Below are 57,671 nucleotides of genomic sequence, written 5' to 3'. Positions count from 1 at the left end.
ATTGCCTGGCTGATTTTATTGCGCCAAAATCCAGTGGCAAAGCGGACTACCTCGGAGCCTTTGCCGTCACCGGTGGGCTGGAAGAGGACGCCCTGGCAGAGGCCTGGGACGCCAGGCATGATGACTATAACAAGATCATGGTCAAAGCGCTGGCTGACCGGCTGGCTGAAGGTTTCGCCGAATACCTGCACGAGCGGGTGCGTAAGGTGATTTGGGGGTTTGCCGCTACCGAGAACCTCAGCAACGACGCGCTGATCCGCGAGAATTACCAGGGCATTCGTCCCGCGCCCGGTTACCCGGCCTGCCCGGAACACACCGAGAAAGCCACCATCTGGCAATTGCTGGATGTGGAAAACCACACCGGTATGAAGCTCACCGAGTCTTTCGCCATGTGGCCCGGAGCGGCCGTGTCTGGCTGGATTTTCAGCCACCCGGACAGTAAATATTTCGCTGTTGCTCAGCTGCAGCGCGACCAGATTGAAGACTACGCCAGACGCAAAGGGATGCCGGTCAGCGAAGTCGAACGCTGGTTAGCGCCGAACCTGGGGTATGACGCGGATTAAGGTCAGTGCCCGGCTGATGACATCCCCCGTTAATTTTTTCATCACAAATAAGCCACAAAGGGGTGCGAAGCTGACGGACAGGCCAGACTGAAGTCAGCTTCTGAATACAAAAGCGCGCAGCCGATTGCCGATACCGCCACGTGGGGGCGGGAAAACGTCATCATCAACATGAAGCGATAAGGCGAAGCGATGAAAACAATTCTGGTGGTACTGGACGGACTGAACTTTCAGGTGGCCCGGTACGCGATGGGCTACTTGCAGGCGGAGTGCGCACAGGGCCGGGGTCAGTGTTACCAGATGACCTGCGAACTGCCGTCGCTTTCGCGCCCGCTGTATGAGTGCATCCTCACCGGCGTAACGCCGTTGAATAGCGGTATTATTCACAACGGCGTCAGCCGTCTCAGCCAGCAGCGCAGCGTGTTTCACTATGCGCGGGCGGCAGGGCTGACCACGGCAGCGGCGGCGTATTACTGGGTGAGCGAGCTGTACAACCGTACGCCGTTTGACGCCCCGAGAGACCGTCATACCCATGCGCCTGAGCTGCCTGTCCAGTTCGGCCATTTCTATTCCGATGACGGCTACCCGGACTCGCATCTGTTTGAAGATGCCGAGAGCCTGCGGTTGCGCCATGATCCCGATTTTTTACTGATCCATCCCATGAATATTGACGATGCCGGGCACAAGCACGGCTTTTCCACCCCGCAGTACCGCAACCGGGCGCGCATGGCCGATGGCTATCTGTCGCACTGGATGCCGGACTGGTTACAGCAGGGTTATCAGGTGATCGTCACTGCCGACCACGGCATGAACGACGACCGCAGCCACGGCGGCACCCTGCCGGAGGAGACGCAGATACCGCTGTTTGTTTTCGGCAGCGCCTTCTCCAGGACGGTGGATGCCCTGCCGCAGCAGACCGAACTCTGCGGCACCCTTTGTCAGATCCTCGGGGTGGAGCATGATAAGCCCTACTGCGCCGCGCTGCTGGCCGCCGGACGGTGAAAGGAAAAGGACTTGCCTGGCTGGATACGCGGACGCAGCGTGAAGTGACCTGATGAAGAATGTGGGGTTACGCGTCATCCCGCCGTTTTAATCGGCGGAGAACGAGACAAGATCGGCTAAGATTAACGGTATGTGGCACAGGCGTGCCGTCATCATATTGTCATCATGGAGATCGCGACCGTTGTTAACCCTGCTTAACCTTCTTTCTGCCGTGGCGCTGCTGGTATGGGGAACCCATATCGTGCGTACCGGCATCATGCGCGTTTACGGTGCCGACCTGCGGCGGGTACTCAGCCGCAGCGTGGCCAAAAAACCGATGGCCTTCCTTTCCGGGATTGGCGTAACCGCGCTGGTTCAAAGCAGCAATGCCACCACCATGCTGGTGACTTCTTTTGTCGCGCAGGAGCTGGTGGGGCTGACGCCGGCGCTGGTGATTATCCTCGGTGCCGACGTCGGTACGGCGCTGATGGCGCGTATCCTCACCTTTGACCTCTCCTGGCTTTCGCCGCTGTTTATCTTCTTCGGCGTGGTGTTCTTCCTGGGCCGCAAGCAGACCCGTGCGGGGCAGCTGGGTCGCGCCAGTATCGGGCTGGGCCTGATTTTGCTGGCGCTGCAGCTGATCGTCACCGCCGCCACGCCTATCACCCAGGCCGCAGGCGTCAAGGTACTGTTTTCCTCGCTGACCGGCGACGTGATGCTCGACTCGCTGATTGGGGCGCTGTTTGCCATTATCAGTTACTCCAGCCTGGCTGCCGTGCTGCTGACTGCCACGCTGACGGCCAGCGGCGTGATCTCGTTTAAAGTGGCGCTCTGCCTGGTGGTCGGGGCCAACCTCGGCAGCGGGCTGCTGGCGATGCTGAATAACAGCGCATCGAATGCCTCCGGCAAGCGGGTGGCGCTGGGCAGCCTGCTGTTTAAATTTATCGGTTCGCTGATGGTGCTGCCCTTTATCGACCCGCTGGCGGGCTGGCTGGACGAACTCCCGGTAAACGATGAAGAGCTGGTGATCTTCTTCCACGTCTTCTACAACCTGATCCGCTGCGTGGTGATGGTGCCGTTTGCCGGACTGATGGCCAGCCTCTGCTGCCGGCTGATCCGTGAAGAACCGGAAACAGACCTGCGTCTGAAGCCGCGCCATCTGGATCCCGGGTCGCTGGATACCCCGGCGCTGGCGCTGGCCAATGCTTCCCGTGAAACCCTGCGCATGGGCGATGTGCTGGAGCAGATGCTGGCAACCTTCGGCAAGGTGGTGCACGGTGAACTGCGTGAAGACCGCGAGATCCGTAAGCTGGATGATGACGTCGATGTGCTTTATACCGCCATCAAGCTCTATCTGGCACAGATGCCGAAGGAAGACCTGCCGGAAGAAGACTCGCGTCGCTGGGCAGAAACCATCGAGATGGCGCTTAACCTCGAAATGGCGGGGGATATTCTGGAACGTATGAGCGGTGACGTGGCGGATAAATCCCTGGCTGCGGGGCGGGCGTTCTCTGCCGAGGGGATGAAGGAGCTGGATGCCCAGCTTGAACTGCTGACCAGCAATTTGCGTCTCAGCCTGTCGGTGTTCCTGTCACGTGATATCACCAGCGCGAAGCGTCTGCGCCGTGCCAAGCACCGTTTTCGCATCACCAACCGTCGTTACTCGCATGCGCACGTTGACCGCCTGCACCAGCAAAACGTGCAGAGCATTGAAACCAGCTCGCTGCACTTGGGGCTATTGGGCGATATGAAACGTCTGAACTCGCTGTTTTGCGCAGTGGCGTACAGCGTTCTTGAGCAGGCGGATGATGATAAAAAAGACGATTAACCTGCCAGAAGCGCTGTGACGGCAGATCGCCGCCACCTTGCCTTCAGCCTGACTACCGCCTCCCGGCGGCAGTCAGGCTAACCGTTACCGGGAAGTTATTTCTTAATCGGCTTACCGGACCAGTAACCCGCCAGCAGCGAGCCGGACAGGTTGTGCCAGACGGAGAACAGCGCACCCGGCAAGGCCGCCAGCGGCGAGAAGTACATCTTGCCCAGCGCCGCCGCCAGACCGGAGTTCTGCATTCCGACTTCCAGCGCCAGCGTGCGGCAGGTGGACTCATCGAAGCCAAACAGCTTGCCGCCCCAGTAGCCTCCCAGCAGGCCAATAGCGTTATGCAGGATCACCGCGACAATCACCATCAGGCCCACTGAACCGATAAAGCTCTGGCTGCCCGCGACCACGGCGCTGATAATCAGCAGGATACACACCATCGAAAACGCCGGCAGGTAAGGCTCCACGCGTCTGACGACGCCGTTCAGCGTATGGTGGATCACCAGGCCAAGACCGATCGGAACAACGACAATCTTCACAATACTCAGCAACATTCCGACCACGTCGACCTGAATATGGGTATCCACGTAGAATTTGGTCAGCAGCGGGGTGGCGAAGACGCCCACCAGGGCCGAAACAGAAGAGATGGTCACCGACAGGGCCACATCCCCCTTCGCCAGGTAGATCATCACGTTTGACGCCGTGCCGCTGGCCACGCTGCCCACCAGAATCATCCCTGCCGCCAGGTCCGGTGGCATATGAAACAGTTTTGCCAGGCCCCAGGCTGCCAGCGGCATCACCAGGTAGTGCAGGAAGGTCCCGGCGACCACCGGTGCCGGCCGGGTCAGAACGCGTTTAAAATCGCCGACGTTCAGCGTTACGCCCATACCAAACATAATCAGCATCAGCAGATAGGGCACGTACGGCCCCATGCCGGTGAACGTGGTGGGGGTGTAATAGGCAGCGACAGAGAGCAGGACCGCCCAGAGTGGGAACAGTCGGGTGACAGTGGCGAGCATAGCCGTGGATCCTTATAAGCGTTATTGATGAAGCGGAGAAAATTGCCATAGCACAGGATAATGAACAGGAGATCATAGCATTAAAAACGGGGTGAAAAGTCAGCGACATTGGCGTGATATAAAGCAGAAAACCCCACCGCAGTGGGGTTCAGGCAGCACAGCGTTCTTCTACTGCGTCCGGCGAAAAAAAACCGGGCCTGGCCCGGTTTTGCAATTACTCGAACAGATTGTGATGCAGCGTCTGCACGACTTTTTCAGCGTCGTTACCGGGCACCAGGAAGCAGAGGTTATAGCTGCTGGCCCCGTAGCAGATCATGCGCAGGTTAAACGGATCCAGGACGCCAAACACCTCTTTACCCACGCCGCAGGCCTGCGAGAGCTTGTTGCCGATAATGGCAATTAACGCCAGGTTCTCTTCCACTTCCACCCGGCACAGCGAAGAAAGTTCAGTCAGCAGGGCCTGGGTCAGCAGACTGGCCCCCGTCGAGGTTGAACCGGTGGTATCCAGCGTCAGCGCCACGCTCACTTCTGAGGTGGTGATCAGATCGACCGAGATTTGATGGCGCGCCAGAATGCTGAACAGCTCGGCGAGGAAGCCGTGGGTGTGCAGCATACTCAGGCTGTGCAGGGTTAACAGGGTCTGCTTGCGGCGCAGGGCCAGCGCACGGAACAGCGGCGGGTTCTCTGTTTTATTACTGACAATGGTACCGCCCGCCGCCGGATCCTTGCTGGAGCCCACAAACACCGGGATATCACGGCGTACTGCCGGCAACAGCGTAGCAGGGTGCAGCACTTTGGCACCAAAGGTCGCCATTTCAGCGGCTTCTTCGAAGGTAATGACATCAATCCGTTTCGCGGCAGGCACCACGCGCGGGTCGGTAGTGTAGATACCCGGTACATCGGTCCAGATATCAATCCGTTGCGCATGCAGCGCTTCACCCAGTAGCGCAGCGGTATAGTCGCTGCCGCCACGGCCCAGCGTGGTGGTGCGGCCTTGCTCTTCACTGCCAATAAAGCCCTGGGTGATGACCAGCGCTTCCGCAATGCGGGGTTGCAGCTGGCTGGCGGCCAGCCCGGACAGCATGCTGACGTCCGGCTCGGCTCGGCCAAAACGGTCATTGGTGCGCATCACTTTTCGCACGTCAAACCATTCTGCCGCCACGTCACGCTGGCGCAGGATCTCAACGAACAGCAGCGTCGACATCAGTTCACCGTGGCTGACCAGTTCATCGGTCAGAGCGGTCGAGGTGGCCAGCGCGGCGGCTTCGGACAGCATGGTGATGTTTTCCAGCATGCGGTCGATTTCGTCACGGATCACCGCGGGCTGATCCAGCGCGTCGATAATGGCGTACTGAATTCGGCGGATCTCGTCCAGCAGGAACGCACGTTGCTCCTGTAGCTGGCCCGCCGCCAGCTCAACCAGCAGATTGGTGACGCCTGCGGAGGCAGACAGGACAACCAGACGCACATCGGGATTAGACAGCACCACATCGGCGCTGCGGTTCATAGCTGTGTAGTCAGCGACACTGGTGCCGCCAAATTTCGCCACGATCAGATTTTGAGACATTACGATGACTACCTTCGTGTCAGGATTTATTCCATCAGCTTGGCACAAGGGAAGAACGCAACGGGAGAGGACGTAGAAGAAAGGCTACGCGTCACCCAGAAGCGCCCCACCTCGCCGCCCGACTACCGGACGTTGCTGGTGACAACCCAGAGGATTCAGCCCCTGCGGTCGATATGCCCCACTCCGTGTGGTTAATACCTCGGCGTCGCTCCCCATCATGCGTTATCAAAGGATACGGTTCCTCCAACACACTGCCTGGGCGACGCGCCTCTTCTGGCTTATGCGGTGCATAAGTTGCGCATAGGAATATCGGGTTATGGTGCGGCTGTCAACGCCTGTCGGCCGATGATTATTCATTTTCGTTATGATCGGTACGGTATCACCCACGCTAATCACTTTTGCTACAAAAATCACCGTTTAGACCCTAAGCGTCAATTCTTATAAGCCATGTCCGGGCTATAATTTTTACCCGGAAAAGGGTATGAATAGTCATACTTATATCCCCTGGCGGGATCGTCCGCACCGCCGGATACCGAATCGTGGCGGGATGATAGCTGTAACCTGTTGCAGGAAGAGGGGAGCCGAACGCCCGTAACAGGTAAGATATCGTCCGGTCTGACTGACTGTTCTTAAATAAAAAGAGTGTTGCTATGAAAAATATCAATCCGACACAAACCGCTGCCTGGCAGGCACTGATCCAGCATTATGAACAAATGAAAGATGTTCAGATTGCTGACCTTTTCGCTAACGATGCCGACCGGTTTGCTGCCTTCTCTGCCACGTTCGACGATCAGATGCTGGTGGACTTTTCGAAAAACCGCATCAACCGCGAAACCCTCGATAAACTGCTGGCGCTGGCCAAAGAGACCGACCTGCAGGGCGCAATCAAGTCGATGTTCTCTGGGGAAAAGATCAACCGCACGGAAGATCGCGCGGTCCTGCACGTGGCCCTGCGTAACCGCAGCAACACCCCGATCGTGGTTGACGGCAAAGACGTCATGCCGGAAGTGAACGCCGTGCTGCAGAAGATGAAAGGCTTCTCTGAGCGTATTATCGGCGGCGAGTGGAAAGGTTTCACCGGCAAACCGATCACCGACGTGGTCAACATCGGCATCGGCGGATCAGATCTGGGACCGTTTATGGTCACCGAAGCGCTGCGTCCGTTTAAAAACCACCTCAATATGCACTTTGTCTCCAACGTGGACGGCACGCACATTGCCGAAACGTTGAAGACCCTGAGCCCGGAAACCACCCTGTTCCTCGTGGCATCAAAAACCTTCACCACACAGGAAACCATGACCAACGCCCACAGCGCGCGCGACTGGTTCCTGACCTCGGGTCATCAGGAAGACGTAGCGAAGCACTTTGCTGCGCTGTCGACCAACGGCAAAGCCGTCGCTGAGTTTGGTATTGATACCGACAACATGTTCGAATTCTGGGACTGGGTCGGTGGCCGTTATTCCCTGTGGTCGGCTATTGGCCTGTCTATCATCCTTTCCGTTGGCTTCGAAAACTTCGAAAAGCTGCTGGACGGTGCGCATGCGATGGATCGCCACTTTGCCGATACGCCGGAGGAGAAAAACCTGCCGATCCTGCTGGCGCTGATTGGCATCTGGTACAACAACTTCTTCGGTGCAGAAACCGAAGCCATCCTGCCTTACGACCAGTATATGCATCGTTTTTCTGCGTACTTCCAGCAGGGCAACATGGAGTCTAACGGTAAATACGTTGACCGCGCCGGGCACCCGGTGACTTACCAGACCGGCCCGATCATCTGGGGCGAACCTGGCACTAATGGTCAGCACGCGTTTTATCAGCTGATCCACCAGGGCACCAAACTGGTGCCGTGTGACTTTATCGCGCCTGCGGTCTCCCATAACAAACTGGGCGATCATCACAGCAAGCTGCTGTCGAACTTCTTTGCGCAGACCGAAGCGCTGGCGTTTGGCAAATCGCGTGAAGTGGTAGAAAAGGAGTTTGCCGATGCCGGACAGGACGCGCAGTCCGTCGAACACGTCGCGCCGTATAAAGTGTTTGAGGGTAACCGTCCGACGAACTCCATCCTGCTGCGTGACATCACGCCGTACAGCCTGGGTGCGCTGATTGCCCTTTACGAGCATAAGATCTTCACTCAGGGCGCTATTCTTAACATCTTCACCTTCGACCAGTGGGGCGTTGAGCTGGGCAAACAGCTGGCTAACCGCATCCTGCCAGAGCTGGCGAGTGCGGAGCCGGTCGACAGTCATGACAGTTCGACCAACGGTCTGATCAATCGTTATAAATCCTGGCGCTAACCGCCAGGGGCGTGGGCGGCTTTTCACCTGCCGCCCCGTCGCATTGACCGGCACGGTGTCCGGCGCTGACCCCCGATTTCTGGGGGTTTTTTATTTTCTGGAAATAACTGGACCTGGTTGACAGTGCCGTGTTTTTCTCACCATTGCACTGCGGAGGCCGGGCGGCTCTCCCCCGGCTGATTCTGTGGCCTTTTTTCCACCCCAAAGATGAGTAAAGTGGCCGGGTCAGGGATGGGCTTATTCCTAAAAGCATCGTAAAAGATCGTATTTCGAGGCAGATAATTCTTAAATAAATGGCGCATTAATGGTATAAAAACACGAATAACCTATCAATTATCTCTCTGATTTTTAATGTTTTATTCAAATAATTTTGCAACTTAATCATGCAACGTCACGCTAATCCTCACTACCCGCCATTTTAAGCCGCACTTCCCCCGAATCCAGTAAACATTGGTATTAATCTCTGTTAATCGACTTTTCTCAGTCATATGTGTTAACACTTAACCTTTTTTTAGGGTTTTATCAACACGCCTCGCCATGCCATGACGTTCCGCCCGCTGCGCTGCTTTCTGGAAATTAATTCCTCATACTGGAGTCGCTAGGCACCATCCAGGTCCTGGTATCCATTCATTTAATGAAGGGAAAGTGTGATGAAAAAAGTCATATGGGCTACTGCAGCCATAGTGTACTTAGCGAGTGCAACTGGCGCGTTTGCCGCTGAAGCTGCTGGCGCTCCACCGGTGGAAGCCGGTGCTGCTGCTGGTGCTGATGCAGGTTCAATGTCAGCTGGTGCGACAACTGCTGTGGGTATTGGTGCCGTTGGCGCGCTGGCTGGCATTGCGCTGGCCGCAAGCAGCGGCGGAAATGGTTCCAACACCGGAACCACGACCACCACCACCACAGGCACGACCCGCTAAGTACAAAAATTAATCATAACCACACATTTGTGTGGTTATTTTCCGCCTTGTTCTCCTTTGCTCAGGGACACTCACAGTTGCGAAACCTACCACTTCTGCTGCTCTGCCTGCTGCTTCAGGCCTGTACACAAACGCAAAAAGGATTGGGTGAAACCGTCAAGCTGGCCTTTCTCGGCGCTGACGACATCCAGATGACTAACGAACAAATCGACGCGATGCCTTATGCCAGCATGTACCTGCGGGTCAACGGCGGCCAGCAGATCTTTGTGGTGCTGGGCTTCAATGAAGACGGACAGCAGAAATGGATCACGCGCGATAAAGCGATGCTGGTCACCCGGCACGGTCGCCTGGTCAAAACCCTGGGCCTGGCGGATAACCTCAATGACGTCAGTCAGCTGGAAAACGACCCGCTGCGTGATGCGCTGCGCCTGACCGAGGGTGCCAGCTGGACCCGAACGCTCAGCTGGACGCAGGACGGTAAACCTCAGGCGGACACGGCGGTTTCCCACTTCACGCGGGGGAAAGACGAGGTGCTGCAAATTGGCGGGCAGGCTGTTGCCTGTCGCGTCTGGCAGGAAGAGGTAACGACGGCGGAAAATGGCCGTTCGTGGCGCAATACGTTTTGGGTAGATATGTCCAGCGGGCAGGTGCGTCAGGCACGGCAGACGCTGGGAGCCGACTACCTTCCTGTTGAATTCACCATTCTGAAGCCTGCGAAATCATGAAAAAATTAACCCTTATTCTCGCAGGGATGGTGGCATCGCTGTCGCTGCACGCTCAGGCCGATGGCCGGGTGAATATCTTTTATCCCGGGCAGACGCAGCCGGTTGTGGTTGCCCACGCGGCGAATCTGTCACAGCTGGTCACCAGCCCGGCACTGATGGAAAAAACGTGGTGGCCGGGAACGGTGATCGCTGAACGACAGGCGACCGCTGTCGCAGTACAGCAGCAGCAACAGCTGCTGGCGCGGCTTCAGGCCTGGCGCGATGCACTGAAAAGCGACAATGATGCGCAACAGGCCGCCGTGGTTGAAAACGTGCGCCAGCAAATTGCCGGAATGAAGGTGACAGGGCGGCAGAAGGTCAATCTGGACCCGGACTGGGTACGGTTACGTCCCCAGGCCAACCGCACGCTGCAGGGGGAGTACAGCGTGTATACCCTGGCAAAACCGACCTCCATTACCCTGGCGGGGGCGGTGGAAAAAGCAGGTAAAACCCCGTGGGCAGCGGGACGTTCCGCCGTTGAGTATCTGGATGCACACCCGCGCATGAGCGGCGGTGAACGCAACATCGCACAGGTGATCTCCCCCGGGGGTGAGGTGACCGACGTGCCGGTGGCGTACTGGAACCGTCGTCACTACGAGCCACAACCGGGCAGCATCCTCTTCGTTGGCTTCTCCTCGTGGACGCTGCCGGCCGCCTATGCCGATCTCAACCAGCAGATCATTTCTGTACTGACGCACCGGATCCCTGACTGATGAAAAAACGTTATCTTCTCAGCCTGCTGTCACTCTCCGTTGCCTGTGCCTGCCAGGCTCAGGCTGCTACGTATCCGGACCCGATTGGCCCGTCTCAGTCTGACTTTGGCGGCGTGGGTCTGATGCAGGTGCCGACCGCGCGTATGGCCAAAGAGGGCGAGTTCAGCCTTAACTACCGCTATAACGATCAGTACCACTTTTACTCCTCCTCGGTGCAGCTGTTCCCGTGGCTGGAGGCCACCATCCGCTACACCGACGTCAAAACCCGGGAATACAGCGCCGTATCCAGCTTCTCTGGCGATCAGACCTACAAAGATAAAGCGTTCGACCTCAAGTTGCGCCTGTGGGAAGAGGGCTTCTGGCTGCCGGAAGTGTCCGTAGGGTCGCGTGACCTCGGCGGTACTGGCCTGTTTGACAGTGAATATCTGGTGGCCACCAAGGCCTGGGGGCCGTTTGACTTCACCCTCGGCATGGGCTGGGGCTACATCGGTAACAGCGGCACCGTCAAGAACCCGTTCTGTTCTGCCAGCGAAAAATACTGCTACCGTGCAGAGGGCAGCGGCACTGCCGGGTCGGTGAGCGGTGGCGATATGTTTAAAGGACCAACGGCTATTTTCGGCGGCATTGAGTATCAGACGCCGTGGCAGCCGCTGCGCCTCAAGATGGAGTATGAAGGCAACGATTATAAAGATGACTTTGCCGGGCGTCTGGAGCAGAAAAGCAAGTTCAACGTTGGGGCAATCTACCGGATTACTGACTGGGCAGATGTGAACGTCAGCTATGAGCGTGGCAACACCTTTATGGCCGGTTTCACCCTGCGCACTAACTTTAACGATCTGCACCAGAATCAGCGGGATACGCCGAAGCCGGAATACAATCCGCAGCCGCAGGACCGCTTCCTTGAGCCCACGCTGACTGCCAACCAACTGACCGACCTGAAGTACAACGCCGGTCTGAATGCGCCGAATATTCAGGTGGACGGCAGCACGATGACCGTCACCGGGGAGCAGTATAAATACCGTGATACGCAGCGCGGCGTCGACCGCGCCAACGTCATTCTTGCCAACCACCTGCCGGAAGGCGTGGATACGCTGCGCGTGACGCAAACGCGCAGCCACATGCCACAGGTCACCACGGAAACCAACGTGGGCAGCCTGCAACGCCAGCTGGCGGGATATCCGCTGGGACGGGAAGAGACGCTTCAGCAGCAGCGAGTTGACCCGCGCGATCCGGGACATACCGAGCAGGGCTTCCGTATCGACGGCGACCGTCTGAGCTACAGCCTGTCACCGGTGCTCAACCAGTCAGTCGGTGGGCCGGAAAGCTTCTACCTTTACCAGGTGGGCGTAATGGCGAACGCCAGCTTCTGGCTGACGGACCACTTGCTGCTGGACGGCAGCCTGTTTGGCAACCTGGCCAACAACTACGACAAGTTTAATTACAACGGTGCACCGGCGGACTCCTCCCTGCCACGGGTGCGTACCCATATTCGCGACTACGTTGAAAATAACGTCTATGTGAATAACCTGCAGGCCAACTACATGCATGAGCTCGGCAACGGGTTCTACGGACAGGTGTACGGCGGCTATCTGGAAACCATGTACGGCGGGGCCGGGGGCGAAGTGCTTTATCGTCCGCTGGATGCCAGCTGGGCCGTGGGGGTCGACGCCAACTATGTCAAACAGCGTGACTGGGACAACATGATGAAGTTCACCGACTACAGCGCCAAGGTGGGCAACATTACTGGTTACTGGCAGCCGTGGTTTATGCGTAACGTGCTGGTGAAAGCCAGCGTCGGGCAGTACCTGGCGGAAGATAAAGGCGTGACGGTGGATATTTCGAAGCGCTTCGACAGCGGTATTACCGTCGGGGCTTACGCCACCAAAACCAACGTTTCTGCGGAAGAGTACGGCGAGGGTGACTTCACCAAAGGCTTCTATATCTCCGTGCCAATGGATGTCTTCAGCGTGTCACCAACCCGCGGTCGTGCGCAGGTGAACTGGACTCCGCTGACGCGTGATGGCGGTCAGATGCTGGGTCGTAAGTACCAGCTGTACGATATGACCACCGACCGCGACGCGAATTACCGTTAAATCCCGACGTTACGGCGGGGCGATCTTTTTTCCCGGTCGCCCCGTCATGCGGTGAGCCTCATCGAAATGTTGTGATCTGCATCACACTCAAGCATATTGTTATCCGTCGGCATTCCCGACGGATAACAGTGACTTTGAGGTGTATCATGACGTCCCAGGAACGTAACACGCCCGCCACCCGGCTGGCCTTTGCCCTGCAAATGGTTTTAAACACCGGCCTGATTGTGCTGGCCTGCATTCTGATCATCTTTCTTGGCAAAGAGACCATCCATCTGGGTAACGTGCTGCTGAATACCGGCGAGCAGACGTCGTCTTATCTGCTGATCGAAGGTATCGTGATTTACTTCCTCTACTTTGAGTTTATCGCGCTGATCATTAAGTATTTCCAGTCTGGCTACCATTTCCCGCTGCGCTACTTTGTCTATATCGGCATTACGGCGATTATTCGCCTGATCATCGTCGATCATAAAAACCCCTTTGATACCCTGGCTTATGCCATCGCCATCCTGATCCTGGTGATCACCCTGTGGCTGGCAAACAGTAACCGCCTGAAGCGCGAATAAGACTGTAAACGCGCCATAAATTCACGGCTATTTGCCCGGCTTTGATAGGTTTGCCGCCAGGGTCTGCGTTACACTGACGCATCGAAGATTTTGCGGAGAAGTGTTATGGCTGAGAACGCGCTGTCGCAATTGCGCGCGATCAACTGGCTGCCGGATTCATCCCCTCTGTTAACGGCCCCCCTGCTTGACTGGCTGATGGAAGTCGATTCCATGACGCGTCGCTTTGAGCGTCACTGCCAGGCGGTGACGGTGAACCTGCTGCGTGAGGGATTTATCAGTGCGCAGGAAGCGGCAGAGGATAAAGATATCGTGCTGCTGCCTGCCGAGCCGCGTTACTGGCTGCGGGAAATTGAACTCTGCGGCGACGGCGTCCCCTGGCTGGTCGCCCGCACGCTGGTGCCGGAATCCACCCTCAACGGCCCCGAACAGAAGCTGCAACAGCTGGGCACGGTACCGCTGGGCCGCTATCTTTTTGCCTCTTCAACGCTGACGCGTGACTTTATTGATGTTGGCCACAGCGACACGCTGTGGGGCCGGCGTTCGCGTCTGCGTCTGTCAGGCAAGCCACTGTTACTGACCGAACTGTTTTTACCTGCCTCCCCGCTCTATGCCAGCGTGGCGGCAGAAGGGGGAGCATAGCGTGGAGAAGAGCGTGCCAATGAGTAAGGTGGCGGCCTACAGCCGTCTGATGCGTATTGATAAACCGATTGGTTCACTGTTGCTGCTGTGGCCCACGCTGTGGGCGCTGTGGCTGGCAGGAAGGCAGGCACCACCGCTTAACGTGCTGCTGGTATTTGTGCTGGGCGTGTTTTTCATGCGTGCGGCGGGCTGCGTGGTGAATGATTTTGCTGACCGAAAAATTGATGGCTTTGTAAAGCGCACCCGTGAGCGCCCGCTACCCAGTGGCGCGGTGACCCCGCGTGAAGCCAAACTGCTGTTTGCCGGCCTGGTGCTGATCTCCTTTGCGCTGGTGCTGACCATGAATAGCATGACCATCTGGCTGTCGCTGGGCGGCCTGGGGCTGGCCTGGCTGTATCCGTTTATGAAACGCTACACTCATCTGCCGCAGGTGGTTCTGGGTGCGGCCTTTGGCTGGGCGATCCCGATGGGCTGGGCGGCGGTCAGCGAGAGCGTACCGCTGACCTGCTGGCTGCTGTTTCTGGCCAATATCTGCTGGACGGTGGCCTACGACACCCAGTATGCAATGGTTGATCGTGATGACGACCTGAAGATTGGGGTGAAATCCACCGCCATTCTTTTTGGTCGTTACGATAAGCTGATTATTGGCCTGCTTCAGCTGGCCACGCTGTGCCTGATGGCGCTGGTGGGCCGGCAGCTGCATCTCAACGGTATCTTTTACTGGTCGGTGCTGATAGCAGGGGTGTTCTTTGTCCATCAGCAGAAGCTGATTGCCAGGCGGCGTCGTGAGCTGTGCTTTAAGGCGTTTCTGAATAATAACTGGGTAGGATTGGTACTGTTTATTGGCGTGGTACTGGGTATCGGAGGGTAAACGGCAAGGCCGATCCGCTACGGGATCGGCCTGCTATCCTTGTCGTATCAGTCGAGCTCTACCGCACTCTCAATGGTCATTCTGACGTCCTGAGTGATCAGGTCGGCCAGCAGCTGGTACACCTGCTGTGTCTGTTCAACCTGGGCATCACCGGAATCACTGATATAGCCTTCATCCCGCAGCGTTAACACCAGCGACGTAAACACTGCCTTATCGAAGAACTCCGGCGCATTAATGCCGTGCAGAACGGACAGACGCTGTGCCATGGTCCGGCTCTCTTTTTCCAGCGTTCCCCGGTTAATGGCCGGTTTTGCGCTGAGAATCGAGAAGGTGATTGAATAGCGTTGCAGGGTTTCACGAACGCCCGCTGCCAGCAGCTGCAGGGTACGGAAACGACCGGCACTGAGACGCAGGCTGCTCTCTTCGGCCACCAGGAGCCCCTGACGGGCCATTTCTGCCACCAGTGAGTCCAGCACCTGCGCCAGCTCATCGCTGTTCCAGCGCAGGAACAGTTCGCTCTTCAGCATCGGATAAATCACCGTGACCTGACGCAGCAGTTCGGCGCGGCTGATTTCGCGATGCTGCATCAGGATGGCAGCAATCAGCGAAGGCATCACCAGCATATGGTGAATGTTGTTGCGGTAATAGGTCATCAGTACCGCCTGCTCGCGCGGCAGCACCACGATCTCACCGATGCTGTCCTGCTCCAGCTCGAACTTGTTCATACTCAGCGCATGTTCCAGCATCGCCTCCGGGGTCATATCCGGTACGGTTGAGTCAGGCGAGTAGGGGACGTTGCGCAGCAGCTGTACGTAACAGTCGAGCTGTTCGGTCAGCTGTTCACGGGTCATGGAGCGCTGACGCGAGGCCAGCAGGGCGGTCACGCACAGGTTCATGGCGTTGGCCGCCCCGGCATTGTTAATCCGCACCATCACTTTCTGCGCGATGTCGTTCACGGCTGGGGTCAACCATGCCGGGCGCTGCGCCTCAATCGGATCGATAGCATCACGCCACTCCGGCACCTGATTATTCAGGTAAGCAATCAGCGGCAGCGGTTCACCAAAGTTGACATAGCCCTGGCCCAGGTTGCGCAGCTTACGCAGCCCGCGCACCATCGACATAAAGCCCTCTTTCTCTTTTGTCGCGCCGCGCAGCTCTTTCGCGTAGGTGCCCACTTCCATCACGTGCTCGTAGCCGATATAAATCGGCACCAGGGTAATAGGGCGATTGCCACCGCGCAGCATCGCCTGGATGGTCATCGACAGCGTGCCGGTTTTCGGGTCCAGCAGGCGGCCCGTGCGTGAACGGCCCCCTTCCACGAAGTACTCAACGGAATAGCCACGGGTGAACAGTTCACCCAGGTATTCGCGGAACACCGTGGAATAAAGCTTATTGCCCTTAAAGGTACGCCGTATAAAGAAGGCGCCCAGGCGACGGAAGATCGGACCGGCAGGCCAGAAGTTCAGATTGATACCGGCGGCGATATGCGGCGGCACCAGCCCCTGGTGATATAGCACGTAGGAGAGAAGCAGGTAATCCATGTGGCTGCGGTGACAGGGAACATAGACAATTTCATGCCCGTCCTGCGCCAGCTGCCGCACACGTTCACCGCCGTTAACATTGATTCCCTGGTATAATTTGCTCCAGGTCCAGCCCATGATGCGGTCGGTCAGGCGAATCGCTTCGTAAGAGAAGTCAGCGGCGATCTCTTCCATCAGCTCAACGGCATTCTGCTGGGCTTTTTCATGGGAGATCTTTTTGCTGCGTGCCTCATCCTCTACCGCTTTGGCGATAGCCTTGGACTGCAGCAGCTTGTTGAACAGGTCCTGACGTACCGGCAGGCGCGGACCGACGGCGGCCAGACGCTGGCGGGCGAAGTGCATTCTGGCGACGCGTGCCAGCTTCTGGGCAATGATTTTATCGGTGCCGTGTTCGGTCGCCATATGGCGCAGTGACACCATCGGCGAGAAGCGCACGAAGCTGTCGCGGCCCAACCAGAGCACGGCAAAGAATTTCTGAATGCCGTTCAGCATCCGCAGATGCGGCTGATCGTCACCCTGAACTTCGCGGCCAGGTGCACGGCCAAACATCACCGATACCGGCACCATCTGCACATCCAGTTCGGGATGGTTACGGTGCAGGTCGAGATATTCGTGGAACAGCTTGACCGACTGCAGATTCGGCACAAAATACGGGAATACGCGTGGGCCATCATGGATAAACACATGACGGGGCAGGACCGTGCCGTCAATCTCCAGCGGTTCCAGGGGATCGGGAAGGTCCTGTTTGCGACACTGCTCACGCAGGGCAAGGAGATCCGCCTTTGAATCATAAGGCAGCACATACATAATAGGACGCGACGTATCAAGCCCCAGTTCGGCAACCGGTTCAGCCGGGATTGCCTTACTTTTTACCAGTAATTTAACTGGCAGATTCAATAAGTTATAATATAAATTACGCCAACCTGACATAGACAACATGAAGCCTCTTGTTAGCAAAGCGCCGCAAGCATACCAGAAAGCGCCAACAGAATCTGTGGTGTTGAAAAACCTGTAGTTCCACTCATTGACGTTAAACTTCTCAAAGGGTTCCCTGATTATGGCAAATAATGTCACCGGACTGACACGAATCATAAAAGCGGCTGGCTACTCGTGGAAAGGCATCCGCGCGGCCTGGCAGCATGAAGCGGCCTTTCGCCAGGAAGCCGTGGCGGCCATTATCGCTATTGCCATCGCCGTCTGGCTGGACGTCGATGCGGTCACCCGGGTGTTGCTGATAGGGTCGGTGGTGATGGTGATTATTGTGGAAATCCTCAACAGCGCCATCGAAGCCGTCGTTGACCGTATCGGCAGTGAAATTCATCCGCTGGCCGGGCGGGCGAAAGACATGGGGTCTGCGGCGGTACTGTTGGCTATCTTGCTGGCCATGTTTGTCTGGATCATGCTGTTAGTGCCGCATTTGCGATGAGTTTTCCAAAAATCGCCACAAACGGCATTTCGCCCAACTTTAGGTTTTCAATGTCTAAATACCTGTATATACTCACAGTCGACTGTATAAACAACCAGGGGGCGGGATGAAAGCACTAACGGCAAGGCAGCAGCAGGTCTATGACCTGATTCGCGACCACATTAATCAAACCGGCATGCCACCAACGCGCGCGGAGATTGCTGCGCAGCTCGGTTTCCGTTCCCCGAATGCGGCTGAAGAACACCTGAAAGCGTTAGCGCGTAAAGGCGTGATTGAGATCGTATCCGGTGCGTCGCGCGGTATTCGCCTGATGATGGAAGAAGAAGACGGTCTTCCACTGATTGGCCGTGTCGCAGCAGGTGAACCTCTGCTGGCAGAACAGCATATTGAAGGCCACTATAAGGTTGACCCTGACCTGTTTAAGCCCGGCGCAGACTTCCTGCTGCGTGTCAGCGGAATGTCGATGAAAGACATCGGCATTATGGACGGCGATCTGTTAGCCGTGCATAAAACAGAAGATGTGCGCAATGGCCAGGTCGTGGTGGCGCGCATTGACGATGAAGTGACGGTAAAGCGTCTGAAAAGGCAGGGAAATACGGTGCAACTGCTGCCCGAAAACCCGGACTTCAAACCGATCATCGTTGACCTGCGCCAGCAGACGCTGACGATCGAAGGCCTGGCTGTCGGTGTGATCCGCAACGGCAACTGGCTGTAACCGGTACTTCACTCCCCGCTAAATGCTGTGTGCTGCTTAAGTGGCGCACAGCATCGTCAGTGAGGGTTTTTCGCTGATGGACTCCGATGACACTGCTCACCCCCGCAGATAAAAGCCTCTGGCGGCTCGCCCTGCCGATGATCCTCTCTAATATCACTGTGCCTCTGCTAGGCCTGGTCGATACAGCCGTGATTGGCCATCTCGACAGTCCCACGTATCTGGGCGGTGTCGCGATTGGCACGACTATTACCAGCTTCCTGTTTATGCTGTTGCTGTTTTTACGCATGAGCACCACCGGCCTGACGGCACAGGCTTTTGGCGCTAACGATAAACAGGCCCTGGCGCGTGCGCTGATGCAGCCGCTGCTGCTGGCACTTTGTGCCGGGCTGCTGTTTGTTGTGCTGAAGCAGCCGATTACGCACCTGGCGCTCGGGATAACGGGCGGTAGCGATGACGTCCTGCAGCAGGCCGCACTGTTTATGCAAATACGCTGGCTCAGTGCGCCGGCGACGCTGGCGAATCTTGTGCTTTTGGGCTGGCTGCTTGGCGTACAGTATGCCCGGGCACCGGTCATCCTGCTGGTCGTCGGCAATCTGGTGAATATCGTGCTCGACCTCTGGTTTGTCATCAGGCTGAAGTGGGGCGTGCAGGGGGCCGCAGCGGCAACGGCAATAGCGGAATACACCAGTCTGATCGTCGGACTGCTGCTGGTATGGCGGGTTATGGTGATGCGCGGTCTGTCGCTGCGCCTGATGTTAAGGGCCTGGCGGGGAGATGTGGCGCGACTGCTGCGTCTGAACCGCGACATCATGCTGCGCTCACTCCTCTTGCAGGTCTGCTTTGCCTCGCTGACCCTGTTTGGCGCACGCCTCGGCAATGACGTCGTGGCGGTCAATGCCGTACTGCTGATGTTTCTTACTTTCACTGCTTACGCGCTGGACGGTTTCGCCTATGCGGTGGAAGCCTGTTCCGGTGAAGCGTATGGTGCGCGCAACAGCCGGCAGTTACTGAGCGTGTGGCATGCGGCCTGTCGGCAGTCTCTGGTGGTTGCGCTGGGGTTCTCCCTGCTTTATGCCCTGGCGGGTGAGCACATTGTCGCGCTACTGACCTCCCTTGAACCGCTGCGCCAGCTTGCCGACCAGTATTTGTGGTGGCAGGTGGTGATGCCGCTGGCGGGCGTGGGCTGCTATCTGCTGGATGGGATGTTCATTGGCGCAACCCGCGCCAGGGAGATGCGCAACAGTATGGCAGTCGCCGCGCTGGGCTTTGGACTGACGCTGTGCAGCGTTCCCTGGCTGGGGAATCACGGCCTGTGGCTGGCTATCACGCTGTTTCTGCTGCTGCGCGGTGTCACGCTGTGGGCGGTCTGGCGGCGGCACTGGCGTAACGGCACGTGGTTTATGCCCTGAAACATTTTCTTACGTAAGGTACCGCTTCGCCAGCTTACTGATTTGGCTCTTTTTTTAGGGTTTTTCAGTACGACAGACAGGGTGTTTACGGCTTGAGTGCGATTTCTCTACTACAATTATCTCTGTGTCAGGCAATTAACCAGATAATTATCTGGCTAATCAGCCCAACTCCGAGCTGTTAAAGCTGTTTTAACCCAAGGTAGAGGAATCACATTATGAATAAAGACGAAGCCGGCGGTAACTGGAAACAGTTTAAAGGTAAAGTGAAAGAACAATGGGGTAAGCTGACTGACGATGACCTGACCGTGGTTGAAGGTAAACGCGATCAGTTAGTGGGTAAAATTCAGGAGCGTTACGGCTATCAGAAAGATCAGGCCGAAAAAGAATTGAAAGACTGGGAAACACGTAACGACCATCGCTGGTAATACAGCGGTACGTTAAGCTCCAGGCTCCTACCCGGCACAAGGACTGTGCCAACCCTTATTCCGCAGTTCTCCCCCCGTACTTCCTGTACCGTCCTTCACTTTTTCTTGCTAGCGTCCGCGCTTTTTTCCCTGCACGGTATGATCGTGCTGGCACGCATCCGGATGAGTGCAGGCTTCGATTTCCCCACATTGCTGACAGAAACCATGTGCTTCTATAACGCTGTGAGCCAGGGTAAAACCGGTTTTCAGGGCCAGCGATTTCAATATGTCTTCCACCCCATCGGCGTGCTGTTCCGTCACTGACCCACAGCGATCGCAAATCAGCATGGCTGAGGTGTGCGAGGGTTCTTCAAAATGGTGGCAGACAACATAGCTGTTGGTCGACTCCACGCGGTGGATAAAACCCTGTTCCAGCAAAAAATCCAGCGCCCGGTAAATGGTGGGGGGTTTCGCCTGAGGCTCGGAGTGGCGCAGAAGATCGAGCAAATCATAGGCACTGATCGCCCCATTCTGCTCACTCATCAGCCGCAATACTTCAAGCCGCTGCGGCGTCAGGCGCACACTGCGTTCCTGACAGATGGCTTCCGCCTGCGACAGGATTTTTTCAGCGCTGGTCATATTCATTGTTCCCCCTCAGGCCATAACAGGATGTTATTTTATCACATCTGTAACAAAACACCGAGTCGTGCCTTCCGGCAGCCGCCGGGGCGAAGGGAGGAAAGGTTGCACTCCAGAAAAGAATGGTATTGCTGATAAGCGCATAAGATAAAGAAAATTTAACCATTGGCATCCGGGTGCCAGGGCCAGTCAATAATGATTCAGTCGGGCTAATCTTATTTGCGCTGCTTAAGCTTCGTGTCTACCTTTTGCATAGGGCTCGTTGCGTTTGGCATTGGAATAACAGATGCAGAACGTTCAACTGTTAGCATGATAACAGATTAAGAAAATGGCAATGACCTGATAAGCCCACTCATCTTCTCTTAATTCACAGCAATGAAATGTCGCCTTTATGTTCATTATTCAGGCATTCAGTTATGCGTTTTTTACGCATTTTCTTTTTCATTATCTATGGTGGGTTTCGGGTCAATGGCACATAAATTTAATGCACTCAGCGGTTTTTACCGTCCGGTCGTCTTGCCCGCTCTGCTGCTGGCACCACTCAGTGGCCTGGCTGCCGGTAACTATTTTGATGCCCGCAATGATGCCATGGGGGGAACCGGCGTGGCCTCGTCCTCTTATGGTTCGGCAGTGCTGGCCAACCCGGCTCTGATGACCAAAGCCCTGCCGGAAGACTCGGTGAGTATTGTTCTGCCTGCTGTCGGTGCGCAGATCAGCGATAAGGGCAAGCTGGTCGATAAAGTGGATGATCTGACGGATGCCGTGGATGGATATAAGGACCTGGCGAATAACTTTGTCTTCCCCAACGATATTCCACGCCTGCAGGGTGCAGCAGGAGATTTAGCCAACCGCCTGCGGGAGATCCAGGGCGAAAAAGCCTGGGCAAAGGCCGGGGCGGCGTTTGCGGTCACGGTGCCGAATGAGGTTCTGCCTTTTGCGTTTGTCACCAAAGCCTATGGCACGGCATCAGTGGTGGCAAATGTGACCCAAAGTGATATCGATTATTTACAGGAAGTGGCGGATGGAACCCGCATCCCGCTGCCGGGGGATCAGGACAGGCTGACCTCTGAAGGACTGGGGCGTGCTGCCGTCGTCTACGACATGGGGATTGCGGTAGCCCACGAGTTTGATATCGCTGGCCAGCCAGTGTCACTGGGCGTGACGCCAAAGCTGCAAAAAACCACTCTGTATAACTACAGCGCCTCGGTTTACAGCTATGACAAGTCCGACTTCACCAACGGCAACTACAAAAACACCAACACTGGTTTCAACATCGATGCCGGGGCCTCAACCGACCTGGGTGACAACTGGACGCTGGGCCTGAGTGCGCAGAACCTGATCTCACGGGATATCGATACCAAAGAAGTCAGCGGTTACAAAGATACCTACCAGATCCGTCCGCTGGTGACCTCCGGTGTTTCCTTCCATACCGAGCGCCTGACCACCGCGCTGGATGTGGACCTGACCCCCACCAAACGCTTCAAAACGCAGGATGACAGCCAGTATGCTGCCGTGGGTGCAGAGTACCGCCTGCTGGACTGGCTGCAGCTGCGTGCCGGTTACCGTGCCGACGTGAAGTCCAACGACACCGATGTTTTCACCGGCGGTTTTGGCCTGTTACCGTTTAACAAGGTGCATCTGGATCTGGCGGGAATGGTCGGTAAAGACAACACCTGGGGTGCCGTTGCCCAACTGAACTTTACCTTCTGATCCGTTTTTGCTGCGGGCCGGCCTTTGCACACGCAGAGGCCGGCCTGTTTTCCCGTCAGTCGGTGTCCTATTCTTTTCCAGCCGCCTTCTGTCACGCAGGGGCCGATCTTTTTGTCGGCGTAACCCGTGCAGCCTGTGCAGGGACGACCGGAAAAAAAGGCCATCCGCTACAGGATCTCCCACCGCCGTGCTATCATTGCGCACAATATCGCCTCCCTTTTCTGATACAGAGTTAGCGCTTTTCATGACCGAAACATACCCTGCACATCGTTTTTCCATCGCCCCGATGCTCGACTGGACCGATCGTCACTGTCGTTACTTCCACCGCCAGCTGACGCGGCAGACGCTGCTGTACACCGAAATGGTCACCACCGGCGCGATCATACACGGCAAAGGTGACTACCTGGCCTGGAGTCCTGAGGAGCAGCCTGTCGCCCTGCAACTGGGCGGTAGCGACCCGGCGGCGCTGGCGCAGTGTGCGAAGCTGGCTGAAGAGCGGGGCTACAACGAGGTGAACCTCAACGTAGGCTGCCCGTCGGATCGCGTGCAGAATGGCCGTTTTGGTGCCTGCCTGATGGGTGAGGCGCAGCTGGTTGCTGACTGCATCAAGGCGATGCGCGACGTGGTATCGATCCCGGTTACGGTAAAAACCCGTATCGGCATTGACGACCAGGACAGCTATGAATTCCTGTGCGATTTCATCCGGCGCGTTGCGGAGCAGGGCGGCTGTGAGACGTTTATTATCCACGCCCGCAAAGCCTGGCTTTCCGGCCTCAGCCCGAAAGAGAACCGCGAGATCCCGCCGCTCGACTATGAGCGTGTTTATCAGCTCAAGCGTGACTTCCCGCAGCTGACGCTGTCGCTTAATGGCGGGGTTAAAACGCTGGAGGAGGCCCGACTGCATTTACAACATCTGGACGGGGTGATGATGGGGCGCGAAGCCTACCAGAATCCTGGCCTGCTTGGGCAGGTGGATCAGATGATTTTCGGCAGCAGTGCCCCGATGGTGGACTCTGTCGCGGTGGTGCGGGCGATGTATCCGTACATAGAGCGGGAGCTGGCGAACGGCACCTGGCTCGGCCATGTGACCCGCCATATGCTGGGCCTGTTCCAGGGCATTCCCGGGGCACGCCAGTGGCGTCGGTACCTGAGCGAAAACGCTCATAAACCGGGCGCGGGCGTTGATGTCGTCGAAAAGGCCTTACAGCTGGTCGCGGACAGGGTGCCAGCCAGCGTATAACATCGTCAAAATTTCACTAATTGATGATTAAATTCACCAGGTTTCAAACCGGCCTGGTGAACTCCTTCCTTAACTTTCAATAAGTTAGATTTCCTGCCGTCCTGGCACGTTTCTTGTAATAACTCCTTCAGAATTCCTTTTTCTGGAGCGTACCAATATGTTAGAGATCCTGTTTGTCATCGGCTTTTTTATGATGCTGCTGCTGACCGGTATTTCGCTGCTGGGTATCATCGCGGCGCTGCTGGTCGCCACCGTGGTGATGGTCGTTGGCGGGTTATTCGCGATTGTTATTAAATTGTTGCCCTGGCTGCTGCTGGCGGTCGCTGGCGTGTGGTTATATCGTGCATTCCGCAAGCCTGCGGTGAAGGAAAAACCGTGGCTATCCCGGTAATATCAACGAGTTGTAGATTTTTTTAGCGGCGTAATGCGGCGTGGATCACATCACAGAAAATTGCTTAGTGCCATTTTGCAATTAAACATATTTTTTACTTATGAATTCTGCCAGGATGGTTTCACTGAATCAACACGTATTCATCGCCGCTGACCCTACACTCAGTGCGAACAATAAAAAAGAAAGAAAAAGGGCCTCCTTCGGGAGGCCCTTACTATTTGTGGCTTACGGGATCAGCAGGCTTGAACCCTGAGTGCCGCGCCCTTCCAATACCTGGTGCGCATGCTGCGCATCGGCGAGGGCGAACTTCTGTGCTTCCGGCACATCCACTTTGATGGCCCGGCTGGCGATCAGCGAAAACAGCTCGTTACTGGCCTGCACCAGCGCATCACGGGTGGTGATATAGCCGTTCAGCGAGGGCCGGGTGACATACAGGGAGCCTTTCTGATTCAGGATCGCCAGGTTGACGCCGGTCACCGGGCCGGAAGCGTTGCCAAAGCTGACCATCAGGCCGCGACGTTGCAGACAGTCGAGCGAGGCTTCCCAGGTGTCTTTACCGACCGAGTCATACACCACGCGCAGTTTCTTGCCGTGCGTCAGTTCGCTGACGCGTGCGGCAATATCTTCTTCACGATAGTTAATTGTTGCCCAGGCACCGGCATTTTTCGCCAGTTGAGCTTTCTCTGCCGAGCCGACCGTCCCGATCAGATGCGCGCCGAGCGCCTTCGCCCACTGGCAGGCAATCAGCCCGACGCCACCGGCAGCGGCATGAAACAGGAACACCTCGTCGGGCTGTACCACATAGGTCTGACGCAGCAGATAATGCACCGTCAGCCCCTTCAGAAATGAGGCAGCCGCCTGCTCAAAGGAGATGACATCGGGCAGCAGCGCTACCTTATCCACCGGCACGTTGTGAACCTCGCTGTAAGCCCCGAGCGCTGACTGAGCATACACCACGCGATCGCCCGGCTTCAGCACGCTGACGCCCTCACCAACGCGGGTTACCACGCCGGCCGCTTCGGTGCCCAGTCCGCCAGGGAGCGGAGACGGATACAAGCCGCAGCGGACGTAGGTATCAATATAGTTAATGCCAATCGCTTTGTTCTCAACCTGCACTTCGCCCGGGGCCGGATCGGGCACATCAAACTCGACCAGGTGCATCACTTCGGGTGCGCCGTGCTGGCTGATTTGTATACGTTTCGCCATGTTCACTCCTGTGGATTTCGCCGCGATGAGGGGGAGGACGGCAGCCATGCAAACGGGTATACTTGCGCGTCCCCCCACAAGATTTTTGGTATCGCATCACTATGGCAGGAAATAAACCCACCAACAAATCCTACGAAAAATCCGCTGAGAACCGTGAGCCGCGTGACCGCCAGATGGAAGGTCTGAAGCTGCCTCCGCACTCGCTGGAAGCTGAACAGTCGGTGTTGGGCGGTTTAATGCTGGATAACGAACGCTGGGATAACGTTGCCGAGCGCGTGGTGGCGAAAGACTTCTTCAGCCGTCCGCACCGGATGATCTTCGCAGAGATGCAGCGACTGCTGGAGTTGGGGAAACCCATCGACCTGATCACCCTGTCCGAGTCGATGGAAACGAAGGGTGAACTGAGTATGGTGGGCGGCTTTGCCTACCTGGCCGAGCTATCCAAAAATACGCCAAGCGCCGCCAACATCGGCGCGTATGCGGATATCGTCCGTGAACGCGCAGTGGTGCGTGAGATGATCTCAGTCGCCAACGAGATTGCCGACGCAGGCTACGATCCGCAGGGCCGCACCAGTGAAGATCTGCTTGATCTGGCCGAGACCCGCGTCTTTCAGATTGCTGAAAGCCGTGCCAATAAAGATGAAGGGCCGAAAAGCGTCGATCAGATCCTTGAATCGACTATTGAGCGCATCGAGGCTCTTTACCAGACGCCGCAGAACGGCGTCACCGGCGTGGATACCGGCTATGGCGACCTGAACAAGAAAACCGCCGGGCTTCAGCGCTCCGACCTGATTATCGTGGCGGCGCGTCCGTCGATGGGTAAAACCACCTTCGCCATGAACCTGTGTGAAAATGCCGCCATGGAACAGGACAAGCCGGTGCTGATTTTCAGCCTGGAGATGCCCGGTGAACAAATCATGATGCGTATGCTGGCGTCCATGTCCCGCGTGGATCAGACGCGTATCCGCACCGGACAGCTGGATGACGAGGACTGGGCACGTATCTCCAGCACCATGGGGATCATGATGGAGAAGAAGAACATGTACATCGATGATTCTTCCGGCCTGACCCCCACCGACGTCCGCTCCCGCGCGCGCCGCATTTTCCGTGAGCACGGCGGCTTAAGCCTGATTATGATCGACTACCTGCAGCTGATGCGCGTGCCAGCGCTGTCCGATAACCGTACGCTGGAAATTGCGGAAATTTCGCGCTCGCTTAAAGCGCTGGCGAAAGAGCTGCAGGTACCGGTGGTTGCGCTGTCGCAGCTCAACCGTTCCCTGGAGCAGCGCAGCAATAAGCGGCCGATTAACTCCGACCTGCGTGAATCCGGCTCCATTGAGCAGGATGCTGACCTGATCATGTTTATCTACCGCGATGAGGTGTATGAGGAGAACAGCGAGCATAAAGGCATTGCTGAGATCATCATCGGTAAACAGCGTAACGGCCCCATCGGAACCGTGCGCCTGACCTTTAACGGCCAGTGGTCACGCTTTGACAACTATGCCGGTCCGCAGTACGACGACGAATAACACCACTCTGTGGTCGGCCGATAGCCAAGTCGGTCGCCGCATCAGTGTTTGCCCACCTGATAGTGCAGGGGCGACTCTTCTCCCGGTTGCCCCTGACGCCCACCCCGGCCATCGTAAAATAGTGTTGGACAACAACGCCATGAATGCGGTTATCTGTCTGTCAGCAGTCGCCTGAACTGACACCGGCATGGATGAATGATGACCCAGATTGATGATTTTGACCTTAAAATACTGACGTTACTGGAAGCCAATGGCCGCCTGACGAACCAGGAACTGAGTGATATTGTGAAGCTGTCGGCTTCCCAGTGCTCCCGCCGCCGCATTACCCTGGAGCAGGCCGGGTTGATCCTCGGCTACCACGCCCGGCTGTCGCCGGATGCCGTTGGCCTGGGCATGATTGGCCTGATCGAAGTCCGGCTGATCAACCACACGGCCGACTACGTCGAAAGCTTCCACCGCATGGTTGCAGAGCAACCCGCCATTGTCGATGCCTACAAAACCACCGGGGATGCCGACTACCTGCTGAAAGTGGCGGTGGCAGACCTGCCCGGTCTGAGCGCGCTGATCAGCCAGCTGGTCGCCGGGCATCAGAGCGTGTCGCATGTGAAAACGTCGGTGGTGCTTAACCGTCTGAAAGAGAATGGCATCATGTCGGTAAACGAAACGCCGCTGCGCTAAAACGGTGCGCTGACTGCCCCGTTTTTGTGCGTGAACAATGGCTTTCATGCGTAATCCGCGTGATTAAGTGTGCTGATATGCGCGAAGTAACGGAATAGCCCTCGTTTTATGCGCGATGTCGATATATAAAATTTCCGTTATTCAATGGGTTAATGTTTTGGCTCCTGCGGGTTACGCTTGCAGCCGAAGTCCTGGTGCGATTTTTGCAATGTATTCAGCTATTAACAGAGCAATCATCACCAGAGAATCAATCCAATGGATAACGTCGCACCACCATTCGTAAAAATCCCCCACACGCTGCTGGAAGATGTGCTGGCTATCCTGCTCGGGACGCTGATGGTCTCCTTTGGCGTCACACTATTGAAGCAGGCCGGAGCGCTGACCGGCAGTACCGCCGGTATCGCCTTTCTGATCAGCTATCTGAGCAAGACCACCTTTGGCCTCGCCTTTTTTCTGATCAACATTCCGTTTTACTGGCTGGCGGTAAAACGTATGGGCTGGGCGTTCACGGTCAAAACCTTCTCCGCCGTGGCGCTGGTGTCGCTGTTCAGCCACCTGCACCCCTTATTCATCCATTTTTCCGCGCTGGATCCCTTTTATGCGACACTGTTCGGTAACGTGGTGATGGGGATTGGGTTTATAGTGTTATTTCGCCATAAGGCCAGCCTGGGTGGGATCAATATCCTGGCGCTCTGGCTGCAGGACCGCTACGGGATCCGTGCCGGAAAGCTGCAAATGGCGGTGGATACCTGCGTGGTACTGGCATCGCTGTTTGTGGTGTCGCGCGAAATGCTCATTGCTTCTGTGGCGGGGGCCGTGGTGCTGAATCTGATTATTGCGATGAACCATCGTCCGGGCCGCTACGCCGTTTAGCCCTGCCTGAACTGACCGCGACGTCCGCCGGGGCGTCGAAGGATATCACTGATTATTTAATGGAGACGTGCACCGTGTTTCAAAACGTTGATGCCTATGCTGGCGACCCTATTCTCTCCCTGATGGAGACCTTCAAGCAGGACAGCCGGGCGCACAAGGTGAACCTGAGCATTGGTCTGTACTACGACGCCCAGGGCGTGATCCCGCAGATGAAGGCGGTGGCCGACGCGGAAGCGTTGCTGAACGCGCAGCCACAGAGCGCTTCACTCTACCTGCCGATGGAAGGTCTGCCGCCTTACCGCAGCGCCATCGCCCCGCTGCTGTTTGGCGCGGAACATCCGGTGCTGAAAGCGGGGCGCATTGCCACCATCCAGACGCTGGGTGGGTCAGGCGCGTTGAAAGTGGGTGCGGACTTCCTGAAGTATTACTTCCCGAATTCCCAGGTGTGGGTCAGCGATCCGACCTGGGAAAACCACATCGCCATCTTCGCCGGTGCCGGTTTTACGGTGAACACCTACCCGTGGTATGACGCAGAGACCAACGGTGTGAAATTTACGGCACTGCTGGAAAAGCTGCATACGCTGCCTGCACAGAGCATCGTTCTGCTGCATCCCTGCTGCCATAACCCGACCGGTGCCGATCTGACCGATGCCCAGTGGGATGAAGTGACCGCCGTGCTGCAATCACGCGAGCTGATCCCGTTCCTCGACATCGCCTATCAGGGCTTTGGCGCAGGCATGGAAGAGGACGCTTACGCCATCCGGGCGATAGCGGCGGCGGGCCTGCCAGCGCTGGTCAGTAACTCGTTCTCGAAAATTTTCTCCCTGTACGGTGAACGTGTAGGCGGCCTGTCGATCGTCTGCGATGATGCGGAGGAAGCCTCCCGCGTGCTGGGTCAGCTGAAGGCAACCGTGCGCCGTAACTACTCCAGCCCGCCTAACTTTGGTGCGCAGGTGGTCTCCTGCGTGCTGAATAATCCTGAGCTGAAAGCCAGCTGGCTGGCAGAAGTGGAAGCCATGCGCACGCGTATTCTGGCGATGCGTCAGGCGCTGGTGGAAGGGCTGAGCCTGGCCGTGCCGGGTAAAAACTTCGACTATCTGCTGCAGCAGCGCGGGATGTTTAGCTACACCGGCCTCAGCGCGGCGCAGGTGGATCGGCTGCGTAATGAGTTCGGTATCTACCTGATTGCCAGCGGCCGTATCTGCATCGCCGGTCTGAACCATAACAATGTGCGTCAGGTCGCAGAAGCGATGGCCGCCGTGATGTAATCCCCCTGCCGGCCGGAGCAAACCGGCCGGCAGTCTCCGCTTTTTTACTTTTCAGGTTTACCTTTTCGCCACTTGCTGCACACTTAACGCATCGGTTTAGTTAAGGAGTCGTACTTATGTGGTATCAGCAAACCCTCACTCTGAGCGAAAAACCTCGCGGTTTTCATCTGGTTACTGATGAAATCCTCAGCGAACTGCGTCGGTTAAGTGATGTGCAGACCGGACTGCTGCATCTGCTGCTGCAGCATACGTCTGCCTCTCTGACGCTGAATGAGAACTGTGACCCGACGGTCCGCGCGGATATGGAGCAGCATTTTTTGCGTTCCGTACCGGAAAATGCACCGTATCAGCATGACTATGAAGGGGCGGATGATATGCCTGCCCATATAAAATCTTCTTTGCTGGGCACCTCGCTGCTGCTGCCGATTAGCCGTGGGCGTCTGATGCTGGGCACCTGGCAGGGTATTTATCTGGGTGAACACCGCGTTCGCGGCGGCGCCCGACGGATTGTGGCGACGCTACAGGGGGACGATTAAGCATGAAGGTATCCGATCTACTGACGTACTGCATGGCCAAGCGCGGGGCAGAGCAGAGTGAACACGAGGAGTGGCAGGCGACGCAAATCAAAGCAGATGGCGTACTGTTTGCCATGCTGTACGACCTGAATGGCCGGCCTGCGGTGGCGCTGAAAAGCACGCCCGCGCTGGCAGAACTGATCCGCGATCAGCACAGCGACGTGCAGCCCAGTGAGCATCTGAATCCCTCGCACTGGAACACCGTACTGCTGGACGGATCGTTAAAGGACTCACAGATTTATTACCTGGTGGATGCCTCTTTTCAGCAGGTGCAGAAGTAACGTCCGGGCCAGAGGGCTGAAACAAGAGCGGCTATGGCCGCTCTTCTTGACCAAAGGTCTGATCCGTCCGCTCCGCTTCAGGTCTGCACCATCCAGTCCTGAATAATCTGGCCATACAGCCGCTCCGCCTCCTCCAGGCGAGACAGCAGGCAATATTCATCGGTCTGGTGCGCCATCGAGGGTTCACCGGGGCCGAGAATAATACAGGGCGGATGCCCGAGCGCCGGTAACAGCAGCGAGGCATCGGTAAAGTAGGGCACAATGCTGGGTTGTAGCGGCCGGTCGTGCAGCGGCTGGCAGCGCTGATACACCTGTTGGATCCACGCATGCGCATCGCTGCTTAATACTGCAGGCAGATCCACCAGGGTCGATATCGTCACCGTTTCTCCCAGCAGGGTGGTGAGCTGCTGGCGAATGGTGGCGTGCTGCAGATTGGGCGCGCTGCGGATATCCACATCAAAACGCGTGCGATCCGGCACCGAATTAATATTCAGCCCGCCTTCGATGCGCCCGACGTTCAGCGTCGGCTGCTTCATCAGCGGGTGGGGGGCTCCCGGCGAGAAAGTACGGATTTTACCGATGGCCTCTGCCGCCAGATAAATTGCATTGATCCCCAGCTCCGGCATTGCCCCGTGGGCGGTTTTCCCCCGCGTTTCACAGCGCAGCCACAACGCGCCTTTATGTCCGATAACCGGGTAGTTCGCCGTTGGTTCGCCGACGATCAGAGCCCCCACCCCGGGAAGCTGTCCCGCTTCAGTCAGCGCGCGGGCCCCGTCGCAGCCCGTTTCTTCGCCACCGGTGAGCAGCATCACCACCCCGCTACCGGCAAGAATGCTCTGCTTTTCGCGAACGCAGGCGACGGCAAACGCCGCGATTGCCGCCTTCATATCGCTCGATCCTCGCCCGTAAAGGCGATCCTCTTCGATCTCACCGAAAGGATCGTATTGCCATGCGGCACTGCCGAGGGGAACCGTATCGAGATGGCCGGTAAACGCCAGCGGCTTGCCGGGCCCTGTTCCGACCAGCCGGGCGACCGCATTCCACCGTCCGGTACCGAACGACGTCAGGGTGACCTCAAAGCCCTGTTCACGCAGCCAGTCGGCAAGAAACTGCATACAGGCCGCTTCGTTACCCGGCGGATTGATGGTATCAAAGCGCAGCAGCTGCTGCGCCAGTTCGCGGGTGCTGACGGCTTCCATCAGCCGCGCTCCGTCAGCCAGTCAAGGCAGTTGATCCACAGCTGGCGGTAGCCCGTCCATCTGGCGAACTCCTCCGGCAGCCAGTGCGCCGACATATCGCTGGTCCATACCAGCGAGCGGCCCTGCTGATATTCGCGTACTGCAACCAGTGGATGCGCAGTCCCGGCAATGGTGGCCAGCAGTTTGCCCTCTGGCTGCATCTCGACTTCGTTATAGCCCAGCAGCCATGGCCATTCAGGAGGCAGATCGTTAAACAGAGGGTGCGCTTCCGTCACACTGGCATAGCAGCCTTCCGGCGTTTCGATGCGGTCGTCCCACGCCAGGCACCTGACCGGCAGCACTTTCTCCACGGCAGTATTGCGATAGCGCGCGCCGCCGTTAATTCCCTGGAAGCTGTAATAGCCGCCAATCATCATCAGCGCGCCGCCAGCTGCCACATAGTCGTGGATCAGCGTCAGGCGGTTAGCGGTTCGGCGGCTTTTCAGCCAGGTATCCGGGTGCAGCAGCAGCGTGTTAGCCCCGATATCGGACAGGATGATTGCATCCCAGCTTTGCAGTTCCGCCAGCGTCAGCGGGAAATCGGTGGCTGCGGCATGGGCGGGCATATGGGTAATGGCGTAGTCACTGTCTGCCAGCGCGGCCATAAAATCGGTTGCTCCGCTGTGCCAGGTCGCTGTCGCAAACTGGTCGAAGCCTTTTACGTGCGTTGAGGTGCTGGTCCAGGACTCACCTACCAGTAAAATTTTCTTCTGCATCATTGTTCCTCTTTTACCCGCCAAACACGCGCTGCGGATTTGCCATCATTAAGGTCTCAAGCTGTTCGCCGCTGACGCCGTGACGCCTCAGACGGGGAACAAAATGTTTAAGAATGTAGCCATAGCCGTGGCCGCCGTAGCGGGTCAGCATGGTTTTCAGAAACACGTCCTGCGACAGCAGGATGTGATTAATAAAGCCGTCGTCAATCAGCTCGCGAATGGCGCGCGCGTTCTCCTCATCGGAGGGCGACTGGGCCGATTCATCGGCGTAGTAAAAGCTCATACCAATCATGTCGTATTCGAGAAATGCGCCGCGCCCGGCAAGTTCCCGCTGATACGTTTTGTCGGCAAAGCTGGGATTCATGTGGCACAGCACCGTATGGCGGAGATCGGCCCCTTCCTCTTGCAGAATATCCAGCACCTTGTGCCCCAGTCGTTCCCAGCCCGGAAGATGCACCTCAATCGGTACGCCGGTTGCCGCACTGGCACGGCCGGCGGCGCGCAGCGATTTTTCTTCATCGGCAGTAAAGCGACTGGAAACGCCGATTTCGCCAATCAGTCCGGCCATCACCTCCGGCTTCTCCTCCGCACCGCCAAGGTCGTAAATCAGCCTGTCGGCCAGTTGCTCCACGCTGGTGGTTTTCACCCATTCAGGATGTGACGGCTCCAGATACAGCCCGGTGCCCATAATGATATTCAGGCCGGTCAGGCGGGCGATGCGCTGTAGCGCTTTCGGATCGCGGCCGATGCCGATATTGGTCGGATCCACCACCGTTTCACCGCCCAGGGCACGGAACTTCATCAGCTCGTCGATCGCCACATCGACATCAAACAGCTGGCAGTTATCGCGGCTCATCAGCGGGTTGAGCGACAGCTCGCCGAGGTTTTCCATTTTCACCGGCATTTCGGCCAGATGACGATCGCTACAGCAGCAGGGCGGTACCCATTTGCCCGAGGCATCCAGCAGAATATGCTCATGCATCAGCGTTACGCCCATTTCTGCCAGCGGCAGCGGGCCCAGCACCGTCATCACATAGCCGCTGCGGATACCGATTGGTAGCGGCTCCGGGTGACGAAAAATCGAACCTTTCATCAGCTATCCTTTCGCTGCAGAGCGGGTAGGGTTGAGAATGCGCGTGTTCAGCCAGATGGCCAGCAGGATAATGGTGCCGGTGGCGATCTGGGTGTAAAACGGCGAGATATGCGACAGGATCAATCCGTTCTGGATAACCGCAATGGACAGCGCGCCGAGCAGGGTGCCAATAATGGTCCCGAAGCCGCCAAACAGGCTGGTGCTGCCAAGCACTACTGCGGCAATGACCTGCAGTTCAAAGCCTTCGCCCTGGTTGGAGGAGCCGCTGCCCAGACGGGCCGTGATGATCATCCCGGCCAGCGCTGCCGCCATACCGCTGAGGATATACACCTTCATGGTGACGGCTTTGGTGTTGATACCGCTGCGGCGGGCGCCTTCAGCATTGGCACCGATGGCGGTTACGTAGCGGCCAAAGCGCATATGATTCAGCACGATATGGCCGATAACCAGGATGACGATACCGATCAGCGCCGGCATCGGAATGCCCATCACCCAGGCCCGCCCCATAAAGGTAAACAGGCTGTCGGCCGGGATCGGGATGGAATAGCCCTGAGTGACCAGCAGCGCCACACCGCGTACCACCGCCAGCGTGGCCAGCGTGACGATAAATGCCGGAATACCTTCATAGGCAATAAAGAAGCCGTTAATCGCGCCGACCAGGCCACCGAGCAGCAGCCCGCCGAGCAGCACAACCGGCCACGGCAGTCCCCAGTTGTTCAGGGCGATGGCCGAGAGCGCCCCCACCAGGGCGAGGGTCGACCCGACCGAGAGGTCAATGCCGCCAGTGGTGATCACCAGAGTCATCGCCGTGGCGACAATCAGCAGGGGCGCACTCTGGCGGATAATATTCAGCCAGTTTGTGCTGCTGAGAAAGTGGCTGGTGATCAGGGAAAACACCACGCAGCAGAAGATGAAAAACAGCGCAATGCTGACCACGCCCGAATGGTTGTGCAGCAGTCGGCGCGGCAGGGAATGCCGGATCGTGCGGGAGCCGCTTACGTTCATGATACTCATCCTGTTACCTCAGTGTGCTGCCGCAGAGTGGGCGGTGAATTTCTCACCCACAATCAGATTGACGATATCGCTCAGGCTGGTGTCAGCCACCCGGCGATCCGCGACGTTGGTGCCTTCGTACATCACCATGATCCGATCGCAGACCAGGAAAAGATCCTGCAGGCGGTGCGTAATCAGGATCACGCTGACCCCGCGCGCAGAGACGCGGCGGATAAGCTCAAGCACGGCTTCCACTTCCGCCACCGCCAGCGCCGCGGTCGGTTCATCCATAATCAGTACCTTCGGGTCGAAGGCCGCCGCCCGGGCAATGGCAATCGCCTGGCGCTGACCTCCGGAGAGGTTGCGGACCAGCATCCGGGTATCCGGAATTGAAATGCCCAACCCTTTCAGCATGTCACGCGCATCGGCGTGCATTTTGCTCTGGTCGAGAAACGGAATGCCGAGCAGGGATTTCATCGGCTCGCGGCCCATAAAAAGATTTCCGGCCACATCCACCGTGTCGCACAGGGATAAGTCCTGGTAGACCATCTCGATATGACAGCGGCGTGAGTCCGCCGGGTTGGAAAAATGTTGCTGTTCACCGTCGATGCGGATGGTACCGCTGGTGGGCACCACCGCCCCGGAAAGGACTTTGGTCAGCGTGGATTTTCCCGCGCCGTTATCCCCCACCAGGCCGAGCACTTCGCCCGGGGCCAGCTGCAGATTCACGCCGCGCAGTGAACGTATCGACCCGTAGGTCTTGGTGATATTGACCATCTCTACCCGAGCCGGGGCAGGTTGTGACTGCTGCATCTGATAACTCCCATCGGTGTGGCAGGGAAATGTTTGCCGTCCGGCGAAAAAGGCCTCATTCAGCACGGTCTACAGTCTAGTAAACCGGTTTACCTGCAGAATGAAGCTTTACTCTCACCATCAGGACAAACGCTACAAAGATATTTGTTCGCCAGTCAGAACATTGCAGCTTCCGTGCCAGGCGCAAAATACCGCGTGCGCCACCGATCTAAGGTCCTGTAATACAACGTTTTTAAACGGCATCATCAGGTAAACCGGTTTACTTAGTATACTGAAAAGGAAAAAAAGTGATCGAAATTTGCGCCAAAACTGTGCAGTTTTGCGCCATTTTGAGACGGAGTTAACAATGCTGGATAGAATCGCGGCCAATCCATTCGACGGGAAGACGTGTTTCAGCAGGGATATCACTCTCATTATTCAGCAGGCGCAGCATGATCCCGACGGCGGTACGGCCCAGTTCCCGTGCGGGCTGGCGGATGGTGGAGATCCGCGGTTGGGTAAAGTCGGCGTAATTGGCATCATCGAAGCCCACCAGAGATAACGCTTCGGGAGCCTGCAGCCCGCAGGCGCGCAGGCCGTCGAGCAGCCCGAGCACCAGATAGTCACTGGCGGCGAACACGGCGGTAGGGCGGGTAGGCTGGCTGAACAGGCGCTGCAGCGCCTGCTGGCCGAACTCGCGCTGATACTCTCCGTACATCACCCACTCCGGCGGCCAGCTTAATCCTGCCTGCTTCATGGCGGTGCAAAAGCCCTGGAAACGTTCGCGCACGCTCATCAGCTCATCCGGCCCGCCGACAAAGGCGATGTGACGGTGTCCGGCCGCGATCAGCTTTTCCGTGGCGATGCGTCCGCCCTGCACATTATCAGCAAACACCTTGGGCACGCTGCTGCCGGGGATATCTTCATCCAGTAACACAATGCGCTGGTGGCGCTGGATCTCTTTACGTAACAGCCCGTTATCAGGGCGGTTTGTGGTGAACAGCAGACCATCAACCTGGCAGGTATCCAGCCAGCGAATAAACTGGCATTCCTTATCAGGATTATTGCGGGTGATGCACAGTACCAGGCTGTAGCCACTGGCGGAGGCTGCCTCTTCGGCGGCATCGGCCAGTTCGGCAAAGAAGGGGTTGGTAATATCGGGCAGCACGAGGCCGAGGGTTTCACTGCCGCCTTTACTCAGGCGGCGTGCCAGGCTGTTGCCGCGATAATCAAGTTCGCGAATGGCCGTTTCAATGCGGTCAATGGTCTCCTGCGGCAGCACAATGCTGTGATTCATATAGCGAGACACCGTCGCTTTGGACAGCGAAGCCCGCCTCGCTACATCGGATAACAACACGCGTTTTATGCTCATTTTCCACGCCATTTTTCTCCAGGAGGGCTATCTGTAACATAAGTTAGCGTCACGCCAGTAGTCTTTTATCGGGGCTGACGGGCGATCAAATAAACACTTGACAAAAATTTCGCAGCGGAGAATTGTATAAACAGTTTACCGCCTTACCCGGGAAGTCATTCCCAAACCGGCCAGACCCCATTTCAGTCGCGCACCGCAACGGACCGGATGCCGAAATGAGGAATAGCAGGTCTTTGTTGCAACCGGATCCTGTCCGGCGCATTCATCTGATATTTGCCCGCCAAAAAAATCCCTCTGCGCTGCCTGGCGACGCGGACACAGCTGTTTTTCGCTCATTATTTTTCGAGGGTACTGATGATGGTATTTAACACCAGAAAATGGCATTTGATGGCAACGGCTTCGGCATTACTGGCTTCAGCTTTGGTGATTTCAGCGGCAAAGGCGGCAGATACCTATGCGCTGGTGCAGATTAACCAACAGGCACTGTTCTTTAATCTGATGAACAAAGGTGCCCAGGATGCGGCAAAAGCCAGTGGTAAAACATTAGTCATCTTTAATGCCACCGATAATCCGGTAGCGCAAAGTGATGCTATCGAAAACTATATTCAACAAGGCGTGAAGGGCATTCTGGTTGATGCCATTGATGTGAATGGCATTATGCCTGCGATCAAAGAGGCCGCCGCCGCTAATATTCCGGTTATTGCAATTGATGCCGTATTACCGCCGGGGCCGCAGGCTGCACAGGTCGGTGTGGATAATAGCGAAGGCGGTAAAATTCTGGGCAAATACTTCGTTGAGTATGTTGGAAAAGAGATGGGTGGCAAGGCGCGCCTGGGCATCGTCGGGGCGCTGAACTCGGCAATTCAGAATCAGCGACAGAAAGGTTTTGAAGAGACGCTGAAAGCCCACCCGGGCATCACCATAGCCGATGTGGTGGATGGCCAGAACGTCCAGGATAACGCCATGACAGCGGCGGAAAATCTTATCACCGGTAATCCCGATTTGACGGCGATTTATGCCACGGGTGAACCGGCTCTGCTGGGAGCCATTGCGGCAGTAGAAAACCAGGGGCGACAGAAAGAGATTAAGGTCTTTGGCTGGGATCTGACGGCAAAAGCGATTGCCGGCATGGATGGCGGCTACGTGGCTGCCGTCCTGCAGCAGGACCCGGAAAAAATGGGGTCGGAAGCCCTGAAAGCGTTAAACACCCTGACGGCGGGTAAAAGTGTGCCGAAAACCATTCTGGTTCCGGCCACGGTGGTGACCAAAGCGAACGTTGACCGTTACCGCACGCTGTTTAAATGATCGCTGTCTCGCCGCGCGTCCCTAACAGCGCGGCGAGTTCAGCGCTCTGGGGGAAAGCAGAAAGCGTGCCCCTGCGGCTGACCGTTATGGCGGCGGCCTGACTGGCGTGAGTCAGGGCTAACGCATCGGGCGCAACGCCGCGCAGCAGGGCGGAAGCCAGCATCACCGCCAGGAAAGTGTCGCCCGCCCCGGTCGTATCCAGCACGCTGGCGGCGGTCGCCGGGCAGAACTGGCGCTGACCCTGGCGGATGAGCCAGGCCCCGGCGGCACCCTGCGTGATCACCAGCGTGGCAACGCCCTGTGGCTGTAGCTGTCCCGCTTCCGATTCGTTGACGACGGCGATATCAACCAGCGGCCACAGTTGAGCAAAATCCGGGTTGACCGGTGAAGGGTTAAACACAGTGGTTAAACCACGCGCTTTCGCCAGCCGGAACAGGGCACGGGTTTTCTCCAGAGAAAAATTCCCCTGTTGCAGCAGGATATCCCCGGCGCGGGCATCGGCCAGCAACGGCTCGATAGCCTCCAGGTGAAAGGCATCGGCAGCGGCGGTGGTGGTCATAATGGCATTATCGCCGTCAGCACTATTGAGAATAATTGAGGTGTCGCTATGGCGATAAACAGGTTGAGTGGGTAACAGCGTCAGGGGTTCTCTGATTATCTGCTCACGTATCCACGATCCGTTGCTGTCACTTCCTGTGGCGGCAATTAACCGGGTGTCGATACCGCAGCGGGACAATATGATCGCCTGATTCGCGCCTTTTCCGCCGATATCCTGCGACACTTTATTTCCATGAATCGATGATCCCTTTTGCGGAATATCCGCAATGGACCAGGTTTCATCGACGGTAATATTACCAGCCACATAAACACGCATCGTGTTTCCTTAAAAGGATGAAGAAGATGGTTTCTATCTCAGCAGAAAAAACTGACGCAATACAAGCTATTTTTTCACGTAAGAAAGCCGTGATAGGTGTTATTCACTGCGATCCCTTTCCAGGGTCACCAAAATATCGTGGTAAATCAGTGAAGGATATTATTGAGCGCGCCTTACGTGATGCGGAAAATTATATTAATGGCGGCGTTCATGGCCTGATTATTGAAAATCATGGTGATATTCCTTTTTCCAAACCGGACGATATCGGGCCGGAAACCTCTGCTCTGATGGCGGTGATCACCGAAAAAGTCCGTGAGCGTTTTGGCGTGCCGCTGGGCATTAACGTGCTGGCGAATGCCGCAATCCCGGCGCTGGCAACGGCGCTGGCAGGCGGCGCGGACTTTGTGCGCGTCAACCAGTGGGCGAATGCCTACATTGCCAACGAAGGGTTTATTGAAGGTGCGGCAGCCAAAGCCCTGCGCTACCGCAGCCAGCTGCGTGCGGAACATATCCGCGTGTTTGCCGACAGCCATGTGAAGCACGGCAGCCATGCGATTGTTGCCGACCGTTCAATCCAGGAATTAACCCGCGATGTCGATTTTTTCGAAGCCGATGCGGTGATTGCCACCGGGCAGCGCACCGGGGACAGCGCGACGCTGGGCGAAATTGATGAGATCCGTGCGGCGACGGAGCTGCCGCTGTTAGTCGGGTCCGGGGTCACGCCAGCTAACGTGTGTCAGATCCTCAGCCGTACCCAGGGCGTGATCGTAGCCAGTGCGCTGAAATCAGACGGCGTGTGGTGGAATGACGTAGAGCTGGCGCGGGTGAAACACTTTATGTCCGTCGCGCAGGCGGTGCTGGAGGAGGTATGACAGAGGCATTCAGCGAACGTCTGCTGCGCGAGCACCAACCCGCGTGGCAGGCCATGCAGCAGCACCCTTTCGTCACGGATATTGAGCAGCAACAGCTGCCGGCGGCAGTGTTTAATCGTTATCTGGTGTTTGAGGGGCAATTTGTCGCCACGGCGATCGCTATCTTTGCCCTGGGTGTCAGTAAAGCGCCTGATATTCGCTCACAGCGCTGGCTGATCGGCGTCCTCAATGCGCTGGTGGATACCCAGATCCCCTGGTTTGACGCCGTGCTGGCCCGGCGGCAGATCAATCCTGCCGACCATCCGGGCGATCTGCCCGGGGTTCGCCGCTTTGACGACGGGATGCGACAGACGGCGCAGGAAGGCAGCTATGCGGAGATTATTACCCTGATGTTTGGCGCGGAATGGATGTATTACCACTGGTGTCACCGGGTGAGTGAACAGACGCTGCAGGATGACGACGTGCGATGCTGGGTATCTATACATGCCGGAGAGGCCTTTTACCAGCAGGCATGCTGGCTGAAAGAGGAACTGGACCGCTGTGCAGACGCGTTGAGTGAGGCAGAAAAGCAGGCGCTTTCGGCGCTTTACGGCAGAGTGCTGCAGTGGGAGATCGATTTTCACACGGCGGCCTACCCCGGGTGAAGGGGGATGACGGGGCCGGCCGGAACAAAGGGCCTCCCCGTGGCAGCAGGGGCGGACCTGCTTTCCCGGTCCGCCCGTGATCGTCACCGTTACGCGCGCAGCGTATCGATATCAATGACAAAGCGGTATTTCACATCGCTTTTCAGCATACGTTCGTAGGCTTCGTTGATCTCGTTGATATTGATCATCTCAATATCTGAGACGATGTTGTGCTTGCCGCAGAAATCCAGCATTTCCTGGGTTTCTTTAATGCCGCCAATCAGTGAACCGGCAATGCTGCGACGCTTAAAGATCAGGTTAAACACCTGCGGTGATGGATGGTCATGTTCTGGCGCACCGACCAGCGTCATGGTGCCATCACGGCGCAGCAGCGTGATAAACGGGTTCAGGTCATGCTGTGCGGCAACGGTGTTAAGAATGAAGTCGAAGCTGTTGGCGTGTTGCGCCATCTGGTCGGCATCCTTCGAAATCACCACTTCATCTGCACCCAGGCGCTTCCCGTCTTCAATTTTTGACGGTGAGGTGGTGAACAGGACAACGTGCGCGCCCATCGCATGGGCAATCTTAACACCCATGTGGCCAAGGCCACCCAGACCGACGATACCGACCTTTTTACCCGGGCCGACGCCCCAGTGGTGCAGCGGAGAGAAGGTGGTGATACCGGCGCACAGCAGCGGAGCCGCACCGGCTGGATCCAGGTTTTCCGGAACGCGCAGCACGAAGTCTTCATGCACCACCACCTGCGTGGCGTAACCGCCAAAGGTGATGTCGCCGCTGATGCGATCCTGACCGTTATAGGTGCCGACAAAGCCTTCTTCGCAATACTGTTCCAGGTCTTCTTTGCAGCTGTCACAGGTGCGACAGGAGTCGACCATGCAGCCCACACCGACCAGATCGCCCACTTTGTATTTGTGCCCGTGTGCGCCGACAGCCGTCACGCGGCCAACAATCTCATGGCCTGGCACCACCGGGAAGATGGTGTTGCGCCATTCATTGCGTGCCTGGTGCAGGTCAGAGTGGCAAACGCCGCAGTACAGCACTTCAATCTGCACATCATGTTCACGCAGTTCGCGTGGCTGGTACTCAAACGGAGCCAGCTTCGATTTCGCGTCCTGGGCTGCATAAGCATGCGTAATATTCATTGGATTCTCCAGTTATTGATGATGTGGCGCAGTGGCCGTGAGGGTGGGAGCCGGCAGTGGAAATGCCTCGCCGTATCCGCAAAATGATGAAGGTTAAGCATAGTCAGATAATGGGGTGGGGGGTATGTCCAAAACTCGCTAAGTCTTGCCTGATTCTGCAAGATTTTGTGGAGATGGTAACAAAAGTGCAGCAAATAGCGGGAAAAGCTATGGCAGAAAAAAACGGGCCGGTGAGGAACCGGCCCGTCTGATTTAGCCCTGTAACAGCGGCTTGAGGAAGCGGGCGGTGTGCGATCGTTCGCACTCTGCCACGGTTTCCGGCGTGCCGGACACCAGGATCTCGCCGCCGCCGCTGCCTCCCTCCGGCCCCAGGTCAACGATCCAGTCAGCGGTTTTGATCACGTCAAGGTTGTGCTCAATCACCACGATGGTGTTGCCCTGGTCGCGCAGCTGGTGCAGTACGGCCAGCAGCTGTTCGATATCCGCAAAGTGCAGACCGGTGGTCGGTTCATCCAGAATATACAGGGTCTGGCCCGTCCCGCGCTTCGACAGCTCACGCGCCAGCTTCACGCGCTGCGCTTCGCCGCCGGACAGCGTGGTGGCAGACTGACCGAGCCGGATGTAGGACAGGCCGACATCCATCAGCGTTTGCAGCTTACGCGCCAGCGCCGGCACGGCATCGAAGAATTCACGGGCTTCTTCAATGGTCATCTCCAGCACTTCGTGGATGCTCTTGCCCTTGTACTTCACTTCCAGCGTTTCGCGGTTATAGCGTTTGCCTTTGCACTGGTCGCACGGCACATAGATATCCGGCAGGAAGTGCATCTCAACCTTGATCACCCCGTCGCCCTGGCAGGCTTCGCAACGCCCGCCGCGCACGTTAAAGCTGAAGCGGCCCGGCGTGTAGCCACGGGTACGGGACTCCGGCACCCCGGCGAACAGCTCACGGACCGGCGTAAAGATCCCGGTGTAGGTCGCCGGGTTAGAGCGCGGCGTGCGGCCAATCGGGCTCTGGTCAATATCGATCACTTTATCGAAGTGCTCCATACCGGTGATATCACGGTACGGTGAGGCTTCGGCAATGGTTGCACCGTTTAACTGGCGCTGAGCAATCGGGAACAGCGTATCGTTGATCAGCGTCGATTTCCCGGAGCCGGAGACCCCGGTCACGCAGGTAAACAACCCGACGGGCAGCGTCAGGGTGACATCCTTGAGATTGTTACCGCTGGCCCCCGTCAGCTTCAGCACTTTCGACGGGTCGCCTTTGACGCGCTGCTCCGGGATGGCGATGCCGCGTTTGCCGCTGAGGTACTGTCCGGTCAGCGAGTCCGCGACCGCCATAATGTCATCGACGGTGCCTTCAGCGACAACCTGACCGCCGTGCACCCCGGCCCCCGGGCCGATATCGATCACATGGTCGGCGGCGCGAATGGCATCTTCGTCGTGCTCGACCACAATCACCGTGTTGCCGAGATTGCGCAGATGCACCAGCGTTTCCAGCAGGCGCTCGTTATCGCGCTGGTGCAGGCCAATGGACGGCTCATCCAGTACGTACATCACACCGACCAGACCGGCACCGATCTGGCTGGCCAGACGAATACGCTGGGCTTCCCCGCCGGAAAGGGTCTCGGCGGAGCGGGACATCGACAGGTAGTTCAGGCCAACGTTGACGAGAAACTTCAGGCGATCGCCAATCTCTTTCAGCACTTTTTCTGCGATTTGCGCACGCTGGCCGCTAAGTTTCATGTTCTGGAAGAACTCCATCGCATGGCCAATGCTCATATCAGAGATGCTTGGCAGCGTGGTGTTTTCCACAAAGACGTGGCGTGCTTCGCGACGCAGGCGCGTGCCGCCGCAGCTGGTGCAGGAGCGGTTGCTGATATATTTCGCCAGCTCCTCACGCACGGCAGACGATTCCGTCTCTTTATAGCGGCGTTCCATATTGTGCAGCACGCCCTCAAACGGGTGACGACGCACGGAGGTATCGCCCCGGTCGTTGACGTATTTAAATTCGATATTCTCTTTGCCTGATCCGTAGAGGATCACCTTGCGGCTCTCATCTGGCAGGGAACTGAACGGCGCTTCGATATCAAATTTCAGGTGCTCCGCCAGCGAGCGCAGCATCTGGAAGTAGTAGAAGTTGCGGCGGTCCCAGCCGCGGATAGCGCCCCCCGCCAGCGACAGATCAGGGTTTTGTACCACGCGGTCCGGGTCAAAATACTGCTGCACGCCCAGACCATCACAGGTTGGACAGGCTCCGGCCGGGTTGTTAAAGGAGAACAGCCGTGGTTCCAGCTCGTTCATGCTGTAGCCACAGATGGGGCAGGCGAAGTTAGCGGAAAACAGCAGCTCTTCGGCGCTGGTGTCGTCCATATCGGCCACCACCGCGCTGCCGCCGGACAGCTCAAGGGCGGTTTCAAACGACTCTGCCAGACGCTGCGACAGATCTTCACGCACCTTAAAGCGGTCAACCACCACTTCAATGGTGTGCTTCTTCTGCAGTTCCAGCTTCGGCGGATCCGACAGGTCACACACTTCCCCGTCAATACGGGCGCGGATATAGCCCTGGCTGGCCAGGTTTTCCAGCGTTTTGGTGTGCTCACCTTTACGATCTTTCACAATCGGTGCCAGCAGCATCAGGCGGCGGCCTTCCGGCTGGGCCAGCACGTTATCCACCATCTGGCTGACGGTCTGGGCAGCCAGTGTGACGTCGTGATCCGGGCAGCGCGGCTCGCCCACACGGGCAAACAGCAGGCGCAGATAGTCATGAATTTCCGTGATGGTACCGACGGTGGAACGCGGGTTATGCGACGTGGATTTCTGTTCGATCGAAATGGCCGGTGACAGCCCTTCGATATGATCGACGTCCGGTTTTTCCATCAGTGAGAGGAACTGGCGCGCATAGGCAGAAAGCGACTCTACGTAGCGACGTTGTCCTTCCGCGTAAAGCGTATCGAACGCCAGCGAGGACTTACCAGAACCTGACAGACCGGTGACGACAATCAGCTTATCGCGCGGAATGGTCAGGTTAATGTTTTTCAGATTGTGGGTGCGGGCACCCCGTACTTCTATCTTATCCATTCACAATTCCCGGATTAGCACAAAACCTCACCATGCCTGCCCGGCACGGCCAGAAAGAAACGCATTATTATGGCACAAAAAAACCTGAATGGATAACCAGTGTTTTGGCGTAGAATGCCATGCGCAACGATGTCATACTGCAACAACAGCCCCGTTTTTCGAGGCAGCGCCTAAATGTAGGATCTCAGGGTAGCCCATGATAGAATTTTGCGCCTAGACTTACAGAACGAACATTAACCGGAGAGAGCAACATGGCCAGCAGAGGCGTAAATAAAGTAATTTTAGTCGGAAATCTGGGTCAGGACCCGGAAGTTCGCTACATGCCGAATGGCGGTGCCGTTGCCAACATTACTCTGGCGACCTCCGAAAGCTGGCGTGACAAGCAGACCGGTGAAACCAAAGAGAAAACCGAATGGCACCGTGTTGTGCTGTTCGGCAAGCTGGCCGAAGTGGCGGGCGAATACCTGCGTAAAGGTTCTCAGGTTTACATTGAAGGCGCACTGCAGACCCGTAAATGGACTGATCAGGCAGGCGTAGAGAAGTACACCACTGAAGTGGTTGTCAATGTCGGCGGCACCATGCAGATGCTGGGCGGTCGTGCTCAGGGCGGCGGCGCACCAGCGGGCGGCGGTCAGAGCGGTGGCAACAACAACGGTTGGGGCCAGCCACAGCAGCCACAGGGCGGCAGCAACAACCAGTTCAGCGGCGGCGCGCAGCAGTCCCGTCCGCAGCAGGCCCCACAGCAGAACAGTGCACCGGCAAATAACGAACCTCCGATGGACTTCGATGACGATATTCCTTTCTAAGAAAGGATCGCGATTAATATCGCTGAATAAGCCCCGCACTGCGGGGCTTTTTTTATGCCCTGAATTAAGAGAGGGCCTGAATAAGCCTTCAGGCAGAGCGAAGACGTATCTGCCAGGGCGTTATTTTGTCCAAAGCGGGTTTGTAAGTATAAATTTCTAAGGAGTAACTTATATCCAGCCTCATGCGGAATGATAATCAGAATTAACTTATCTCAGTGCAGAGGCTGATGATTAAAAAAGCAATATTACGCTACTTTTGCTTGATATCCCCTTTTTTGAATGGATAATGTCCGAAAATTATAACGTCTAATTTCTCTGTAAACGGACTTTCATTAGAATGACTTTATCTTTTCGCTTTATTCAGCGCCGGGAGATCGCGCCTGTGCTTATGGGTGCGGTGCTGGCTTATTCTTCCCCCACTCTGGCTGCCCTGTTGCCCGACAGTGATGCCCGCCAGGCTGCCAGCCTGGATGCCCGGGAGCAGCTGCGACAACAGGCGCGGGAACGAGCGTTACAGCAGCAAAATGCGCCGGAAAGTGATGTCCGTCTGACGCGCCCCGGTGAGGTACTGCCGGACTACCCCACGAATGAAAAACCCTGTTTCCCCATTCAGACTCTGCGTCTTAACGGCGATCTTGCGCCCCACTTTCAGTGGGCGCTGGCGGCGGCAGACGGGGCAAAAGGCCGTTGCCTCGGCGGACAGGGGATTATGCTGGCCCTGAATAAGGTGCAGAACGCCATTCTCGCTGCGGGTTATGTCACCACGCGCGTAATGGCGCAGGAGCAGGATCTGACAACCGGCGTGCTGACGCTGACGCTCCAGCCGGGGCGCATTGACCATATTCGTTTCAGCCAGCCGGTGTCCTGGCGTGCCCGCATGTGGAATGCCGTCCCCGCCTCACCCGGCGACGTGCTGAATCTGCGCGATATTGAACAGGGGCTGGAAAACTTTCGCCGCGTACCGAGTGCGTCGGCCGATATCAGTATCCTGCCCGGCGGGCGCGATGGCACCAGCGATCTGCAGGTGAACTGGGCAGAGGGACGCCCGGTGCGCCTCAGCCTGGGACTGGATGACAGCGGTTCCAAAAGCACCGGCCGCTATCTCGGATCCGCCACGCTGGCCGTGGACGCCCCGTTTGCCCAGAACGACCTGTTTTATGCCAACATCGGTAAAGATCTCTTCGATCACGGCCCGTTTGGCAACCGTTCCCATACCCTGAATTATTCTGTGCCGTTCGGCTACTGGGGGCTGGCCGCCAACTATAACAACTACACCTATCACCAGAACATCGCCAACGCCAACGAGGTGCTCAGTTACAGCGGGAAGAGCGACAACGTGCAACTGACACTGTCCCGCCTGCTGTTCCGCAATCAGCTGCATAAAACCACACTGAATATGCGCGTCTGGCGTAAGCACTCGACGAACGCCGTCGACGGTATTGATATCGAACAGCAACACCGCCGGACGGCGGGCTGGGAGTTTGGACTCAGCCAGCGCAGCTACTTCAGCGATGCCACGCTGGATGCCAGCATTAACTGGCGGCGCGGCACCGGGGCCTTCGGCGCGCTGCGCTCCCCGGAAGAGGACACCCACAGCGGCAGCGCCCGTACCGGCATTGCCCTCGGAGATATCAGCCTGAACCAGCCGTTTACCCTGGGTGAAGAGCCGTGGCGCTATGTGACCAGCCTGCGCGGGCAGTGGAGCGCAAACCCGCTGACCCCCCAGGAACGTCTGGCGATTGCCGGGCGCTACACCGTGCGCGGCTTTGACGGGGAGCAGATCCTCTCCGGTGAGAAAGGGCTGATCTGGCGCAATGAGATGGCGTGGAATGTGCTGTCGCGCGGGCATGAGCTTTACGTCGCGCTGGACTACGGCCGCGTTGACGGGCCCGGCACGCGTTATCTGTCCGGGCATCAGCTGGCGGGCAGCGCCGTGGGCGTGCGCGGGGCGCTGTGGCGACGGTTCAGTTACGACCTGTTTGCCGGCGTGCCGCTGTATAAACCTGAACAATTCCACACATCAGGCGCCACGGCGGGCTTCAGCGTTAACCTGGAAATTTAACCGGCCGGCCGCCTGAGCGACAGCCGCATACTTCACTGAACGGATCTTACGCCTTCAAGGACGAACCCATGAACAAGCATTGCTATCGTCTTATTTTCAGCCGCACTCACGGGGAGCTGCGGGTGGTTTCGGAACTGGCCCGTAGCTGCAGCAGCGAACCCGGACAAACCCGTGCCACCGGAGCGCCTCGCCTGTGGGTAACGGTGCGCAGGGTGATATGGATGCTGGGTCTGACACTCTGTGCTGGCACGGCGACAGCCGGAGGGATTGTTGCCGACGGACAGGCGGGGGCGCAGCGCCCGCAGGTGATCGCGACCCAGAACGGCCTGCCGCAGGTGAATATTACCGCCCCCAACCAGGCCGGGGTCTCCCATAACCAGTACCGCCAGTTCGACGTCGATAAGAAGGGGGCCATCCTCAATAACTCCGCCTCAATGACCTCCACGCAGCTGGCAGGGATGATCCAGGGTAACCCGAATCTCAATCCCAAATCGGCCCCGGCCCGCGTCATTCTCAATGAAGTCAACAGCAACAACCCCAGCGAGCTGCGCGGGTTTCTTGAAGTTGCGGGTGGGCGGGCACAGGTCATTGTGGCTAACCCGGCGGGGATCGTCTGCAACGGCTGCGGCACCATTAATGCCGGACGGATGACGCTGACCACGGGTAAGCCCCAGTTGAATGCGGATGGCAGCCTCGCCGGTTATCAGGTCGAGCGCGGCACCGTGCGTATTGAAGGCGGCGGCCTGAACGGCGACGCGCGGCATGATACTGAGTATGTTGATGTGCTGGCGCGTGCGGTTGATATCAACGCGGGCGTCTGGGCCCGGCAGGGTCTCAACGTGGTCGCAGGACGCAATCGCATCAGTGCCGATGGTAAAACGGTGACGGCGCTGGCCACCGACGGTAAAGCTCCTGAGCTGGCGATTGATATGGGCCAGATGGGCGGCATGTACAGCGGCAGTATCCGCATGATCGGCACGGAGGCTGGCGTCGGGGTGCGCAACCAGAACGCGCAGGTTCAGGCGGGCAAGACGCTGACCGTCAGCAGTGAGGGCAGGCTCAACTGGCAGTCAGATGCGCAAAATGCTGCCACGCAGGCCGGTGGCGATATCCGCCTGGCGGCCAGAGACGCTGTTGACTATCAGGGTAAATTACACAGCGGTGGTCAACTTTACGTGCAGAGCCGCGAGGGTAAGCTGACGCAGACAGGCACCCTCGCGGCGGCGGGTGATGTGCAGCTCAACGCCATTCGCGGTATAGAGAGCAGCGGGCACCTTCTGGCGGGCAGCGATGCTAACAGCCAGATTAACCGCGAGGCCAGCCTGCGCCTGGAAAGCCAGGGCGATATTCGCGCCAGCGGCAGCCTGCTCAGTAAAAAAGATGTTGATGTGAGCGGACGCCGGGTCGACATCAGCGGCGCGAACGTCGCGGCCAGCCGTGCCCGGCTAAACGCAAGGGAAGGCGGCGCGGCGCTGCGATATGCAGCGATAGACAGCAAACAGCTTGTCATCAACACCGCCGCTGATATTGATGCGCGGCAGGCCAGGGTGAAAGCGGGCCGCTGGGACGTCGCTGCAAATAACCTGTTCAATCAGCAGGCCACCTGGTCCCAGACGGGAAGTGGTGAAAGTCGTTTCGCGCTGACGGGACGGCTGGACAACAGTGACGGCACCATAGAAAGCCGCCAGCTCAGCTTCAGCGCTGCAGCGCTGACCAACCAGCGCGGCAGCCTGCTGGCACTCGATAACGCGGCACAGCAGTGGCGAGTCAGCGGCCTGCTCGACAATGCGGGCGGCGAGCTGGGTAGCAACGGCGATCTGCGGCTTGACGCTGGTAGTCTGGACAATCAGAACGGCACGGTAAAAACCCAGACAGCGCTGGTGGTGCATAGCTCCGGCGCGGCCAATAACGCGGGTGGTAACCTGCTGGCCGGTAACGCCCTGACGCTCAGCGCGGGCGGTGACGTCAGCAACCAGTCCGGCACCCTGAGCGGCGGCCAGCTCACTCTGAAGGCCGGGCATCTGGATAATACCCAGGGGCAGGTTATCAGTCAGGGCGACCTTGGTCTGACCGCAGACAGCCTGGATAACCAGCGTGGCCTCATCGGGGCGGGTAAAGAGCTGGACATTCACACCCGCGACTGGGACAACCGGAGCGGCACGGCGCAGGGCGAAACGTCACTGAAGGCGGTAGCGAACGCCGTCAACAACGACGACGGGAAACTGCTGTCAGGCCAGCAGCTGATCCTTAATGCTGCAGGGCGCACCTCCAACCGCGGAGGCGAAATCAGCGGCACGGTGCTGACGGTGAGCGCTGACAGCCTCGATAACACACAGGGTAAGGTGATTGGCCAACAGACGCTGGACCTGAATGCCCATCAGGGGCTGGACAACGACCAGGGACTCATTGGCGCAGGTAAAACGCTGGCGGCTCACACCGACGGCGACCTGAACAACCGTGGCGGCACGCTCACCGCAATCGGGCAGGCTACCGTAACGGCACGGGACGTGCACAACGATGACGGCAAGCTGCTGGGTGGTGAGCAGCTCACCCTCACCGCGGCGGGGTTGCTCGCGAATGGAAAGGGTGAAATCAGCGGTCAGTCGCTGACGCTGACGACCGGCAGTCTGGATAATGCCCTGGGTAAGGTCATTGCCCAAAACGACGTCACCCTGACGTCGCAGCAGGGGCTGAATAATGCCGGCGGCTGGCTTGAGGCCGGTGATGGCCTCTCGCTAAACGTCGGGGGCGACTGGGATAACCGTGGCGGTACCGCCCAGGGCGGCCATCAGGTCAACGCCAGTGCGCAGTCGCTCGACAATACCAGCGGCAGGCTGCAGTCCGGTGGCGACCTGAGCCTTAACAGTACAGGCGATATCCTTAACCGCGCGGGCAAACTGAGCGCGCAGCAGGCAGTCACGGTTAACGCAGGCGCGCTCAGCCTGTTTGACAATGACGGTGGTTCGCTGCAGAGCGGCGGCACCCTGGCTCTGCAGGGCGGACGACTGACCAACCGTCAGTCTGGGCGGGTTTACAGCCAGAACGCACTGGCACTCAGCCTCGCCGGGGAATGGAACAACCAGGGCGGCACGTTGACCGGCAGCGGCAGCACGTGGGTACGCGCTGCAAACCTGTTGAATGCTCTGGGGGCTGTCAACGCGCTGGACAGCCTGGACATGCAGTTCAGCGGGAAGCTGGATAATGGCCAGGGACGTATTTTCAGTCAGCTGTCGCAAAAGCTCGACGCGCAGGACATTGTCAATGCCAGCGGCTGGATGGGCAGCCAGGGCAGCTGGCACGCCGTCAGCGGCAGCTTTGACAACGCACGGGGCAGCGTGCAAAGCCAGCAGGATGCGCAGCTTTCAGCGAACCGGCTGGGCAATACCGAAGGTATCCTGCAGTCTGCGGCGGACCTGGTGCTGCACGTTGCGCAGGATATCGATAACCACGGCGGCAAAGTTTCCGCACAGGGGCTGCTTGCCGTACAGGGCCCGACTGCGGATGCCTCCGCCGGGGCAATCAACAATGCGGGCGGCCAGTGGCTGGCGGGAGAGGCACTGAACATTGCTGCCCTGAGCCTTAACAACACCCAAAACGGTGAGCTGTACAGTCAGAAGCTGCTGCGCCTGAACCTGAACGGCGAACTGGATAACCGCGGCGGCAGGCTGCAGAGCGGCGACGCGCTGTCGCTTGACGCAAAGGCACTGAAAAATGCCGGTGGGACGACAGACGCCGGGCAGGCGCTGACGCTGCGCATCCTCAGCCTGCTTGATAATACCGGCGGTACAGTACGCAGCAACGGCGACCAGCGGGTAACGGCGGGCAATATCAATAACCGACAGGGAGTGTTCAGCAGCCTTGGTGACGTTGACCTGGCGACGGCACAGCTGGACAACGCCGGCGGCACGCTTATCAGTCAGGGTGCAGGCACCTATCACATCGACCGGCTTGACAACCAGCAGGGCAAGGTTCACAGCGCTGCATCGCTGACGCTTAACGCAACGCGGGTGAATAACCAGGGCGGCCAGCTCGTCGCAATGCAGGCGCTGAGGCTCAAGGCGGACGCGCTGGACAACAGCGCTCAGGGGACGCTCAGCAGCCAGGCGTCGCTTGACCTGCAAGCTGACAGCCTGAACAACCGCGACGGCGGCCTGATCCTGGGCACCACGCACACCGGCATCCGCGCGCGCGACATCGACAACGCGGCGGGACGGCTGCAAAGTGCGGGCACCCTCACCTTCACGGATGTCGCCACGCTGGATAACCGCCAGGGACGACTCCTTGCCAACGGTCATATCGCCATTAATGCCGGACTGTCGCCGACCGACTCACCGCTCGTCCTGCTCAATCAGGGCGGACGGGTAGAGAGTGCCGGTGACCTGACCGTGCATACGCGCACCCTGGAAAATCAGCGGGGCACCCTGCTCGGTCTGCAGTCGCTCACGCTGAGCGCGCAGCAGGATTACACCCGCACCGCGGGCGAAACCGTCAGCAGCAACGGCACGGTGACGTTCTCCCTGAGCGGTGCCTTTACCAACCTGGCGGATTGGTTGCTACCGGGCAAACTTATCCTCAATGCGGGCAGCATCACCAATCCGGCGGCCCTGGTGGGCAAAACGCTACAGCTGACGGCCGGGACCCTGAAAAACACCGGACGCATCGAAGCGGACACCATGACGATGGACGTCGGTACCCTGGACAACGCCGCAGCGCTGATGGGCGACGACATTAGCGTGCGTGCGCGTGCTCTCGACAACCACGGTCAGCCTGCGGTGATCGCGGCGGCCCACAGTCTGACGTTGTGGGCCGGTGAGCGCCTGAGCAACCGGGATGGCGCCCTGCTCTACAGCGGCGACAGCCTGTCGCTTCACAGCGATGGCCTGATTGAGAACCGGGCGAGCTTTATCGAAGCGGACGGCAACGTTACTGTCGAGGCCCGCCGGCTGGACAATCTGCGCGAAGGGCTGGAGATAGAGCGCGATGCAGAAAAGAGCGACTACAAGTGGCACCGCTACAACTACTACTGGCGCACCTATGGTTCGGCGGTCAACCCCGATAAAAGCACCATGGCGCCAACCACCCAGCAGCTGACCTTCCAGGATGACGCGGCGGCGCAGAGCAACCGCTACGGCACCCTGCTGGCCATTGATGCGGCGGGCAAGCGCGCGCAGGTGCGCGTAAAAGACAACAAAGGCCAGCTGACCGACCTGTGGGTCAACTACCTGGCGCTTAAGCCGAATAACGACGGCAGCTACGCCATGACGTTCTATGAAACGCGTGGGGGAAATCAGCTGGCGACCATCCCGACGCCCTATCAAAACGGCTTCCACTGGGAGCACGACTGGACGCAGGTGCTGACCTGGGACCCCGAAAAGCACATTGATATCGACAGCGCACCGTTCGTCACCGATTACAACAATTTCCGCGAACGTAGCGAGAGCGGCACGGTAACGCGCGACAGGCTGGTCTCCGAAGGTATCGGCGCGCGCATTCTGGCGGGCGGCAATCTGCTGCTGCGCATTACCGGGCAGTTGCTCAATGACGCCAGCGTCATCACCGCCAACGGCAACCTGACGCAGGATGGCGGTGGCAGCGTGGACAATCGCGGTTACTCGGTCAATGAACGGCGGCAGGCCGTCATTGTCGACCATTACGACAAGGACACCCATCACTGGTATCCGACGTTCAACCGCGACGAAACCACGGCGCTGACCACCGTTGACGGCATTATTACCGGCAACGGCACGGTTACCATCAACGGCGCCAGCATTACCAACACGACGGTAAACCAGGCGCAAATCAGCCGGCTCGAGTCGGCATTAAACGCCGTGGACGCCGAACGTGCCGAACTGGAGCGCAACCCGCTGGCCTTTACGGTTGAAGGTGCTGCCCTACTGGATGGCGACACCGCGCTTGCGCCGGGCGAGCAAGTGACCAGGCCGGGCGCCACACCGTCTTCGCCGCTGGGGCGCCCGCTGCTACCGGCCGAGCTGGCGCTAACGCAGTTACAGCATCTGGGTAATGTAGCGACCGCCATTCCCAATAATGGCCTTTTTGCCCAGCATACGGCGCCCGCCAGCCCGTTCCTGGTGGTCACCGACGAACGCTTTACCCGCCGCGATAAGTTTATCAGCAGCGATTACCTGCTCGACCGGGTGGGTTATGACCCGGCGCAGGCACACAAGCGCCTGGGCGACGGTTTTTACGAGCAGCGCCTGGTGCGTGAGCAGGTGCTGGCACTCACCGGTAAACCGTCCGTCAGGGGGGAAGATGCGATGGCGCAGTACCAGCAGCTGATGAGCAACGGTAGCCAGGTCGCGCAGGACTTCCATCTGGTGCCCGGCGTGGCCCTGACGCCGGAACAGATCGCCGCGCTGCAGCAGGACATCGTCTGGCTGGTCAGCGAGACGGTACAAACGGCCGACGGTCCGCAAACGGTGTGGGTACCGAAGGTCTACCTGGCACAGAGCACGCTGCGCCTGACCGGGGATGGGGCGGTGATTGGCGGCGGCAATCTGCAGCTCTCGGCCGGCAGCATCACCAATGCTGGCAACCTGTTTGCCGACAAAGCTCTGACGGTTGACGCCGGGCAGTTCCTGCACCAGGGTGGCGACATCAAGGCCGGCACTGTTGACGTGCAGGCCGACACCCTGTCGATGAGCACCAACCTGCAGGACGCGCTGCGCCAGGCGACGATGAGTGCCGATGATATCAGCCTGCGCGGCACTGATATTCGGCTTGCGGGCGCGAAGCTGACTGCGGCTGACACCCTCAGCCTGAGCGCGCGCAACAATCTGACCATTACCACTGCCAGAAGCAGCCACACGGCTGACCTTGGGGTTATCTCCGGCTCGATGGGCAACCGCACCCGCGGCGGCACGGAGGCAGCCGGATCCCGGATGGCGCAGGTCAGCGGCGAATGGCAGCAGGCGCTGGGGAGTGAGCTTAACGCCGGCGGCAATCTTACGCTCAATGCCGGGCGTGACGTGACGCTGACGGGCAGCCAGGTCCAGGCAGGCGGCCAGTTGGGCGTGCAGGCCGGCGGCAATATCAACCTCCTTGCCGATAAGACCACCAACACCACGCACCTGGACGCCAACAGCCGGACATCGTCAGTCAGCAACAGCCGCGAGGAAGAGCGGCTGACGCTCAGTAGCCTCGGAGGCGATCGGGACGTGACCCTGGTCGCGGGCAACCAGCTACTGGCCGAAGGCGCGCAGGTTGACAGCAAAGAGGGCCGCATCGGCATCAGCGCGCAGGACGTGACTATTCAGGACGCACGGACCCACACGCAGGACCAGGACCGTGAAAACAAACGCAAGGGCAAGACCAACAGCCATCGCATCGAGCAAACCACACGTGAGACCAGCAGCGGCAGTACCTTCAGCGGTCAGCAAGGGGTCACGGTTATCGGGCGAGGGGGCGACGTAACGGTCAACGGCAGCGCCCTGCACAGCGAACAGGGCGCCATCGCCCTGCAGGCGAAAAAGGATGTGACCCTTAATCACACCACCGACAGCGAACATCGCGTCTCCAGCGAGGAGAGTCGCGGCCGGAAAACCAAAGGTCAGCGCGCCGAAGAAACCCTGCGTGAAAATGTGGTGGGCAGTACCCTCAGCGGGCGCGACGGCGTCACGGTGGTGGCGCAGGACGGCAGCATTACCGCCACGGCAAGCGCCCTGCACAGCGAACAGGGGGCCATCACGCTGCAGGCGAAAAAGGATGTAACCCTCAATACCGCCACCGAACGCGAGTCAACCTTCAGTGAGGAACGATCTCAGAAAAAGGGCTTCCTGAAAAAAAGGAGCAGCCACAGCGTGGCGCATGATGCCACCACGCGTGAGAAAGGTACCCTGCTCAGCGGGGAGAGCGTCAGCGTCAGCGCCGGCAATGACTTGTCGGTCACCGGGTCGGCGATTGCCGCCGACCGTGACGTGAACCTGCAGGCCGGACATAACGTTGATATCGGTGCGGCCACCGAGACCGACACGCACTACCGGCTGGATGAGAAGAAAAAGAGCGGCCTGCTGGGCAGCGGCGGCATCGGCTTTACGGTTGGTAAGCAGTCGAGCAAGCACGAAGTCGACGAAAAAGGCAGGACCCAGAGCCAGAGCGTCAGCACCGTCGGCAGCAGCCAGGGCAATGTCAGTATCACCGCAGGCAACCAGTTGCACATCGGCGGTGCCGACCTGGTGGCGACCAGGGACCTGAACCTTACTGGCGACAGCGTGGCTATCGACCCGGGCTACGACCAGCGCACCCGCAAGGAAACCTTCGAGCAGAAGCAGAGCGGGCTGAGCGTGGCGCTGTCGGGCAGCGTGGGCAGCGCGCTCAACGCCGCCGTCAGCACTGCGCAGCAGGCGAGAAAGGAAGGCGACGGACGCCTGAACGCGCTGCAAAACACCAAAGCGGCGCTGTCCGGCGTGCAGGCTGCACAGGCCTGGGCGCGTGACGACGCCCTGACCGGGGCGGCGGACGCGAAGAATGCTGCAGCCGGCCTGCAGTCGGGTGATAAAGGTGCCGCGCAGGGAGCCACCAACACCGTTGGCGTCACTGCCTCCTGGGGCAGCCAGTCGTCGAAGAGCGAAACCCGCACCGACAGCCACCAGTCGCAGGGCAGCACGCTCAGCGCCGGGCAAAACCTGTCGATAACGGCAACCGGTAAGAATAACGCCGCGCAAAGCGGCGATATCGCGATATCCGGCAGTCAGCTTAAGGCGGGCAAAGACCTGACGCTTGATGCGGCGCGGGATATTACCCTGCACTCCGCGCAGAATAGCGAATCCACAACAGGCACTAACAGCAGTAAAGGTGGCAACGTCGGCGTGGGTATCGGTGCCGGCACTGGCGGCTACGGCATCAGCGTCTCTGCCGGGGTAAACGCCGGTAAAGGGCATGAGAACGGCAACGGCCTGACCCATAGCGAAACCACGCTCGATGCGGGCAGCCATCTCAGCCTGACCAGCGGCCGCGACACCACTCTGCAAGGGGCGCAGGCCAGTGGGGAAAAAATCACCGTTGACGCAGGGCGCAACCTGACGCTGGCAAGCGAACGGGACAGCGACCGCTATGATGCGAAGCAGCAGAACGTCAGCGCGGGCGGCAGCTTCACCTTCGGTTCGATGACCGGTTCCGCCAGCGTCAGCGCCAGCCGGGACAAGCTGCACAGCAACTTCGACAGCGTTAAAGAGCAGACCGGGCTGTTTGCGGGCAAAGGCGGCTATGACGTCACCGTCAAAGAGCACACCCAGCTCGACGGCGCGGTGATAGCCAGCACGGCGGAGAGCGACAGGAACCGCCTCGATACCGGCACGCTGGGGTGGAGCGACATCCACAACCAGGCCGATTTTAAGGCCACGCACAGCGGCGGCAGCCTCAGCACCGGCGGGCCGGTGGGCAAGGACCTGCTGACCAACATGGCCGGCGGCATGCTGTCGGGTGCCAACAACGGCGGCCATGCAGAGGGCACGACGAAGGCCGGGGTCAGTGAAGGGACTCTGACAGTCCGTGATACTGATAAACAGCAGCAGGACATCACACAGCTGAACCGGGATACGGATAACGCCAACGCCGGCAGCATCAGCCCGATATTCAACAAGGAGAAGGAGCAGAGAAGGCTCCAGGAAGCGCAGCTGATAGGTGAAATCGGCGGTCAGGCGATGGACGTTATCCGCACGCAGGGCGACATCGCGGGGCTGAAGGCCCAGACAGATCCGGCGGCGCTGGCGCAGGCGCGGGAGCAGCTGGCGAAAGACGGTAAACCGGCCGGCAGCGCGGCGGTGATGCAGCGCGCCTATGACAACGCGATGCGGCAGTACGGCACCGGCAGCGACCTGCAGAAGGCGGCGCAGGCGGTAACGGGCGCGCTGACGGCGCTGGCGGGCAACAACCTGGCCGGGGCGCTGGCGAGCGGTGCGTCGCCGTATCTGGCGACGGAAATCAGGAAGCTGACCACCAATCCGCTGACCGGTAAGGTGGACGTGGCCAGCAACGCGA

The 57,671-nt window shown here is 58.2% G+C and carries 44 protein-coding genes and 1 riboswitch (1 of these 45 running past the window's edge); of the genes, 30 read left to right on the top strand and 14 right to left on the bottom strand.

Going from position 1 to position 57,671, the window contains the following annotated elements:
• The 3 genes from metH to IFU29_RS21060 all read left to right on the top strand — a co-directional run.
• Window positions 1-563, top strand: the end of a protein-coding gene (gene metH, locus IFU29_RS21070; protein ID WP_191935630.1) for a methionine synthase. 3,121 nt of this gene lie to the left of the window's left edge; the window shows 563 of its 3,684 coding nt (coding positions 3,122-3,684); the start codon falls outside the window, past its left edge; the stop codon is at window positions 561-563.
• 189 nt (window positions 564-752) lie between these two features.
• A complete protein-coding gene (locus tag IFU29_RS21065) occupies window positions 753-1,562 on the top strand; it encodes an alkaline phosphatase family protein (RefSeq protein ID WP_191935629.1) in 810 nt (269 codons plus the stop codon).
• Window positions 1,563-1,743: 181 nt separating this feature from the next.
• Window positions 1,744-3,369 (top strand): Na/Pi cotransporter family protein, encoded by a 1,626-nt coding sequence (locus tag IFU29_RS21060; protein WP_191935628.1) that lies wholly within the window; start codon window positions 1,744-1,746, stop codon window positions 3,367-3,369.
• A 95-nt stretch (window positions 3,370-3,464) separates the two neighbouring features.
• Here the strand turns inward: IFU29_RS21060 and panS are convergent, their stop codons facing one another.
• Window positions 3,465-4,379: a ketopantoate/pantoate/pantothenate transporter PanS gene (gene panS / locus IFU29_RS21055; RefSeq protein ID WP_062748362.1), complete on the bottom strand. Its 915-nt coding sequence runs from the start codon at window positions 4,377-4,379 to the stop codon at window positions 3,465-3,467.
• 214 nt (window positions 4,380-4,593) lie between these two features.
• A complete protein-coding gene (gene lysC, locus IFU29_RS21050; protein ID WP_191935627.1) occupies window positions 4,594-5,946 on the bottom strand; it encodes a lysine-sensitive aspartokinase 3 in 1,353 nt (450 codons plus the stop codon).
• Between the two features lie 91 nt (window positions 5,947-6,037).
• Window positions 6,038-6,227, bottom strand: a riboswitch (Lysine riboswitch).
• A 369-nt stretch (window positions 6,228-6,596) separates the two neighbouring features.
• Between lysC and pgi the strand changes: the two genes are divergently transcribed.
• The 8 genes from pgi to ubiA all read left to right on the top strand — a co-directional run bounded on the left by pgi (window position 6,597) and on the right by ubiA (window position 14,800).
• The gene (gene pgi, locus IFU29_RS21045) at window positions 6,597-8,240 is read left to right on the top strand and encodes a glucose-6-phosphate isomerase (RefSeq protein ID WP_191935626.1); all 1,644 of its coding nucleotides are present in this window, start codon (window positions 6,597-6,599) and stop codon (window positions 8,238-8,240) included.
• A 650-nt stretch (window positions 8,241-8,890) separates the two neighbouring features.
• Window positions 8,891-9,157, top strand: coding sequence for an exopolysaccharide production protein YjbE (gene yjbE, locus IFU29_RS21040; protein WP_191935625.1), 267 nt, complete (start codon window positions 8,891-8,893; stop codon window positions 9,155-9,157).
• Between the two features lie 77 nt (window positions 9,158-9,234).
• Entirely contained in the window at window positions 9,235-9,882 is a 648-nt protein-coding gene (locus tag IFU29_RS21035) for a YjbF family lipoprotein (protein WP_062748351.1), read from the top strand.
• Window positions 9,879-10,634, top strand: a complete 756-nt coding sequence (locus tag IFU29_RS21030; RefSeq protein WP_191935624.1) for a capsule biosynthesis GfcC D2 domain-containing protein — start codon at window positions 9,879-9,881, stop codon at window positions 10,632-10,634. Before IFU29_RS21035 ends, IFU29_RS21030 begins: the two co-directional genes overlap by 4 nt.
• Window positions 10,634-12,727 carry a YjbH domain-containing protein gene (locus IFU29_RS21025; RefSeq protein WP_191935623.1) on the top strand — a complete coding sequence of 698 codons (2,094 nt, stop codon included), beginning with the start codon at window positions 10,634-10,636 and terminating at the stop codon, window positions 12,725-12,727. The genes IFU29_RS21030 and IFU29_RS21025 overlap by 1 nt, the downstream gene beginning before the upstream one ends.
• A gap of 146 nt (window positions 12,728-12,873) precedes the next feature.
• Window positions 12,874-13,290: a phosphate-starvation-inducible protein PsiE gene (psiE, locus tag IFU29_RS21020; RefSeq protein WP_062748345.1), complete on the top strand. Its 417-nt coding sequence runs from the start codon at window positions 12,874-12,876 to the stop codon at window positions 13,288-13,290.
• Between the two features lie 105 nt (window positions 13,291-13,395).
• Window positions 13,396-13,929 carry a chorismate lyase gene (gene ubiC, locus IFU29_RS21015; RefSeq protein ID WP_191928029.1) on the top strand — a complete coding sequence of 178 codons (534 nt, stop codon included), beginning with the start codon at window positions 13,396-13,398 and terminating at the stop codon, window positions 13,927-13,929.
• A 1-nt stretch (window position 13,930) separates the two neighbouring features.
• A complete protein-coding gene (gene ubiA / locus IFU29_RS21010) occupies window positions 13,931-14,800 on the top strand; it encodes a 4-hydroxybenzoate octaprenyltransferase (protein ID WP_191935622.1) in 870 nt (289 codons plus the stop codon).
• Between the two features lie 47 nt (window positions 14,801-14,847).
• Here ubiA and plsB read toward each other — a convergent pair whose 3' ends face one another.
• Window positions 14,848-17,271 carry a glycerol-3-phosphate 1-O-acyltransferase PlsB gene (gene plsB / locus IFU29_RS21005; RefSeq protein ID WP_062748385.1) on the bottom strand — a complete coding sequence of 808 codons (2,424 nt, stop codon included), beginning with the start codon at window positions 17,269-17,271 and terminating at the stop codon, window positions 14,848-14,850.
• A gap of 127 nt (window positions 17,272-17,398) precedes the next feature.
• Here plsB and IFU29_RS21000 point away from each other — a divergent pair, with 127 nt between their 5' ends.
• The 4 genes from IFU29_RS21000 (at window position 17,399) to IFU29_RS20985 (ending at window position 20,316) form a co-directional block, all read left to right on the top strand.
• Window positions 17,399-17,767 carry a diacylglycerol kinase gene (locus IFU29_RS21000; RefSeq protein WP_062748339.1) on the top strand — a complete coding sequence of 123 codons (369 nt, stop codon included), beginning with the start codon at window positions 17,399-17,401 and terminating at the stop codon, window positions 17,765-17,767.
• A 106-nt stretch (window positions 17,768-17,873) separates the two neighbouring features.
• The gene (gene lexA / locus IFU29_RS20995) at window positions 17,874-18,482 is read left to right on the top strand and encodes a transcriptional repressor LexA (protein ID WP_062748337.1); all 609 of its coding nucleotides are present in this window, start codon (window positions 17,874-17,876) and stop codon (window positions 18,480-18,482) included.
• 86 nt (window positions 18,483-18,568) lie between these two features.
• Window positions 18,569-19,891 (top strand): MATE family efflux transporter DinF, encoded by a 1,323-nt coding sequence (dinF, locus tag IFU29_RS20990; protein ID WP_191935621.1) that lies wholly within the window; start codon window positions 18,569-18,571, stop codon window positions 19,889-19,891.
• A gap of 215 nt (window positions 19,892-20,106) precedes the next feature.
• The gene (locus IFU29_RS20985) at window positions 20,107-20,316 is read left to right on the top strand and encodes a CsbD family protein (RefSeq protein WP_048917572.1); all 210 of its coding nucleotides are present in this window, start codon (window positions 20,107-20,109) and stop codon (window positions 20,314-20,316) included.
• 108 nt (window positions 20,317-20,424) lie between these two features.
• On the opposite strand, the gene zur is transcribed toward IFU29_RS20985, so the two are convergent.
• On the bottom strand, window positions 20,425-20,934 hold the full coding sequence (gene zur / locus IFU29_RS20980) for a zinc uptake transcriptional repressor Zur (protein WP_137270010.1): 510 nt from the start codon (window positions 20,932-20,934) through the stop codon (window positions 20,425-20,427).
• A 468-nt stretch (window positions 20,935-21,402) separates the two neighbouring features.
• Here zur and IFU29_RS20975 point away from each other — a divergent pair, with 468 nt between their 5' ends.
• The 3 genes from IFU29_RS20975 to pspG all read left to right on the top strand — a co-directional run bounded on the left by IFU29_RS20975 (window position 21,403) and on the right by pspG (window position 24,275).
• Window positions 21,403-22,644 (top strand): conjugal transfer protein TraF, encoded by a 1,242-nt coding sequence (locus tag IFU29_RS20975; protein WP_191935620.1) that lies wholly within the window; start codon window positions 21,403-21,405, stop codon window positions 22,642-22,644.
• Between the two features lie 244 nt (window positions 22,645-22,888).
• On the top strand, window positions 22,889-23,884 hold the full coding sequence (gene dusA / locus IFU29_RS20970; RefSeq protein ID WP_137270012.1) for a tRNA dihydrouridine(20/20a) synthase DusA: 996 nt from the start codon (window positions 22,889-22,891) through the stop codon (window positions 23,882-23,884).
• 157 nt (window positions 23,885-24,041) lie between these two features.
• Entirely contained in the window at window positions 24,042-24,275 is a 234-nt protein-coding gene (gene pspG / locus IFU29_RS20965; RefSeq protein ID WP_137270013.1) for an envelope stress response protein PspG, read from the top strand.
• A 225-nt stretch (window positions 24,276-24,500) separates the two neighbouring features.
• Here the strand turns inward: pspG and IFU29_RS20960 are convergent, their stop codons facing one another.
• The gene (locus IFU29_RS20960; protein ID WP_191935619.1) at window positions 24,501-25,481 is read right to left on the bottom strand and encodes a quinone oxidoreductase; all 981 of its coding nucleotides are present in this window, start codon (window positions 25,479-25,481) and stop codon (window positions 24,501-24,503) included.
• A 101-nt stretch (window positions 25,482-25,582) separates the two neighbouring features.
• Between IFU29_RS20960 and dnaB the strand changes: the two genes are divergently transcribed.
• The 6 genes from dnaB to IFU29_RS20930 all read left to right on the top strand — a co-directional run bounded on the left by dnaB (window position 25,583) and on the right by IFU29_RS20930 (window position 30,685).
• Window positions 25,583-27,010: a replicative DNA helicase gene (gene dnaB, locus IFU29_RS20955; protein WP_062748321.1), complete on the top strand. Its 1,428-nt coding sequence runs from the start codon at window positions 25,583-25,585 to the stop codon at window positions 27,008-27,010.
• A 198-nt stretch (window positions 27,011-27,208) separates the two neighbouring features.
• A complete protein-coding gene (locus IFU29_RS20950) occupies window positions 27,209-27,688 on the top strand; it encodes an Lrp/AsnC family transcriptional regulator (protein ID WP_191935640.1) in 480 nt (159 codons plus the stop codon).
• A gap of 255 nt (window positions 27,689-27,943) precedes the next feature.
• Window positions 27,944-28,561: a YitT family protein gene (locus IFU29_RS20945; RefSeq protein WP_137270015.1), complete on the top strand. Its 618-nt coding sequence runs from the start codon at window positions 27,944-27,946 to the stop codon at window positions 28,559-28,561.
• Between the two features lie 74 nt (window positions 28,562-28,635).
• Window positions 28,636-29,829 (top strand): amino acid aminotransferase, encoded by a 1,194-nt coding sequence (locus IFU29_RS20940; protein ID WP_137270016.1) that lies wholly within the window; start codon window positions 28,636-28,638, stop codon window positions 29,827-29,829.
• Window positions 29,830-29,945: 116 nt separating this feature from the next.
• A complete protein-coding gene (locus IFU29_RS20935; RefSeq protein ID WP_062748313.1) occupies window positions 29,946-30,365 on the top strand; it encodes a secondary thiamine-phosphate synthase enzyme YjbQ in 420 nt (139 codons plus the stop codon).
• A 2-nt stretch (window positions 30,366-30,367) separates the two neighbouring features.
• Window positions 30,368-30,685, top strand: coding sequence for an MmcQ/YjbR family DNA-binding protein (locus IFU29_RS20930; RefSeq protein ID WP_062748311.1), 318 nt, complete (start codon window positions 30,368-30,370; stop codon window positions 30,683-30,685).
• Window positions 30,686-30,762: 77 nt separating this feature from the next.
• Here IFU29_RS20930 and IFU29_RS20925 read toward each other — a convergent pair whose 3' ends face one another.
• The 6 genes from IFU29_RS20925 to IFU29_RS20900 form a co-directional block, all read right to left on the bottom strand.
• Window positions 30,763-31,884 (bottom strand): M20 family metallopeptidase, encoded by a 1,122-nt coding sequence (locus IFU29_RS20925; protein ID WP_191935618.1) that lies wholly within the window; start codon window positions 31,882-31,884, stop codon window positions 30,763-30,765.
• Window positions 31,884-32,639 carry a glutamine amidotransferase gene (locus IFU29_RS20920; protein ID WP_191935639.1) on the bottom strand — a complete coding sequence of 252 codons (756 nt, stop codon included), beginning with the start codon at window positions 32,637-32,639 and terminating at the stop codon, window positions 31,884-31,886. The genes IFU29_RS20925 and IFU29_RS20920 overlap by 1 nt, the downstream gene beginning before the upstream one ends.
• A 13-nt stretch (window positions 32,640-32,652) precedes the next feature.
• Window positions 32,653-33,732, bottom strand: a complete 1,080-nt coding sequence (locus tag IFU29_RS20915) for a phosphotriesterase family protein (protein ID WP_137270018.1) — start codon at window positions 33,730-33,732, stop codon at window positions 32,653-32,655.
• A gap of 3 nt (window positions 33,733-33,735) precedes the next feature.
• Window positions 33,736-34,737, bottom strand: a complete 1,002-nt coding sequence (locus IFU29_RS20910; RefSeq protein ID WP_191935617.1) for an ABC transporter permease — start codon at window positions 34,735-34,737, stop codon at window positions 33,736-33,738.
• Window positions 34,738-34,755: 18 nt separating this feature from the next.
• Window positions 34,756-35,502: an ATP-binding cassette domain-containing protein gene (locus IFU29_RS20905; RefSeq protein WP_161975976.1), complete on the bottom strand. Its 747-nt coding sequence runs from the start codon at window positions 35,500-35,502 to the stop codon at window positions 34,756-34,758.
• 376 nt (window positions 35,503-35,878) lie between these two features.
• A complete protein-coding gene (locus IFU29_RS20900) occupies window positions 35,879-36,901 on the bottom strand; it encodes a LacI family DNA-binding transcriptional regulator (protein WP_191935616.1) in 1,023 nt (340 codons plus the stop codon).
• 342 nt (window positions 36,902-37,243) lie between these two features.
• Between IFU29_RS20900 and IFU29_RS20895 the strand changes: the two genes are divergently transcribed.
• Complete coding sequence (locus IFU29_RS20895; protein ID WP_191935615.1) at window positions 37,244-38,194, top strand: ABC transporter substrate-binding protein; 951 nt, start codon at window positions 37,244-37,246, stop codon at window positions 38,192-38,194.
• Here IFU29_RS20895 and IFU29_RS20890 read toward each other — a convergent pair.
• Window positions 38,187-39,068, bottom strand: coding sequence for a ribokinase (locus tag IFU29_RS20890; RefSeq protein WP_191935614.1), 882 nt, complete (start codon window positions 39,066-39,068; stop codon window positions 38,187-38,189). The two genes, IFU29_RS20895 and IFU29_RS20890, sit on opposite strands and share 8 nt — an antisense overlap.
• A 26-nt stretch (window positions 39,069-39,094) precedes the next feature.
• Here IFU29_RS20890 and IFU29_RS20885 point away from each other — a divergent pair, with 26 nt between their 5' ends.
• Both IFU29_RS20885 and IFU29_RS20880 read left to right on the top strand, forming a co-directional pair.
• Window positions 39,095-39,940 carry a BtpA/SgcQ family protein gene (locus IFU29_RS20885; protein WP_191935613.1) on the top strand — a complete coding sequence of 282 codons (846 nt, stop codon included), beginning with the start codon at window positions 39,095-39,097 and terminating at the stop codon, window positions 39,938-39,940.
• Window positions 39,937-40,584, top strand: coding sequence for a TenA family protein (locus IFU29_RS20880; protein WP_191935612.1), 648 nt, complete (start codon window positions 39,937-39,939; stop codon window positions 40,582-40,584). Before IFU29_RS20885 ends, IFU29_RS20880 begins: the two co-directional genes overlap by 4 nt.
• An 89-nt stretch (window positions 40,585-40,673) precedes the next feature.
• Here the strand turns inward: IFU29_RS20880 and IFU29_RS20875 are convergent, their stop codons facing one another.
• Together IFU29_RS20875 and uvrA are read right to left on the bottom strand one after the other, a co-directional pair.
• A complete protein-coding gene (locus tag IFU29_RS20875; protein WP_191935611.1) occupies window positions 40,674-41,726 on the bottom strand; it encodes an NAD(P)-dependent alcohol dehydrogenase in 1,053 nt (350 codons plus the stop codon).
• 252 nt (window positions 41,727-41,978) lie between these two features.
• Window positions 41,979-44,807, bottom strand: coding sequence for an excinuclease ABC subunit UvrA (uvrA, locus tag IFU29_RS20870; protein WP_191935610.1), 2,829 nt, complete (start codon window positions 44,805-44,807; stop codon window positions 41,979-41,981).
• Between the two features lie 251 nt (window positions 44,808-45,058).
• On the opposite strand from uvrA, the gene ssb1 reads away from it, so the two are divergent.
• The 3 genes from ssb1 to IFU29_RS20855 all read left to right on the top strand — a co-directional run.
• A complete protein-coding gene (ssb1, locus tag IFU29_RS20865; RefSeq protein WP_062748286.1) occupies window positions 45,059-45,613 on the top strand; it encodes a single-stranded DNA-binding protein SSB1 in 555 nt (184 codons plus the stop codon).
• A gap of 337 nt (window positions 45,614-45,950) precedes the next feature.
• On the top strand, window positions 45,951-47,675 hold the full coding sequence (locus IFU29_RS20860; RefSeq protein WP_191935609.1) for a ShlB/FhaC/HecB family hemolysin secretion/activation protein: 1,725 nt from the start codon (window positions 45,951-45,953) through the stop codon (window positions 47,673-47,675).
• Window positions 47,676-47,743: 68 nt separating this feature from the next.
• On the top strand, window positions 47,744-57,671 hold a 9,928-nt coding region (locus IFU29_RS20855), incomplete at its 3' end, for a hemagglutinin repeat-containing protein (RefSeq protein ID WP_191935608.1).

The sequence above is a fragment of the Erwinia persicina genome, from assembly GCF_014838825.1.
GTDB classification, from domain to species: domain Bacteria; phylum Pseudomonadota; class Gammaproteobacteria; order Enterobacterales; family Enterobacteriaceae; genus Erwinia; species Erwinia persicina_A.
The sequence above is the reverse complement of the archived record's forward strand: the minus strand, read 5'-3'. Positions and strand labels throughout refer to the sequence as shown.

Coding starts and splice junctions, on each gene's coding strand:
- ubiC (WP_191928029.1), top strand. CDS start 13,396: ATGGCTGAGAACGCGCTGTCGCAATTGCGCGCGATCAACTGGCTGCCG.
- IFU29_RS21030 (WP_191935624.1), top strand. CDS start 9,879: ATGAAAAAATTAACCCTTATTCTCGCAGGGATGGTGGCATCGCTGTCG.
- plsB (WP_062748385.1), bottom strand. CDS start 17,271: ATGTCAGGTTGGCGTAATTTATATTATAACTTATTGAATCTGCCAGTT.
- IFU29_RS20890 (WP_191935614.1), bottom strand. CDS start 39,068: ATGCGTGTTTATGTGGCTGGTAATATTACCGTCGATGAAACCTGGTCC.
- IFU29_RS21065 (WP_191935629.1), top strand. CDS start 753: ATGAAAACAATTCTGGTGGTACTGGACGGACTGAACTTTCAGGTGGCC.
- lexA (WP_062748337.1), top strand. CDS start 17,874: ATGAAAGCACTAACGGCAAGGCAGCAGCAGGTCTATGACCTGATTCGC.
- IFU29_RS21000 (WP_062748339.1), top strand. CDS start 17,399: ATGGCAAATAATGTCACCGGACTGACACGAATCATAAAAGCGGCTGGC.
- panS (WP_062748362.1), bottom strand. CDS start 4,379: ATGCTCGCCACTGTCACCCGACTGTTCCCACTCTGGGCGGTCCTGCTC.
- IFU29_RS20930 (WP_062748311.1), top strand. CDS start 30,368: ATGAAGGTATCCGATCTACTGACGTACTGCATGGCCAAGCGCGGGGCA.
- IFU29_RS20935 (WP_062748313.1), top strand. CDS start 29,946: ATGTGGTATCAGCAAACCCTCACTCTGAGCGAAAAACCTCGCGGTTTT.
- dinF (WP_191935621.1), top strand. CDS start 18,569: ATGACACTGCTCACCCCCGCAGATAAAAGCCTCTGGCGGCTCGCCCTG.
- pgi (WP_191935626.1), top strand. CDS start 6,597: ATGAAAAATATCAATCCGACACAAACCGCTGCCTGGCAGGCACTGATC.
- IFU29_RS20910 (WP_191935617.1), bottom strand. CDS start 34,737: ATGAACGTAAGCGGCTCCCGCACGATCCGGCATTCCCTGCCGCGCCGA.
- lysC (WP_191935627.1), bottom strand. CDS start 5,946: ATGTCTCAAAATCTGATCGTGGCGAAATTTGGCGGCACCAGTGTCGCT.
- uvrA (WP_191935610.1), bottom strand. CDS start 44,807: ATGGATAAGATAGAAGTACGGGGTGCCCGCACCCACAATCTGAAAAAC.
- IFU29_RS20900 (WP_191935616.1), bottom strand. CDS start 36,901: ATGGCGTGGAAAATGAGCATAAAACGCGTGTTGTTATCCGATGTAGCG.
- IFU29_RS20920 (WP_191935639.1), bottom strand. CDS start 32,639: ATGCAGAAGAAAATTTTACTGGTAGGTGAGTCCTGGACCAGCACCTCA.
- dusA (WP_137270012.1), top strand. CDS start 22,889: ATGACCGAAACATACCCTGCACATCGTTTTTCCATCGCCCCGATGCTC.
- pspG (WP_137270013.1), top strand. CDS start 24,042: ATGTTAGAGATCCTGTTTGTCATCGGCTTTTTTATGATGCTGCTGCTG.
- IFU29_RS20880 (WP_191935612.1), top strand. CDS start 39,937: ATGACAGAGGCATTCAGCGAACGTCTGCTGCGCGAGCACCAACCCGCG.
- IFU29_RS20975 (WP_191935620.1), top strand. CDS start 21,403: ATGGCACATAAATTTAATGCACTCAGCGGTTTTTACCGTCCGGTCGTC.
- IFU29_RS20915 (WP_137270018.1), bottom strand. CDS start 33,732: ATGAAAGGTTCGATTTTTCGTCACCCGGAGCCGCTACCAATCGGTATC.
- zur (WP_137270010.1), bottom strand. CDS start 20,934: ATGACCAGCGCTGAAAAAATCCTGTCGCAGGCGGAAGCCATCTGTCAG.
- psiE (WP_062748345.1), top strand. CDS start 12,874: ATGACGTCCCAGGAACGTAACACGCCCGCCACCCGGCTGGCCTTTGCC.
- IFU29_RS20905 (WP_161975976.1), bottom strand. CDS start 35,502: ATGGTCAATATCACCAAGACCTACGGGTCGATACGTTCACTGCGCGGC.
- IFU29_RS20860 (WP_191935609.1), top strand. CDS start 45,951: ATGACTTTATCTTTTCGCTTTATTCAGCGCCGGGAGATCGCGCCTGTG.
- IFU29_RS21025 (WP_191935623.1), top strand. CDS start 10,634: ATGAAAAAACGTTATCTTCTCAGCCTGCTGTCACTCTCCGTTGCCTGT.
- IFU29_RS20895 (WP_191935615.1), top strand. CDS start 37,244: ATGATGGTATTTAACACCAGAAAATGGCATTTGATGGCAACGGCTTCG.
- dnaB (WP_062748321.1), top strand. CDS start 25,583: ATGGCAGGAAATAAACCCACCAACAAATCCTACGAAAAATCCGCTGAG.
- yjbE (WP_191935625.1), top strand. CDS start 8,891: ATGAAAAAAGTCATATGGGCTACTGCAGCCATAGTGTACTTAGCGAGT.
- IFU29_RS20885 (WP_191935613.1), top strand. CDS start 39,095: ATGGTTTCTATCTCAGCAGAAAAAACTGACGCAATACAAGCTATTTTT.
- IFU29_RS20985 (WP_048917572.1), top strand. CDS start 20,107: ATGAATAAAGACGAAGCCGGCGGTAACTGGAAACAGTTTAAAGGTAAA.
- IFU29_RS20945 (WP_137270015.1), top strand. CDS start 27,944: ATGGATAACGTCGCACCACCATTCGTAAAAATCCCCCACACGCTGCTG.
- IFU29_RS20875 (WP_191935611.1), bottom strand. CDS start 41,726: ATGAATATTACGCATGCTTATGCAGCCCAGGACGCGAAATCGAAGCTG.
- ssb1 (WP_062748286.1), top strand. CDS start 45,059: ATGGCCAGCAGAGGCGTAAATAAAGTAATTTTAGTCGGAAATCTGGGT.
- IFU29_RS20960 (WP_191935619.1), bottom strand. CDS start 25,481: ATGGCGAAACGTATACAAATCAGCCAGCACGGCGCACCCGAAGTGATG.
- IFU29_RS20925 (WP_191935618.1), bottom strand. CDS start 31,884: ATGGAAGCCGTCAGCACCCGCGAACTGGCGCAGCAGCTGCTGCGCTTT.
- IFU29_RS20950 (WP_191935640.1), top strand. CDS start 27,209: ATGACCCAGATTGATGATTTTGACCTTAAAATACTGACGTTACTGGAA.